The sequence below is a fragment of the Bradyrhizobium liaoningense genome (assembly GCF_018130785.1).
Classification (GTDB): domain Bacteria; phylum Pseudomonadota; class Alphaproteobacteria; order Rhizobiales; family Xanthobacteraceae; genus Bradyrhizobium; species Bradyrhizobium liaoningense_A.
The window spans coordinates 278,557-336,227 of record NZ_JAFCJT010000005.1 but is presented as its reverse complement, the minus strand read 5'-3'; the positions used below and the strand labels follow the sequence as shown (position 1 = coordinate 336,227).

Sequence of the window (57,671 nt, the reverse complement as noted above, 5' to 3'; positions counted from 1 at the left end):
CTGACCGCGCAGGTGAAGGACTCCGCGCTCGCCGCCCGCGCCGAGGCGAAAAAGGAAGCCGACGAAAAATTCTTCAGCGATGCCGCCGCAGCCGCAAAGCAGGTGATCGCCGCCGATGAAGCACGGCGCAAGGTGCAGGCGGCAGCGCTGTCAGATGCGCCGCTGAACGCGCTCGCCGACAGCAAGACGCCGGTGCCGCTGCCCGAGACCGCCGAGGGCGCGAAGTTCGAAGGCGGCGACGGCCGGCTCGAATTTTCCTCGACGTCGAGCGTGAAGGCGCTCGGCACCTTCTACCGCACGGCGCTGAAGAACGCCGGCTGGAAGGAGCAGCCCTCCGTCATCAACCAGCCCAACATGGCGGTGATGCAATTCTCCAGGAGCGGCAAGTCGATCTCGATGACCGTGATGCAGATGGGCCCAAAGGTGAATGTCAGCGCCACCGGCTCCGGCCTGGTCGTGGCTGCGGCGAAGCCGGTGGAGACCAAATCGGCAGAAGCAAAGCCGGTCCAAGCCAGGTCGACCGAGCCACTGAAGGCCGATCCCGATGCCGCACTGCCCGTGCCGACACAGCGCAGTTCGCGCGGGATCAGCTCCACGAAATTCCCCGGCAGCAACCAGTCGTTCCGCACCGAGCTCGAAGCCAGCATCCCCGCAGAGCTCTCGGACGTGCTCGCCTTCTATCGCGCAGAGCTGACCAAGCGCGGCTGGCAGGAAAAGACCGACGGCGCGACCGTCGCCGCCGAACGGGCGGAGCTGGCGTTCACCTCGCCGGAGGGACCGGCTGTGCTGAAGCTCGGCCGTGCCAGGGACGAGACAACGGTCAGCCTGGTGCAGCGGAATCCGCAGGCAGCAGCCAAGGCCGACATCATGCCCAAGGCGGGACAGGCGAGGCTGATGCTCGGCAATATCGGGCCGAAGGAGGCGTCGCTGACGATCAACAATCAAACCGTGAAGATCGCGGCCGGCGCCGGCGGCCCGCAATCGCCGAAAGGTCCGATGCTCGATCTGCCGCCCGGCAAGCATCAGTACGCGCTGCGCATGCCCGGGCAGCCCGCCCGCACCGATACCCTGACAGTTGCCGCCGGCGACGCCTGGGGCCTGATGGTGGGCCCGACGGGCGAAGTCCTGCCGCTGCAGATGTACTGATCCACCGGGCCTCTGATGCAGAGAACGAATATGACGACGGTAAGGCGTGTGATGAGAGGTCAGGCACGGTGGCTGCTGCCGCTGTGCGGCCTCGCTCTTCTCGCGGCCGGCCTGATCGCCGCAAGCGCCGGCGGATGGATGCCGCCCCCATCACCGGAAACTTCGGCCGCACTCACGCCGGCGGATCCCGACGCCGACCTGCCGGTGCCGAAGCAACACAACTTCTCCAGCTCCAACACCACCCATGTGACCGGCATCGAAATCCCGCTGCGGGTCGGACTCGAAGCCCATGTGCCGGCCCAGCTCAGCGATGTGCTCGCCTTCTACCGCGGGGAGCTCGCAAAGCGTGGCTGGAAGGAAAGGCCTGAGGGCACGGTGGTTGCCGCCGATCATGTGCAGCTCGCCTTCGCCTCCCCGAGGGGGCCAGCCAGCCTGAAGCTTGGCCGCGCGAAGGATGAGACCACGGTCGACCTCGTGCAGCGGAATACGGAGGCCGCGGCCAAGGCCAATTTCCTGCCGACAGCAGGACAAGCACGGCTGATATTCGGCTATCTTGTGCCCGACGTGGCTTCGCTCACGATCAACGATCAGACCATCAAGATCGCGGGCGGCGAAAATCACCCACAAGCGCTGGATCTGCCGCCGGGCACGTATTCCTACAAGCTGGTCGTGTCCGGCTATACGTTGCGCACCGACACCATCACCGTGGCCTCAGGCGAGACCTGGTCCCTCCAGTTGGGCGACGACGACAGGAAGCCGGATCAGATCTACTGAACCCGGAGACCTGTTCCGGGGCGCCACAGCACCTCGGAGCAGGCTTCCGCGCCCCCGCAAAATCCACGTCTTTGAGGGCCAAAAAAGGGGTCTCGAATCGGGCTTTTCGCGAGCCCCGGAATCGACCTTCGAACACCTTGAAAACCGGCCCAAAAATCCTATCTGATCAAAGGGTTGCCGGAGGATACTTTGCGCTAGGCGCAAGCGGTCTTTCATGGCACAAATAGCCCGCAAATCAGCGCCTTTTGCGCCGCTGATTCGGGCGACATCTCGAAGGCCTCTCATGACAGAACCTGCTCGGCAGACGCCTGCCGAAAACGAGCCCTCAAATCCGAGCGATTACGGGGCGGAATCGATCCGCGTGCTCAAGGGTCTCGATGCCGTCCGCAAGCGCCCGGGCATGTATATCGGTGACACCGACGACGGCTCGGGCCTGCACCACATGGTGTACGAGGTCGTCGACAACGCGATCGACGAAGCGCTGGCGGGCCACGCCTCGCGCGTCGACGTCGTGCTCAATGCCGACAATTCCGTCACGGTGCGCGACGACGGCCGCGGCATTCCCGTCGACATCCACAAGGGCGAAGGCATCTCGGCGGCCGAGGTCATCATGACCCAGCTGCACGCCGGCGGTAAGTTCGACCAGAATTCCTACAAGGTCTCCGGCGGCCTGCACGGCGTCGGCGTCTCGGTCGTCAACGCGCTGTCGAGCAAGCTCGGCTTGCGCATCTGGCGCGACGACAAGGAGCACTACATCGAATTCGCCCATGGCGATGCCGTCGCACCGCTGAAAGTGGTCGGCGACGCGCCGGGCCGGCGTGGCACCGAGGTGACGTTCCTCGCCTCGACCGAGACCTTCAAGAACATCGAATATGATTTCGCGACGCTCGAGCATCGCCTGCGGGAGCTCGCCTTCCTCAATTCCGGCGTCAACATCGCCCTCTCCGACATGCGTCACGCCGTCGAGAAGCGCGAGGAGATGCACTATTCCGGCGGCGTCGAGGAATTCGTCAAATATCTCGACCGCAACAAGAAGGCGATCGTGCCGGCGCCGATCATGGTGCGCGCGGAAGCCAACGGCATCGGTGTCGAGGCCGCTTTGTGGTGGAACGACAGCTACCACGAGAACGTGCTGTGCTTCACCAACAACATCCCGCAACGTGACGGCGGCACCCATCTCGCCGGCTTCCGCGGCGCGCTGACGCGCCAGGTCAACGGCTATGCCGAGGCCAATGCGAAAAAGGAAAAGATCGCACTGACCGGCGACGACTGCCGTGAAGGCCTCACCGCCGTTCTCTCGGTGAAGGTGCCCGATCCGAAATTCTCGTCGCAGACCAAGGACAAGCTGGTGTCCTCGGAAGTGCGCCCCGTGGTCGAGAACGTCCTCAACGAGGCGCTCCAGGCCTGGTTCGAGGAGCACCCCTCGGAAGCCAAGATGATCGTCGGCAAGGTGATCCAGGCGGCAGCTGCCCGCGAAGCTGCGCGCAAGGCGCGCGAGCTGACGCGCAAGAGCCCGCTCTCGGTCTCCTCGCTGCCCGGCAAGCTCGCCGACTGCCAGGAAAAGGATCCGGCCAAATCCGAGCTCTTCATCGTCGAGGGTGACTCGGCAGGCGGCAGCGCCAAGCAGGGTCGCAACCGCGAATTCCAGGCGGTGCTGCCGCTGCGCGGCAAGATCCTCAACGTGGAGCGCGTGCGTCCCGACAAGATGCTGTCGTCGGAGCAGATCGGCACGCTGATCACCGCGCTCGGCACCGGCATCAGCGACGAATTCTCGGTCGAGAAGCTGCGCTATCACAAGATCATCGTGATGACGGACGCCGACGTCGACGGCGCCCACATCCGCACGCTGCTGCTGACCTTCTTCTATCGCCAGATGCGCGACATCATCGACGGCGGCTATCTCTATATCGCCCAGCCGCCGCTCTATAAGGTCTCACGCGGCAAGTCCGAGCAATATCTGAAGGACGAGCGGGCGCTGGAAGACTACCTGATCGACGCCGGCCTCGACGACTGCGTCTTCATTCCCGGCACCGGCGGCGACCGCACCGGCCGCGATTTGCGCGCGCTGGTCGACGACGCCCGCGTCGTTCGCAGCATTTTGCGCAATCTGCACAGCCGCTATAATCGCAAGGTCATCGAGCAGGCCGCGATCACTGGCGTGCTGAACAAGTCGATCTACGGCAATCCCGAGAACGCCGCGGCGGCCGCGCAATACATCGCGAGCCGGCTCGACAACCAGGCCGAGGAGGTCGAGCGCGGCTGGGTCGGGCAATACGTCGAAGGGCAGGGTTTCCTGTTCGAGCGCACCGTGCGCGGCGTCAAGGAAGCCGCGATCATCGACGATGCGTTCCTGGGCTCGGCCGAGGCCCGCAAGCTCGACGAGTACACGACGAAGCTTCAGGACGTCTATGCGCGCTCCGGCAAGCTGCGGCGGAAGGACAGCGAGCACACGGTCCATGGACCGGTCGACCTGTTCGAGGCGGTCACCGAATCCGGCCGCAAGGGCATCTCGCTCCAGCGCTACAAAGGTCTCGGCGAGATGAACCCCGAGCAGCTCTGGGAGACGACGCTCGACACCGACGTGCGCTCGCTACTCCAGGTGAAGGTCAAGGAGGTCGACGAGGCCGACGACATCTTCACCAAGCTGATGGGCGATGTGGTCGAGCCGCGCCGCGACTTCATCCAGGAACACTCCCTGAGCGCGACGATCGATATCTAGGGCTCGCTGCTTCCACAGCGTCATGGCCGGGCTCGTCCCGGCCATCCACGCCTCGCTCCGCGGAACAAAGAACGGGGATGCCCGGGACAAGCCCGGGCATGACGGCCAGACCAATCGCTGCATCGCTGAACCTCACCACCCACCATCGCGACGAAGTGGCATGAACCCGTAAGGCCAATTCCGGCCGGGATGCGCCACGCATGACCAGCTCTGCAGCTACCGGTTCCGCCCTTCCCTCCCGCCGTCTCGGCATCATCGGGAGCATTGTCGGCGTGCTGGCGCTGATGGCGGCTGTGCTGCCGCACTGGGTGGTGCCGATGATGTTCCCGCCGCCACCGGCGGACCAGGTCATCGTCGACACCGGCCATCGCATCAAGGACCGCGTGATCGCGCGCGTGAAGGGCGTGGAGTATCAGGCGCCGAAGGTCGAAAAATCGGCTGGACGACGCTGGAGCGAAGCCGCTTCGGCCACCGCAATCTCGCTCGGCCTGCTGGCCATCCTGCTCTCGGTCCTCTCGCTGATCTTTCGGGAGGAGAGGCTTCTTGCGGGCGTGGCCGCGATCCTCGGCACCGGCGCCATCGCGATCGAGATTTCCTTCGTCATGATCGGCGCGCTGATCCTGATCGCGATCCTCTATGTGGTCGCGAACATCATCGCCCTGTTTTAACCCTTTCGAGGCTGACGGACGGGCTCGGACCCCGGCCGGCACAATTGCTCCCGCGCTCAATTCTCTGTAGTTTCCGCCCGAAACAGCCCGCCCCACCCAACAGCACAGCGAGAATCCACTTGGCGCCCATCCAGTACATCGTCGAGGGCGGTCACCGGCTCTCGGGCTCGATCGAGCCGTCCGGCAACAAGAATTCGGCGCTGCCGATCATCGCAGCCGCCCTGCTCACCGAGCATCCGGTGACGCTGGAGAACGTACCGCGGATCCGCGACACCGAGACGCTGGTCGAACTGATCCGCTCGGTCGGCGCGGCGGCCGAATGGACCGCCCGCAACACGCTTCACATCCACGCCAAGAGCATCCGCGCCGGCGATCTGGACCCCGAGCTCTGCGTCCGCATCCGCGCCTCGATCCTGCTCGCGGGCCCCCTGCTCGCCCGCTGCGGCGAAGTGATGCTGCCGCCGCCCGGCGGGGACGTCATCGGCCGCCGCCGTCTGGACACGCATGTGCTCGCGCTCGAACAACTCGGCGCCAAGGTCACCGCGACCGACCGGCTCGAATTCCGAGCGGCAAGGCTCGCCGGTGCTGACGTGTTCCTGGACGAGCCGAGCGTCACCGCAACCGAGAACGCGCTGGTCGCGGCGGTCGCAGCCGACGGCGTCACCTATTTGCGCAACGCGGCCTCCGAGCCGCATGTGCAGGACCTCGCCAACTTCCTGGCCGCGCTCGGTGCGAAGATCGAGGGCATCGGCACCAACACCATGATCATCCATGGTCCGGCGACGCTCGGCGGCACGACCTACCGGATCCAGCCCGACCATATCGAGGTCGGCTCGCTGATCGGGCTTGCGGCCGTCACGCGCTCCCCGCTGCGCATCGTGCGCGCCGGCGTCGAGCATCTGCGCTCGATCCGCATGGGGTTCGAGCGGCTCGGCATCGTCTGCCGCATCGAGGGCGACGATCTCATCGTGCCCTCGAACCAGACGCTGAAGATCCAGGACGACTTCGGCGGCCACGTGCCGAAGCTGGAAGACCAGCCCTGGCCGGCCTTCCCGGCCGACCTGATGTCGATCGCGATCGTCACCGCCACGCAATGCGACGGCGTGATCCTGATGTTCGAGAAGATGTTCGAATCGCGGATGTTCTTCGTCGACAAGCTGATCGCCATGGGCGCGCGAATTGTTCTCTGTGATCCTCATCGCGCCATCATCGCAGGCCCCAGCCGGCTGCGCGGGGCATCGATGATCTCGCCCGACATCCGCGCCGGCATGGCCATGCTGCTCGCCGCGGTCTGCGCCGAGGGCACCTCAACGATCAACAATGCCGACCAGATCGAGCGCGGCTACGAGCGCATCGACGAACGGCTGAACGCACTCGGCGCGAAGATCAAGCGCGTGCCGGAACGGAAGAACTGAGGGGCTCCCTCCGCGCCACAGTATCGTAGGGTGAGCGAAGCGTAGCGTGCCCACCGCTTCTGCTGTCGTGTTCGACTGATGGTGGGCACGGCGCAAGCGCGCCTTTGCCCACCCTACGAGTCCTGAAATGGTCTCGTGCCCCGGCTCAGCAGCGCAGCACGCCAGTGATGCGCTGCTGAGCCGGGGCCCATGCGAGCGAGAGCCGCGCCCGTAAATTCTGGATCCCGGCTCTGCGCAGCACCGCTTCGCGCTGCAGCGCGTCCGAGACACGAGAGCCATGTTTTCGTCGCTCGACGATGCTATTGGGTAACCATGCTCGACACCGTGCAACCTCGTTCGCAGCCGCAAGCCGGCGTGCCGCAAAACCATCTCGCCGAAGAGTTCGTCGAGACGCTGCGGCTGGCCGTGCCGCTGATGCTGACGCAGCTCGGACAGATCGCGATGATCACGACCGATCTCGCGCTGATCGGCAGGCTCGGCGAGGATGCGGTCGCAGCGGCGGCGCTGGCGCATACGGTTTATTTCGTCAGCTTCACCTTCGGGCTCGGATTGATGTCCGCGGTGTCGCCGCTGGCCGCGCAGGCATTTGGCGCCGGTGATGTCAGGCGCATCCGCCGCTCCTTGCGCGTCGGCCTGTGGGTCGCACTCCTGATCTCGCTGCCGATGATGGCCTCGCCGCTCTATGGCGAGCGCATCCTGCTGGCGCTCGGGCAGGCGCCGCAATCGGCTGCACTCGCGCAGCGCTACCTGAACGGGCTTGCCTGGGGCATCGCGCCGGCGCTGGGCTTCATCGCGTTGCGCAGCATGATGAGCGCGGTGAACCGGCCGCAGCCGCCACTGTGGATCACCATTGCAGCGATCCCCGCCAACGCGGCGCTGGTCTATTGCCTGATGCACGGCCTGTTCGGCCTGCCGGAGCTCGGCCTGTTCGGCGCGGGCCTTGCGACCACGCTAGTCAATCTCGGCACCTTCCTCGCTGTGCTTGCTTTCGCCGCATGGCGAAAGCCATCCGCGGACTACCGCCCGCTCGCCCATCTCTGGCGGATCGACTGGCCCCTGATGCGCCAGCTCATCGCGGTCGGCGCGCCGATCTCGTTTTCCCTGCTGCTGGAATACGGGCTGTTCTCGTCCGCCGCGCTGCTGATGGGGCTGATCTCGACCACGGCGATCGCCGCGCATCAGATCGCGCTCCAGATCACCGCCGTGCTGTTCATGGTGCCGCTCGGCATCGGCATGGCGGCGACGGTGCGGGTCGGCCATGCCTTCGGACGCAACGAGCCGCTCGCAGTCAAGCGCGCAGGGCTGGTCGCGGCCCTGCTCGGTGTAGCCCTGGTCTCCGCGCTGACCGTCGCCATCATCCTCGGCCGCTACCAGCTGGGACGGCTGTTTTTCGGCAGCAGCGAGGCAAGTGCTGCAACCGTCGAGCTGACGGCGACACTGCTGGTGGTCGGCGCGACCTTCTTCATCGCCGATGGCCTCCAGACCATCGTGGGCGGCGCGCTGCGCGGCATCAATGACACAAGGATGACGCTGGTGTTCGCGGCGATCGGCTATTGGGGCGTTGCCTTTCCCATCGCCTGGGTGCTGGCCTTCAACGCCGGGCTCGGCGCGGTCGGCGTCTGGATCGGTTTCTCGATCGGGACGTTCGTCTATGCCGGGCTCTTGATCTTGCGCTTCCGCATGCTGACGCGCAAACTGGCGGGATGACCGGGACAGTCCGCGAAGTCACCCCCAATGTCGACGCCGACAGCGTGCTGGCGGGCGCGCAGTTCATCGACGCGTTTCGCGTGGAGATCGGCGCGGCGCGCGTGAGCGCCCGCGAAGCCTGCACCAGAATGGTCCTGCACGGGCCGCGCTGGATCGATGCGATGATACGCCTGCGCAACATCCTGGTGACGCCGTTCGGGCTGAAGACATCGGGCGAAGGCGCGTACGCGCCCGGCGGCCTGATCGGCCTGTTTCCGGTACTGAGCGAGACGCCGGAGCGGCTGGTCGCGGGTTTCAATGATTCTCACCTCGACTTCCGCCTCGTGGTGGATGTCGCCGGCGATGCGGCAACCCATCAGGTCACGTCGACCACGCTGGTGCGAACGAACAACCTGCTCGGCCGGACCTATCTCACCCTGATCATGCCCTTCCACAAGCTCGTGGTGCGCAGCATGATGGGATGCATCGTGAAGCCGGCCCAATGACGCTCTCCATCGACCTCTTCTATTCCTTCCGCAGCCCGTTCAGCTATCTGGCGCTGCCGAAGACGCTCAAGCTCGTCGAAGAGTACGATCTCGCGGTGAATTTGCGGCCGGTCTATCCGCTCGCGGTCCGCGTGCCCGGCTTCTTCAAGAAGGCCAGCCCGAACTTCATTCGCTATGTGGTGCTCGACAGCACGCGCGTGGCGCAGCACGAGGGCATTCCGTTCCGCTTTCCGAGGCCCGATCCGATCGTACAGGACAAGACGACGTTCGATGTCGCGGCCGAGCAACCCTACATCCACCGGCTGACCCGGCTGGGTGCCATGGCGCAGCTCGAAGGCCGCTCGCTCGCATTCACCGACGCGATCGCGCGCGTGCTGTGGGACGGCTCGGTGGCGGGATGGAACGAGGGCGATCATCTCGCGCGCGCCGCTGAGGCGGCCGGCTTCGATCTCGCCGCGATGGATGCAGCGATCAGCGCCGACCCCGATCGCTACGAGCAGGTGATCGCCGAGAACGAGAAGGACCACGCCGCCTCCGGCCATTGGGGCGTACCGACCTTCGTGTTCGAGAACGAGCCGTTCTTCGGCCAGGACCGCATCGACCTCCTGCTCTGGCGCCTGCAGGGCAAGGGGCTGACGAAGCGTTAGCTCACTCGGCCACGCGCACGGATTTATCGGCCGCGGCCTCCGACCATTCGCCGACGACGCGATCGAGATCGCAGAGATTCTGGTGCATCTGCTCCAGCGAGAAGCCGATCGCGAAGAAGCGCTCGGCGGTGTCGCCGGGGTGACCTCGGAGCAGGCCGTCCTGGCGGACGGCGGCGACCGCCTCGGCATAATGCTGGAGCGCGACGTGGACGGGGTGGATCGGCGGCGCGCCGGCGCCCTCGCGCAAGGCCGCGGCGGCCGAGCGCAGGAAGCGCGCGATCACGGTCGAGACTTCCGTCAGGGGAGCCGCCAGCCGCATCTGCACCTCGACCGGCAGCGGCACCACCGTGGCTCGGCCGATCATCACGACGTCATGGCGGAGCCGCAGCACGGTGCGCAGCAGCGGGCCGGTGTCGGGCCCGCTCGACAGTCGCGCGGAGCGTTCACGCTCGGCTTCGGCACCGATGGCATTCATACCCACCATGGCCGTGCCGATGCCGTCCTGGATCCGGTGCAGCGCGTCGTTGTCGCGACCGCGCGTGAGGCCTGCGAGCAATTCGGTGAAGGCGTCCGCGATCAGTTCGAGCAGCGTGGCCGCGCTGGCGCGGATCTGCCGCACGGCGCGCGACGGCAGCACCAGGAACGAGACCAGCAGCCCGGTGATGGCGCCGACCCCGACCTCGCTGACGCGGTCGATCGCCGACGTCATGGGATCGGAATGATGCATGGTCGGAACCAGCAGCACGATCACGGCCGTGACGGTGGCCGCACTGAGGCTCGGATTGATCGCGGCGATGAAGGCGAGCGGGGCTACCGAGAGCACCAGCAAGCCCAACAGCCCCACCTCGCTGGAATAGGGGATCAGGATCGCGATGGCGCCGCCATAGAGCGCGCCGCCGATGGTGCCGAGCATGTAGTCGCGCGTCGCCTTCAGCGAGCGGCCGACGCTCATCTGGGTCACGATCAGCGAGGTCAGGACCGCCCAGAGCGGCAACAGCAGATGCAGCGCGGTCGCGATCGCATAGGCCGCCACTGCGGCCACCGTGACCCGGATCGCCAGCCCCAATTGCGTCCGCCGCGACCTGATCCGGTCGAACAGCTCTTTTGCGAATGCCATCGTCGGAAGTCCCGATCCTCTTGCAGCCAGGCAAAGCATAGCTGATGCCCGCGGCCCCAAGGCCGCTTGAAAGGCCAAATCAGCCCGCCTAACTTGCGCGCCAAAACGAGGAAACACGATGGCCCACGAAACCGCAACGCTCGCCGCCTACGTCGTCAATCTGACATACCAGGATATTCCGGCGGAGGTGCTGGATCGCGCCAAAGTGCTGACGCTGGACTTCCTCGGCAGCGCCATCCGGGCTCGCAGCGAAGCGGAATCCACCCCCTCGATCCTGAAAATGCTGGAAGCGCTCGCGCTCGACACCAAGGGCGAGTCCACCGTGTTCGGCGACAGCAAGACCTGGACGCCGGCAGTCGCGGCGCTCCTCAACGGCGCGCTCGGCCATTCCCTCGACTTCGACGATACCCACGCGGATTCCTCGCTGCATCCGAGCGCGCCGGTGGTTCCGGCCGCCTTCGCCGTCGGCGAGATGGTCGGCGCATCGGGCCGCGACGTGCTGACCGCGATCGTCGCGGGCTATGAGGTCTGCTGCCGGCTCGGCAACGCGCTCGACCCGACCTCGCATTATGCACGCGGTTTCCATCCGACCGCGACGGCCGGCACCTATGGCGCCGCGGCCGCCGCTGGCAAGCTGTTCGGCCTGTCCGAGCAGCAGATCATCGCCGCCTTCGGCGTCTCCGGCAGCCAGGCGGCCGGCTCGCTGCAATTCCTGGTCAACGGCGCCTGGAACAAGCGCTACCAGGTCGGCGCTGCCGCGATGAACGGCGTGATCGCTGCGACGCTGGCGCGCAACGATTTCGTCGGCGCGACGGAATCGGTCGAGGGCAAGCACGGCCTGCTCGCCGGCTACACCGACGATGCGCATCCCGACAAGGCGGTCGCCGAGCTTGGCAAGACCTATGAGACGATGAAGATCGGCGTGAAGCCGTATCCGAGCTGCCGCTACACCCATGCGGCGATCGACGCGCTGATCGCGATGCGTCGCGAGCATAATCTGACGCCAGACCAGGTCAAGCGCGTCGAGATCGGCCTGCATCGCAACGGCATCACGCTGACCGGCGATGCCGCCACCAAGCGGCATCCGACGTCGATCGTCGGCGGCCAGTTCTCGATGTTCTTCACCGGCGCGCTCGCGCTCGACCAGGGCTCGTTCGGCTGGGACGACTACAACCGCCTCGGCGACGCCGCCATCGACGCGCTCGCCGACAAGTTCGACGTGGTGCAGGACGACCGGCTCGAGGTCGGCCGCACCCATCCGTTCGGCGCGCGCGTCAGCATCACCACCGACGACGGCGTGCATGAGCGGCTTTACGCCGATCCCTCGGGCGAGCCGAATTCGTTCCCGGATGCGCTGGCGATGCAGCAGAAGTTTCTGACGCTGGCCCGCCCGGTGCTGAACGCGCGCGCGGAAAAATTCGCGGACGCGATCATGACGCTGGAGCGGTTCGACCGCGTGGCGAAGGCGACGGAGCTGGGGAGGTAGGAGCCGCAGCGCTCTTCTTACCCTCCCCCTCCAGGGGTAAGAAACACCTCAATTCGCCCCCGCTATTTTTCCCTTCTCGCGCGTGGCTGCCACCACATCCCGCACCAGATCGAACACGCCGTCCGCTTGCGGCGGCCAGTTCGGCGAGCGGCCCAGCCGCACGATCACAAGCCGTTCCGAGGGAATGATGATCGTGTACTGCCCGATGGTGCCCTTGGCGAAGAAGGCATCGCGCGGCCAGCCGTGCTCGACACGAAACTTGGCGCCAAAGCTGTCGCCGTGGTTGGTCCAGAAGCCGGCGCCGATGCCGACCCAGGCATTCGGCGTGGCGGAGGCGGAATAATTCACCCAGCCCGCCGGCAGGATGCGCTTGCCGCCGGCAACGCCGTCGTTGAGATAGAGCTGGCCGAAGCGCGCCCAGTCGCGCGCGGAGGCCAGCATCTCGCTGGAGCCCTCGATTGTGCCGGCACTGTCGAGCTGAAGCGTGACGTCGTTCATGCCGAGCGGCGCGAACAATTCACGGCGCGCGAAGGCCAGCGCATCTGCGGGCTTGCCGCCCGCGGCGTTGCGGATCAGATGCGCGAGAATGAGAAAATTGCCGTCGTGATAATTCCACGCCGTGCCCGGCGCGGTCGCGAGCGGCGCGCGCTCGGCAAAGCTGGTCATATCGTCCTCGGCGAACTTCATGGCGTTGACCGGCTCGAGCGCGGAGCCGAGCGAAGCCTCCAACGAGCTTCCGAGTGCAATGCCTGCGGTGTGACGCAGCAACTGATCGACCGTGATGGCATGGTGCGGATCATCAGGATTTTGCCAAGCGGCGATTGACGCGGGTCCATCCAGCTTCAACTTGCCCTGGCGCACGAGAATGCCTGTCAGCGCTGAGATCATCGACTTCGTCATGGAGAAACCGAGCAGCGGCGTCTCCGGCCCGACACCGTCGGCGTAGCGCTCGGCGATGATGCGGCCGGCCTTCATGACGACGATCGCACGGGTCCGGCGATAAGGCGGCTGCGCGGGCTCGGTGAAGGCGCGGTCGAGCGCGGCGGCCAAGCCGTCGCTTTGCGGCGGCACGATCCCCGGGCCGGCGATCTCGGGGAGCAGCGCGGGCTGCTTGTCGTCAGGCGGCAACGCGACATCAGTGATCCCTCGGCCGTGCTCGAGCGTGCAGCCGAGCCCATCGCGATAAACGGCATGGCTGCGGCCGATGCCGAACAAGGACACCGTGACATCCTTGCGGGTGCGATCGATCTGCAAATTCATCGCCCAGGTCAGGAGGCCGGTGCCTGGCATCGCGTCGGTGGTTTCGGCGAGGTTGCGCTGGGGATCCAGGCCGGAGACGAACGTCTCCGAGCAGATGATGTCGGCGATGAAGCCGGTGGCAACCTTGGGCACGTTACGCGCCCGCGCCGCGCCGAGCGCGAGGCCGGTGCAGGCGATGGCGGTGGTGAGGAGGACGATCTTACGGCGACGGGTCACGGGCTTTCTCCGGCTGCGGGCGAGTGCGGGAGAGCAGGCCGGATGCGGGCGACACGCGCTCGCCGGATTTGAAAAACGACCTCGTCGAAACTGATCGGGACTAGTCGATTTCGGAATTCTTAAGTGATTCCAAAGGTCTAAGATCTAGGCGGCATCGGCGTTGAGCCGCCGGTACTCCGTCGGCGTCACACCCGTGACCGCCTTGAAGGCGCGGTTGAACGGGCCGAGCGACTGGAAGCCGGCATCCATGGCGATGGTGATGACGGGGACCTCGGCCTGGGCGGGATCGGCGAGCGCGGCCTTGGCTTCCTCAATGCGGTGGTTGTTCAGGAACACATTGAAGTTGCGATAGCCGAGCCGCTGGTTGATCAGCCGGCGCAGCCGGTATTCCGGAATTTTCAGCCGGCCCGCCAGCACGCCGATGGTGATGTTCTCCTGACGATAGATCCGCTCGTCCGCCATCAGCCGCATCAGGGCGTCGATCAGCTTCTGATCGGCGGCGTCATCGGCCGCAGGCTGACTGAAAGGAACAGGCGGTGCGGGCTCCACCGCGGCCGGAAACAGATCCGCCCCATCAACGCGCATCATGGCATAGACGATCGCCGCGACGGTGCCGGCGAGCACGCCGGCATTGACGGTTTCGGCGACATCGCCGACGTGGTGGCCGGCGACGGCGATCTGGAGCACCGCGTTGAGCCCGCCATAGAGCGCGATTGCGCTGACGATGAAGACGCGAACGTGGCGGCGGCGCTCGACCAGGTCGGCCTGCCAGGAGGCGATCATCTGCCCGACCGCAAGCGCGATGAAACCGAGCACGATCAGATTGACCAAAGTCACCGAGAACCGCACATGGCCGCTGGGTGCAATCCAGACGCAGCCTGCGAAGCTGAACGCCGTCACCAGCGCCCAGATCAAACCGTGCCACCAGCGGAGACGAAACTCGTCGTCGAACAGGGCGCGTGTGAACAGCCAGAACACCACGATGGTCCCGGTCGACAACGCGATCAACGGTGCATGCCAGAGCGGGATACGCGACGTGACATCCAACGAATAGCTCACAGCGTGCGCGACCGAGCTCAGCACGAAGGCCACGCCGAGCCGTCCTGCCAGCACGTTGCGGAAATCGGAGAGCAGCGACGCCGCCAGCACCAGCAGCAGCGCGACACTGGCAGCGCGGAAGGCGAGTTCGAGATTGGTCAGCAGCATCCCATCGGTCCGGTCGTAAGTCGCGCGAATTTAAGTCAGATCGGAGATCGATTCAATTTTGCGGCAGCCACGAAGCCCGCGACGTGATCCAGGCGTCGGCGAGCTTGCCGAACAGATCGATCTCGCGATCCTTCCGCGCGCCGAGCTTGCGCGCCACGCCTTGCGACGGCGCATTTTCGCTCTCGATACAGTGCATGATCTCGTCGATCTCAAAACTGTCGAACGACCAGTCGATCGACGCGCGGGCCGCTTCGACCGCATAACCTTTGCCGCGAAATTCCCTGGCAATACCCCAGCCGACCTCGAAGGCGGGCCAGCCCGGCGGGCACCAGGGACCAACTCGCCCGACATATTTGCCGCTGGATTTCTCCTCGACCGCGAACATGCCGAAGCCATAGAGAGCCCAGTGCCCGGATATCACGGCTGCGTTACGCCAGCCGCCGATCGCGGTGGTGATCGGCTTGCCGTCCGGCGCGATGAAACGGGCGGTGCCGGGATCGGTCAACATGGCGGCGTTCGGAGCGATATCGCCAGCGCGCCACGGGCGCAGGAGCAGGCGTTCCGTCTCGATTTGGGGACCGGTGACCTGGAGTAGCCGGGCGCCAGGCTTGAGCGGCGGAATCATCTGTCTCCTCCCGTTCGCAACATTGTTCTGCTACGATCATACCAGCAAGAAACAGGAGTCCACCATGAGCTGGCAACCCTCGAACGATCCCGTGCTCGGCGATCCCATGTCCTGCGATGCGCTCGATCTCGTCATCGTGCCGCGCACGCGCGATCTCGGCGACGGATTTGCGGTGCGGCGCGCGCTGCCGCATGGCAAGCGGCAGATGGTCGGGCCTTTCATCTTCTTCGATCATTTCGGCCCGGTGCAGTTCGTTTCCGGCAAGGGCATGGACGTGCGGCCGCATCCGCATATCGGGCTTGCCACCGTCACCTATCTCTTTGACGGCTCGATCATGCATCGCGACAGCGAGGGCAACATTCAGGAGATCCAGCCCGGCGCGATGAATTTGATGACCGCCGGGCGCGGCATCGCCCACTCCGAGCGTACGCCGGATGCGCAGCGCGCATCGGGCCAGCAGATGCTGGGCCTGCAAAGCTGGATCGCGCTGCCGGCTGGATCGGAGGAGATCGCGCCGTCGTTCCAGCATTACGGCGCGGGCGATTTGCCGATGATTTCCGAGCGCGATTTTACTGCACGGGTGATCGCCGGCTCCGCCTTCGGCATCGCCTCGCCTGTTACGATGGTGTCGCCCTGGTTCTACACTGAGGTCACGGCGGTCGCGGGCGCGAGTGTGCCGCTCGACCCCGACCACGAGGAGCGCGCGATCTATGTCGTCGACGGCGAAGTCGAGATCGCGAACGAGCGCTATGAGGGGCCGCGGCTCCTGATCTTCCGGCCCGGCGACCGCATCACGGTGAAGGCCGTGAGGCCCACGCGGATGATGTTTCTCGGCGGCGATGCATTGGAAGGCCCGCGCCACATCTGGTGGAATTTCGTATCCTCCAGCAAGGAGCGGATCGAGCAGGCCAAGCAGGACTGGAAAACCGGCCGCTTCGCCGCGGTTCCGCAGGAACATGAGTTCATTCCGCTGCCGGAATAGGCTAATCCGGTGTCCGGTCGCGCTATCAGGCGCGGCCGGATGTCCTGCGCGAAGGCCTTGCCTCTGAAAGTTTGCCGATGACCACCATGCTCTCGAGCGACCTGCCCCTGCCCAAGATCGGCCGCGGCAAGGTGCGCGATATCTACGCCGTCGACGACGACCGCCTGCTGCTCGTCACCACCGACCGCATCAGCGCCTTCGACGTCGTGATGGGCGAGACCATCCCGATGAAGGGCGCGGTGCTGACCCAGATCAGCGCGTTCTGGTTCAACGAGCTCGAAGGCGTGGTGCCGCATCACATGATCAGCGCCGACGCCGACGAGATCATCGCGGCCGTACCGGCCTTGAAGCCGCACCGCGCCGAGATCCTCGGCCGTGCCATGCTGTCGCGCCGCACCACCGTATTCCCGATCGAATGCGTGATCCGCGGCTATCTCTCGGGCTCGGCGTGGAAGGAATATGCCGCCAGCGGGACGCTCGCCGGCGAAAAGCTGAAGGCCGGCCTCGTCGAGAGCGAGAAGCTCGAGCCTTCGATCTTCAGCCCGGCGACCAAGGCCGAGACCGGCCATGACGAGAACATCACCATCGCGAAGATGCGCGAGGTCGTCGGCGACGAGACCGCCTACACGCTGGAGAGCATGACCCGCGCAGTCTACACGCTCGGCGAGGAGCTCGCCCGCAAGCAGGGGATCATCATCGCCGACACCAAGTTCGAGTTCGGCCGCGACAAGGACGGCCGCATCATCCTGATCGACGAGGTGATGACGCCGGATAGCTCGCGCTTCTGGGCCGTCGATGCCTACGAGCCCGGCCAGCCGCAGGCGAGCTTCGACAAGCAGCCCTTGCGCGATTATCTCGACGTCGAGCGCCACGCCGGCCGCTGGAACGGCGACGCGCCGCCGCCGCCACTACCGGCGAGCGTCGTGGATGCAACCAGCAAGCGGTATCTCGAAGCTTACAGGCGTGTGACGGGGAAAGAGCTGAAGATCTAGGCCCGGCTGCGGCGCGCTCTGTCGTTGCGAGCGAAGCTGCCTCCCGCCCTCAGCTGTCATCGCCCGGCTTGACCGGGCGATCCAGTACTCCGAGACATTTGTGAATCACCGCGAAGCCGCGGCGTACTGGATTCCCCGCTTTCGCGGGGAATGACAGCGGTGGGTGTGGCGGCTTCGGTTTTTCCGCCCACGATATGGTTGACCATTCACACGCCGTGAACGCAGGTCCTCATTGAGGCGCCTGCAAAAACTGTCGGATATTTCATAGTTACAAGAATCCTGTTGCGCTAAGCCCGTACTCGTCTACGTCTCAGACGGATTTTTTTAAGGGGCGAGCGCAACGGCGTGACCGATCCTGCAATTATTTTCAGCCCGGCTTCGCGATTCAATCCGGCCCTCAAGCGTGCGCTGAATGATATTTTGGGCGGAAGCGCCGCCAGCGTTCTGACCGTCACCTTCGGCCTGTCCTATTCGCTGCTGATCTTCGCCGGGCCGCTCTCGCCTTACCTGTCCTACGGGATCACGGCGACTTTCGTCAGCTCCGCGGTGCTTGCGGTCGTCATCGGGCTCGGCAGTTCCCTGCCCTTCGCGGTTGGGGCCCCCGACAGCTCGACCGCGGCGGTGACGGGTATCCTGGCAGCCTCGGTGGTCGAGCGCATCGAGACGGCGAACCTGTCGGCACCGCTGCTCTCGCCGGTTCTTGTCACGGTCGGCCTGTCGACGGTGCTGACGGGGTTGGTGCTGTGCGGATTGGGCCTGACGCGGCTGGGCCGCGCCATCCGCTACGTGCCATATCCCGTCGTCGGCGGATTCCTCGGCGCCACCGGACTTCTCATCGCCCTGGGCGCGGTGCGGGTGATCACCGACTACCCGCTCCAGTTCACGACGCTGCCGCACTTCACCAACGGCACCACGTTGCTGGAGCTGGGCGCCGCGTGCGCGATGGCGCTGGTGCTGTATCTGACCTGGCATCGCTCGCGCAGCCCGTTCGGGTTGCCGATCATCCTAGTCGGCGGCGTGCTCACGGCGCATCTGGCGTTCTGGATCACCGGCGTCTCGTTCGATCACGCGCGCGCCCTGGGCTGGACGTTTCAGCCGCCGCCGCAGGCGGTCTTCATGCTGCCCTGGCACACCGATGATCTTGCCCGCTACCCCTGGTTTGCCGTGCCGGACCTGCTCGGCAATGTAGTTGCCGTCATCTTCGTCACGGCCTCAAGCACGCTGTTCAACACCACCGGCATCGAGGTCGCCGTGCACCGCGAGGCCAATCTGGAGCGCGAGCTGAACGTCACCGGCGCCGCCAATATCCTGACCGGCATGCTGGGTGGCTATGCCGGCTGCAGCTCGATCAGCCGTTCGATCCTCAATTTCTCCAGCGGCGGGCGTGGGCGCTTGTCCGGCCTTACGGTCGCGGCATTGTCGCTGCTGATGCTTGCCGTCGCGCCCGATCTGCTCGGCTTCATCCCGAAATTCGTCATCGGCGGCCTTCTGCTCTATCTCGGCGCCGACCAGCTCCACAAATGGATCATCGAGTCACGCAAGCGGCTTTCGAAGCTCGAATATCTCTCCCTGATCGCCATCATCGTCATCATCGTGACCTGGGGTTTCGTGCCTGGCATCCTGATCGGCGTGATCATCGGCTGCGCGACGTTTGCGTTCAGCGCTGCACGGGTGGAGTCGATCAAGTACAGTTTCGACGGCTCGGAATATCGCTCCTCGCTCGACCGCTCGCGCGACGACCAGGAGGTGCTGCTGGCGCATGGGGGCAATATCCAGGGCCTCAACCTCCAGAGTTACCTGTTCTTCGGCTCCGCCAACCGGCTCTATCAGCACGTCAAGCGGCTGCTCCAGGAGCGCCCGGAGTGCCGCTATCTGCTGTTCGACTTCAAGCTCGTCACCGGCGTCGACTCCTCGGCCGCCTACAGCTTCGCCCAGATCAAGCGCAGCGCGCATGATCTCGGCGTCGAGCTGATCCTGGTACATCTATCGGCCGCGGCCGAGAAGGTGCTGCGCTCCAGCGATTTCGTCGGCGAAGGCGTCACCATCATCCCCGAGCTCGATCATGCGCTGGAATGGTGCGAGAACGAGATCATCTCGCAGCATCAGGGGTTGGTGCAGGAAGAAGCCAGCCTGCGCGACTGGTTCACAGGGATACTCGACAGCGAGGAGGACGCCGACGCACTGATCCACCGCTGCCAACGCCTCGAGGTCGAGGCCGGCAACGTCATCGTCCACGCCGGCGACCCCGCCGATTCCATGCATTTCATCCTGGACGGCCGCGTCGGCATCATGGTCCCCGCCGACGACGGCCGCACCACGCGCGTGCGCAGCTTGGGGCGCTACACCACGATCGGCGAGATGGGACTGGTGTCGAACACGCCGCGCAGCGCGACGATCCAGGCCGAGGTCGCCAGCGTTCTCTACGTGCTCAACACGCACCAGTTCGACGCCATCAGGAACGAGGACCCCGCGCTCAGCCACAAGCTGCTGACCTATTTCGTGTCCGTCATGGCCGAGCGGTTGACGTTCGCGAACCGGACGATCGCGGTGCTACGGCGGTGACTGGCGGCGTCATGCTCGAGCTTTTCCCGGCATCCACGTTCTTTGTACCGCGAGATAAGACGTGGATAGCCGGGTCGAGCCCGGCCATGACGGTGTGGAGACAGCTAGGCCCTCACACCCCCGCCATCATCACGTATTTGATCTCGACATATTCTTCCATGCCGTGACGCGAGCCTTCGCGGCCGAGGCCGCTCTCCTTGACGCCGCCGAAGGGGGCCACTTCGGTGGTGATCAGGCCGGTGTTGACGCCGACCATGCCGGACTCAAGCGCCTCGGCGACGCGCCAGACGCGGCCGAGATCGCGGGAGTAGAAGTAGGAGGCGAGCCCGAACGGCGAGGCGTTGCACATCGCGATCACATCGGCCTCGTCCTTGAAGCGGATGACGGGCGCGAGCGGGCCGAAGGTCTCTTCCTGCGACACCAGCGAGTCCGGCTTGACGTTGGCGAGCACGGTCGGCTCGAAGAACGAGCGCCCGAGTTCGCTGCGCTTGCCGCCGGTGACGATCTTGGCGCCGCGCTTGACGGCGTCGGCGATATGGCGCTCGACCTTGTCGACCGCTTTCAGATTGATCAGCGGGCCCTGCGTGACGCCGCTCTCGGTGCCGTCACCGATCTTCATCGCCGCGACCTTCGCCGACAGCTTCTTCACGAACTCGTCGTAGATCTTGTCCTGGGCGTAGAGGCGGTTGGCGCAGACGCAGGTCTGACCCATGTTGCGATACTTCGATACGATCGCGCCTTCGACCGCGGCATCGATGTCGGCGTCGTCGAACACCACGAACGGCGCATTGCCGCCGAGCTCGAGGCCGAGCCGCTTCACGCCGACGGAAGCCTGCTGATAGAGGATCTTGCCGACCGCGGTCGAGCCGGTGAAGCCGACGAAGCGCACGGCCGGATGCTCGCACAGCACCTTGCCGATCGGCGGCGCGTCGCCGGTGATGATGTTGAGCACGCCCTTGGGGATGCCGGCCTTCTCGGCGAGCACGGCGAGCGCCAGCGCCGACAGCGGCGTCTCGTTGGCGGGCTTCAGCACCACGGTGCAGCCGGCCGCCAGCGCCGGCGACACTTTTCGGGTGATCATCGAGTTCGGGAAATTCCACGGCGTGATGGCGCCACAGACGCCGATCGGCTGCTTGATCGCGAGCAGGCGCGCATCGGGCCGCTGCGTCGGGATGGTCTCGCCGTAGACGCGACGGGCTTCCTCCGCAAAGAACTCGATATAGGCGGCACCGATGTCGACCTCGCCGAGCGCCTCGGAGAGCGGCTTGCCCTGCTCGGAGGTCAGGATCAGCGCGAGGTCCTCGCGGTTGGCAATGATCAGCTCGAACCATTTGCGCAAGATGTTGGAGCGCTGCTTGGCGGTGTGCTTGGCCCAGGCCGGAAAGGCGCGCTCGGCGGCTTCGACCGCCTTGGTCGTATCCTCCGCACCAAGCTGCGGGACTTTGGCGAGCTCGATGCCGGTCGCGGGGTTGTTCACTGCGAAGACGGGCGAGCCGACCCAGGCGCCGTCGATGTAGCAGGCCTCCTTCAGCAGCGAGGGGTCCTTCAACCGGTCGCGCAGATTGGACGTGGCTTGCGGGGCGCGTGCGGCGGCGGTCGGGGTCATGGCGTCACTCCTCGGGGCGCGATCGGATCTGCCACGAATATAGGGACAGACGGCTCGCAATGCACCGTCCCGCAACGCACATCTGCTGGGAGTTAAAGTGGCAACGGCGCGGCTATGCCGCGCCACTCATATAGGTCTCGCGCCGGCCGATCATGCGCTCGGCGGCTGCCTTGGCGTCGGCCTTCGAGGACGTTGCGCACGTCCGGTATTCGAGATCGGGAACGTCGGACGTGTCGCGGCGGCCGAACCAGGATTTCGAGCCCACCGGCAGCAGTGCCAGCGCCTGTGCCAGATTGTCGACGGCGCCGAATGAATAGAGCGCGCCGGTGCCGGCGATCCGGACCTCATAGATGCCGGGCGAAATCGGCGCCTCGAGATTGTCGCCCCGTCCGGGACGGGGATAGCGCTTCCATTCGCTCCAAGTCGAAATCATCTGAGGTCCCCCGCGGCCGATCGGAGGCCGCCAAATTTGCATCAAGTCTTAACGTCAGCCGCCGATTGGGCCGAGAGCCAAACGTCGCAACGCACAAAATGTTTCAAGTGCTTCAAACACGTGAAACATTTCGCCAGAGCCCATCCACGGTCACGGTGAGTTGCGGCCATCGACCGCAGATTGTGACGGAGTGTTGCAGTTCAGCCCTCTCTCGTCCTGCGGGACCTGCGGACCGTCAAGTCACGACATCGCGACCGGCGCGGGCATCTGGACGCGCTTGCCGCGCGGACCGTGCAGGAGGACAATCATTCGCTTCCAACAATAATCAAACCGGAGGAAACGCGTATGCAAAGCAAAGCCCAGATCGACGAGATCCTGCGCCAGAAGAGCGACGCCAAGGAGATTCCCGGCGCCGTGGCGATCGCCGCCAGCGGCAACGACGTGATCTACCAAGGCGCGTTCGGCAAGCGCGACCTGTCCAAGCCCGATGGGATGACCGCAGACAGCGTGTTCTGGATCGCCTCGATGACGAAGGCGGTGACTTCAGCGGGCGCGATGCAGCTCGTCGAGCAGGGCAAGCTGTCGTTGGATGCGCCGATCGGTTCGGTGCTGCCCGACCTCGCCAAGCCGCAGGTGCTCGAAGGTTTTGGCGCCAAGGGCGAGCCGAAGCTGCGGCCGGCGAAGGGCGCGATCACGCTGCGTCAGCTCATGACCCACACCGCCGGTTTTGCCTACAATGTGTGGAACGGCGATCTCGCGGTCTATCTGGAGAAGACCGGAACCCCGAACATCTTCTCCTGCCAGGACGTCGCGCTGAAGACGCCGATCATGTCTGATCCCGGGACGCGCTGGGAATACGGCATCAACATCGACTTCGTCGGCAAGGCAGTGGAAGCCGTGAGCGGCAAGCGGCTCGATGCCTATCTGCGCGACAATATCTTCACTCCGCTCGGTATGAGCGACACCGGCTTCAAGATCACCGACAACATGCGCCAGCGGCTGGTCGCCACCCATGCTCGCGGCGAGGATGGATCGCTGGCGCCGATCCCGTTCGAGATCGAGCAGAATCCGGAATTCTGCATGGGTGGCGGCGGCCTTTACGGCACTGCCGGCGACTACATCAAGTTCACCCAGATGATCCTCAACAAGGGCCGCGGCAACGGCAACCAGGTGCTGAAGCCCGAGACGGTCGCGCTGATGGGCCAGAACCACATCGGCGACCTCACCATTGGCAAGATGACGACGGTTGCGCCCATGTACACCAACGATGTCGATCTCTTCCCCGACATCGTGAAGAAGTGGGGGCTGTCCTTCCTGATCAATACTGCCAAGACGCCGGAGGGTCGCAGCGCCGGTAGCCTCGCCTGGGCCGGTCTCGCCAACACCTATTTCTGGATCGACCCGGCGCGCGATGTTTCCGGCGTGATCCTGATGCAGGTGTTGCCGTTCGTCGACGCCAAGTGCATCGAGGCCTTCACGGGATTCGAGCGTGGCGTGTATGCCGGGCTCGATGCGGGGAGCGGGCAGAGGGCGGCCTGAGGGCGAGCCGAATTCTCCCCACACGTCATGGCCGGGCTTGTCCCGGCCATGACGACCGAAAAAGATCGCACTGACTATCTCTGACGAGAGGATTTCGAATTGTCAGACAAAGCCGACAGCTATGTTTGCGGCATCTCGGACACGCCGCTGCTCGGCGAAACCATCGGTCGCAACCTCGACCGCGCTGTGCGTCACTGGGGCCATCGCGAGGCGCTGGTCTCGCCTAGCCACGGCGTCAGGTGGACCTGGACGGAATTCGCCGAACGGGTCGACGCGCTCGCCGCCGGCTTTCTCGCGCTCGGCCTCGAGCGGGGGCAGCGGATCGGCATTTGGTCGCTGAACCGGCCGGAATGGACGCTGACCCAGTTCGCCGCCGCCAAGGCCGGCCTGATCCTGGTGACGATCAATCCCGCCTACCGCTTGAGCGAGCTGGAGTTCGCGCTGCGCAAGGTCGGCTGCAAGGCGATCGTCACGGCGACCGCGTTCAAAACCAGTCATTACATTGAGATGCTCAACACGCTGCTGCCGGAACTGGCCGGCGCCGAACCCGGAAGACTAAACGCGGCGCGACTGCCGGACTTGCGGATGGTGATCCAGATCGGCGGCCCCGCGGCATCAGGCACGATCCCGTTCGAAGAGGTCGCGCGCATGGGCGGAGCGCAGCATCGCGAGCAGCTCACTGCACTCGGCGCTGCCTTGCAATTCGACGCTCCCGTCAACATCCAGTTCACCAGCGGCACCACGGGATCGCCCAAGGGCGTGACGCTGACGCACCACAATATCCTCAACAACGGCTATTTCACGGGACGTGCGATGCACCTGACCGAGCAGGATCGCATCTGCATTCCGGTGCCGCTCTATCACTGCTTCGGCATGGTGATGGGCAACCTCGCCTCGGTCACGCTCGGCTCGACGATGGTCTATCCCGGCGAGGGTTTCGATCCGCTCGCGACGCTGCGCGCGATCGAGCAGGAAAAGTGCACGGCGCTGTACGGCGTGCCGACGATGTTCATCGCGGAGCTCGATCACCCCGAATTCCCAAAGTTCGACCTGACATCGCTGCGCACCGGCATCATGGCGGGCGCGCCCTGCCCGATCGAGGTGATGAAGCGCGTCAACACCGAGATGAACATGCGCGAGGTCACCATCGCCTACGGCATGACCGAGACCAGTCCGGTCAGCTTCCAGAGCGCGACGAACGACCCGCTCGAACGGCGCGTCTCGACCGTCGGACGGATCCATCCGCATGTCGAGGTCAAGGTCGTCGATCTCGAGGGCAGGATCGTCAAGCGCGGCGAACGCGGCGAGCTCTGCACCCGCGGCTACAGCATCATGCTGGGCTATTGGGAGGAGAAGGAAAAGACGGCGGACGTGCTTGATGCCAATGGCTGGATGCACACTGGCGATCTCGCCACCATCGACGACGGGGGCTATTGCAACATCGTCGGCCGCATCAAGGATCTGGTGATCCGCGGCGGCGAGAACCTCTATCCGCGCGAGATCGAGGAATTCCTGTATCGCCACCCCAAGATTCAGGACGTGCAGATTTTTGGCGTGGCAGACACCCGCTATGGCGAGGAGCTCTGCGCCTGGATCCGCGTCAGGCCGGGCGAGACGCTGACGGCCGAAGAGGTTCGCGCGTTCTGCGACGGCCAGATCGCTCACAACAAGATCCCGCGCTATGTGGAGTTCGTCGACGAGTTTCCGATGACCGTGACCGGCAAGATCCAGAAATTCGTGATGCGCGATGCGGTGGAACAGCGGCTGGGATTGAAGGCGGCGAAGACGGCTTAGAGCGCAGCAAAGCAATCCAGCCTGCCTCTGCGGAGATAGTCTGGATTGCTTCGTCGCTACGCTCCTCGCAATGACGGGGAGAAAGCGGAGTTAAACCGTCAACCCGCGCTGCTGCGCCAGCTCCTTCAGCGACACCTGTGGACGCGCGCCGATGTGCTGGATCACTTCGGCAGCCGCGAGCGCGCCGAGTTCGCCGCACTGCTTGTGCGCAAGGTTACGCGCCAGACCGTACAGGAAGCCGGCGGCGAAGAGATCACCGGCGCCGGTGGTGTCCACCAGCTTCGCGATCGGCGAAGCCGGCGCCGCGACGGCCTCGGTCGGCGTCACCACCACGCAGCCCTTCTCGCTGCGGGTGACCACGCCGAGACCGACGTCGTTGCGCAGCTGCTTCAGCGCGGTGTCGAAGTCCGAGGTCGTGTAGAGCGAATGCAGCTCGGACTCGTTGGCGAACACGATGTCGACCGTGCCGTTGCGCATCAGCTCGAGGAACTCGTCGCGATAGCGATCGACGCAGAACGAATCCGACAGCGTCAGCGCCACCTTGCGCTTGGCAGCATGGGCGATCTGGGCCGCCTTGACGAAGGCGTCCTTGGCGTTCTTGGGATCCCAGAGATAGCCCTCGAGATAGACGATGCCGGCAGAAGCGATCTCGGCCGGATCGATGTCGGTCGGCGACAAATCCTGCGCGGCGCCGAGATAGGTGTTCATGGTGCGCTCGCCGTCGCCCGTGACGAGGATGTAGGAACAGCCGGTCGCAGGGCCATCCTTCGCAGCGGGCGTGTTGAAGGCGACGCCGGCTGAGCGGATGTCGTGGACATAGAGCTTGCCGATCTGGTCGTCCTTGACCTTGCCGACATAGGCTGCGCGTGCACCGAGGCTGCCGATGCCGACGATGGTGTTGGCAGCCGAGCCGCCCGAGACTTCCGTCGCCGGCCCCATGTCCTTGTAGATGGCGGCGGCGCGCGCCTCGTCGATCAGGGACATGCTGCCCTTGGTCATGCCATGCTTGCCCAGAAAGGCTTCATCGGTCTTGACCAGCACGTCGAACAGCGCGTTGCCGATGCCGAGAACGTCATATTTCACGTCAGCCATTCACCTTGATCCTGTTTGCCGGATTGCGATACCCGCGGAAATCCGCTTCCTGTCGGTCTGAAATCTGGCTCGCGGCCTATCACGACCGGCCCTGCCCGGGCAAGCAACGGTATTATGTCGGCGCAATGATCCGCTCCTTCCTGACAGTCTCGACGGGAACACTGGCCTCGCGGCTCTTGGGCTTTGCCCGCGATTCCCTGATCGCGGCGCTGCTCGGCACCGGCGCCGTGGCCGACGCGTTTCTGGCGGCGTTCCAGCTCGTCAATGTCGTGCGGCGGCTGCTCAGCGAGGGGGCGCTCAATGCGGCGCTGATCCCGGCCTGGCTGCGCGTCCGTGAGCGCGACGGCGAGGCTGCCGCGGCAGCGTTCGCCGGACTCGTGCTTGGCACGGTCAGCGTGGCCCTGATCGCGATCTCGCTCGTGATTGCCCTCTTGATGCCGCTGATCATCACGGTCATCGCGCCCGGATTTCTGGGCAGCGGCACGCTCGATCTCGCCGTCAAGAACGCGCGGCTGATGCTGCCTTATCTCGCCTTTGCCGGCCCCGTCACGGTGCTGATGGGACTGCTCAACGCGCAAGGCCGCTTTGCTCTCACGGCGTTCTCGCCGCTGCTGTTCAATATGGCGCTCATCGCAGCGATCGCAGCGTTGCTCGCCTGGCATGCTGATGCGAGTTTCGCCGCGTGGATGCTCGCCGCCACGGTCGGCGTCGCCGGCCTGCTGCAATTGCTGATGCTCTTGTCGCAGCGAAGCGCGCGACTGGCCACGCCGCTGCGGATCAGCTTCGACGCGGCGATGCGCACCTTCTTTGCCAAGGCCATTCCCGGCATGATCGCAAGCTCGGGCCCGCAATGGCTGATGGTCGCCGGCGCGATCATCGCCTCCGCCACGCCCTCCGCGGTCTCCTGGCTCTATTTCGCCAACCGCCTGATCGAGCTGCCGCTCGGCATCGTCGGCGTCGCCATGGGCACGGTGCTGGTGCCGGAGCTGACGCGCGCGGTGAGCAGCGGCGACCGCGACGCCGTCGCGCACGCGGAATCGCGCGCGCTGGAACTCGCCGCGGGGCTGGCGCTGCCGGCAACGCTCGGCCTGATCGTGCTGGCCGAGCCGATCGTGCGGCTGCTGTTCGAGCATGGCGCGTTCGGCGCCGATGACAGCATGGCGACCTCCCACGCGCTGATGTGGTTGGCGCTGGGCCTGCCGGCCCACGTGCTGATCAAGGCGCTGTCGCCGGCTTACTATGCCCGCAGCGACACGATGACGCCGCTGCTGGCAACGGCCAAGGGTTTTGTGGTCGCGATCGCCCTCGCTGTCGTGCTCGGACACTTCCTCGGCGCGAGCGGAATCGCTGCCAGCATCGCGGCCGGCGCCTGGAGCAGTGCGATCTCGCTGTTGCGGAAAGGCACCAGCGAGTTCGGCTTCTCGGTCGATGCGGCCGCCCGCAACCGGCTGCCGCGGATCGTGCTCGCCGCGGCTGCCATGGGCGGCCTGCTCTGGCTCACGACCGGTCTGTCGTCCGCCGAAGCGCATGGGCTCATCCGCTTCATCGTCCTGGGCGTGCAGATCGCGGCCGGGATCGCCGTCTATGGCCTGCTCCTGCAGGTCCTGGGCGCGGCCTCATGGCGCGAGGCGGCTAAAGTGCTGAAGCGTCCGGCCCAGACCGAGTCCGAGACGTGATGCCATCGAATTACCCTTGACGGGGCAGCGCCGCTGTTGGAAACGACGGCCGAATACCTTCCAGGAAGGCGACCATGGCATTCGTTGAACGGGTCTTTTCGGGCGTCCAGCCGACGGGCAATCTGCACCTCGGCAATTACCTCGGCGCGATCGTCAACTTCGTGAAGATGCAGGAAACCCACAACTGCATCTATTGCGTCGTCGACATGCATGCGATCACGCAAGGGGTGGACGTCTGGGGCGGACCGGTCGAGCTCGCGCGCAACACCCGCGAGGTGACCGCGGCGTTCATCGCGAGCGGCATCGATCCGAAGAAGCACATCGTGTTCAACCAGAGCCAGGTCTCGGGTCACGCCGAGCTCACCTGGATCTTCAACTGCGTCGCGCGCATGGGCTGGCTGGGCCGCATGACCCAGTTCAAGGAGAAGGCCGGCAAGGACCGCGAGAATGCGTCGGTCGGGCTGTTCGACTATCCCGTGCTGATGGCCGCCGACATTCTGCTGTACCGCGCCACCCACGTTCCGGTCGGCGAGGACCAGAAGCAGCATCTCGAGCTGTCGCGCGACATCGCGCAGAAGTTCAACAACGATTTTGGCGACTCGATCCGCAACCTCGGCGCCAATGACGGCCTGTTCTTCCCGCTGCCGGAACCCTTGATCACGGGCCCGGCGACGCGCGTGATGTCCTTACGCGACGGCACCAAGAAGATGTCGAAGTCGGATGCCTCCGACAATTCGCGCATCAATTTGACCGACGACGCCGACACCATCGCGCAGAAGGTACGCAAGGCGAAGACCGATCCGGAGCCGTTGCCATCAGAGGAAAAGGGCCTGGAAGCGCGTCCCGAGGCCGACAATCTCGTCGGCATCTTCGCGGCGCTCTCCGGCCGCTCCAAGGCCGACGTGCTCAGAGAATTCGGCGGCGGCCAGTTCTCCAGCTTCAAGAATTCGCTGGTCGAGCTGTGCGTCACGAAGCTCGCACCGATCGCCGGCGAGATGAAGCGCCTCGTCGCCGACCCCGGCCATATCGACGCGGTCCTGAACGATGGCGCCGACCGTGCCCGCGCGATCGCCGACGAGACCATGAAGCTCTCGAAGGACATCGTCGGCTTCATCCGCCGGCGCTGATTCCTGCGGTTGCGAAGTCTGGCCGGCGCCGCGGCGTCGGCCCCCCCCTCTCCCAAACGAACAGGGAGTGTGGCAGCATGCCGTCCGTGCACATTCCGGGACATGCATGACCAGCAAGCGACTTTGCTTCGAGCCGGGGCACAAGCCCAAATGCCTCGTGATCGTCGATGACACCGCCGAATGGGATCGCGCGGTCTATTACGCCAGCCGCTGGGCGATCCGCGCCGGCGGCGGCGTGGTGATGCTGCGCATCATCGAGCCCGAGCAGCAGAGCCAGGAATGGCTGGGTGTCGCCGACATCATGCGCGCCGAGGCGCAGGAGGCGGCGGAAGCCGCGCTCGACCGCGCCGCCGGCCGCGCCAACGGCATCGCCGCGATCACGCCGGAGCGGGTGATCCGTGAAGGCGATGCCATGGAACAACTGCTCGCCGTGATCGATGATGACCCTGACATCGCCATGCTGGTGCTCGCCGCCAATCCCGGCGCGGAGGGTCCGGGACCGCTGGTCTCGCTGCTCGCCCATGCGCTGGGCACGTTCCCGGTGCCGGTGACGATCATCTCGGGCGCGCTGAGCGATGGAAGCGTGGATTCGCTGTCGTAGCTCCCTTCTTACCCTCCCCTGGAGGGGAGGGTCGATCGCGCGCAGCGCGAGCGGGGTGGGGTGATCTCTCAACACGGGCAGTGTGCGAGGTGGAGGGACCGGCACCCGCCCCGCTGCGCGTTCAGCTTCGCTGCATGCGTAGCGCCCCCTCCAGGGGAGGGTAAGCGAAGCCCAAGCCGCTGAAAATATTGGACTAATACTCTACTCCCCCTTGACCGTGCGTTCGCCGTCGCCATCTGCTAGTGGATAGGGCACGCGCCGGCCTTGAACCGGTGACGTCTGGAGAAAACCATGTTTATTCAAACCGAAGCCACCCCAAATCCTGCCACGCTGAAGTTCATTCCCGGCCGCGTGGTGGTCGACGGCAGCCCGATGGAGTTTTCGAGCCGCGAAGCCGCAGGCCGTTCGCCGCTCGCCGAAAAGCTGTTCGACGTGCCCGGCGTCACCGGCGTGTTCTATGGATCGGATTTCATCACCGTGACCAAGGCGAACGGTGAATGGCAGCAGCTCAAGCCCGCGATCCTCGGTGCCATCATGGAGCACTACATGTCCGGCGCGCCGCTGCTCGCCGACGGAGCCGTCCAGAGCGATGCCGACCTCGACGACGAGGACGAGTTCTTCGACGAGGCCGATGCCGAGACCGTCGACATGATCAAGGATCTGATCGAGACCCGCGTGCGGCCGGCGGTCGCCAATGACGGCGGCGACATTACCTTCCGCGGCTTCAAGGACGGTGTCGTCTATCTCAACATGAAGGGTGCCTGTTCCGGCTGCCCGTCATCGACCGCGACGCTCCAGCACGGCATCCAGAATTTGCTCAAGCATTTCGTGCCCGACGTGGTCGAAGTCCGGCCAATGTAGGCAATGCCGTGGGGTGGGCAAAGGCGCACTTGCGCCGTGCCCGCCAACCAAGGTGAAACAGCCGTGGTGGGCACGCTTCGCTTTGCCCACCCTACGAAGTGGGGCGATATCAGGGGGGCTACGAACAGTGCGTGAAGAATGGCGGATTGGCGCGTGGTTCGCTACACTCCTCGTTATTCGCCACTCGCCATTCGCGTTCTCATGCTGATCCTTGCCATCGATACCGCGCTGGAGGCGTGCGCGGCCGCCGTTCTCGACACCGACGCCGGCCAGCTCCTTGCGCAGGAATCGCTTCTGATGAAGCGTGGCCACGCCGAAGCGCTGATGCCGATGATCGCGCGCGTGATGCAATCGGCCGATCTTGCCTTCACCTCGCTCGACCGCATCGCCGTCACCGTCGGCCCCGGAAGCTTCACGGGCCTGAGAGTCGGGATTTCGGCGGCGCGCGGCCTTGCGCTTGCGGCGAAACGGCCCGCCGCCGGGCTGACGACGTTATCGGCCTATGCCGCCACCGTCGTCGGCCAGAGCGGAACGGCGCCGGTGATCTCGGCGATCGATGCGCGGCACGATCACGTCTACTTCCAGATCGTGGCCGGCGACGGCAGCCAGCTGGTGCGGCCGAGCGTCGTTCCAATTGACGAGGCGATCGCGGCCTCGCAATTCGGCGCGCCGCATCTGGTCGGCAATGCCGCAAAGATCCTCGCCGATCGCTGGCCGAAGGATGGTCCGCAACCCGTTGCGGTCGACGCGCAGCCCGCGCCCGATATCGGCTGGATCGCGTGGCTTGGAGCCGCGGCCGATCCCGAGACAAATCCGGCGCGGCCGTTTTATCTGCGCGCACCCGATGCAAAGCCGCCCGCACAGCCACCGCTCGCAGCACAAGCCGCAACCTCATGATGAGATGGCTTTCGGAATGGTGGCGCGGCGGCACGGCCGCCGTCGAGCCGGCGTCCACGCGCGACGCCGTACGGCTGGCGCAGTTGCACGGACAATCCTTTGCCCGCGGCTGGGGCGAAGCCGAGTTCGAGGGCATGATCGGCGAGCACAACACGCTCGTGCACCGGTTGCGGCTCGGCCGCAAGACAATCGGGTTCGCGGTCTCGCGGATCGGCGCGGACGAAGCGGAAATCCTCTCCATCGCCGTCGACCAGGCTCACCGCGGCCGCGGCCTTTCCCGCACGCTGCTGATGACACATCTCGGCCACCTCGCAGGACGCGGCGTGCGCACAATATTTCTCGAAGTCGAGGAAAATAACCAGCCGGCGCGGCGGCTCTACGATCGGGCCGGATTCATGGTGGTCGGGCGCCGCGAACGCTACTATAAGCAGCCCAACGGGGAACAATTGAACGCACTTCTGATGCGACGTGACTTGTCGTAACATTGATGGCAGAAAGCGCCCCGTCAGGCAGACACCCTATGACTGGACTTAAACCTTCCTCCGCCTCCAAGGCGACCGGCATCGAGGCGCGCTGCGCCGCCACCGGCATGCGCATGACCGAGCAGCGCCGCGTCATCGCCCGCGTGCTGGCGGAATCGGTCGACCATCCCGACGTCGAGGAACTTTACCGGCGCTGTGTCGCCGTCGACGACAAGATCTCGATCTCGACCGTGTATCGCACCGTCAAGCTGTTCGAGGATGCAGGCATCATCGAGCGCCATGATTTCCGCGAGGGCCGCGCGCGCTACGAGACGATGCGCGACAGCCATCACGACCACCTCATCAATCTGCGCGACGGCAAGGTGATCGAGTTCACCTCCGAGGAGATCGAGAAGCTCCAGGCGGAGATCGCCCGCAAGCTCGGCTACAAGCTGGTCGACCATCGGCTCGAACTCTATTGCGTCCCGCTCGACGACGACAAGCCGACGTCCTGATCTAGTGGCTGTCGAACTGATCATCTTCGATTGCGACGGCGTGCTCGTGGACAGCGAGGTCATCTCCTGTCGCGCGCATGCGGACGTGCTGACGCGGCATGGCTATCCGATCACGTCGGAGCAGGTGCTGGTCCGCTTCCTCGGCGTCTCCGAGAAAGACGCACGGCGGATGGTCGAGCAGGAGATCGGCCGCAGCCTTCCCGACGATCTGGAGCAGCAGGTGAGCGCGGCCACGCTGCAATTCTACGCCAGCGATCTGCAACCGATCACTCATGTCGCCGCGGCGATCGCTGCGATCAACTTACCGAAATGCGTTGCCTCGAGCGGGACGCCGGAGAAGATCCATCACGGCCTGACATGCGCCGGGCTCTACGACTTGCTCGCCCCGAACATCTTTTCCGCAAGCCAGGTCGCGCGCGGCAAGCCCGCGCCCGATCTGTTTTTGTTTGCCGCCGAGCAGATGAAAGCGGCGCCGGAACGGTGTGTTGTGATCGAGGACAGCGTCCCCGGGGTAACAGGCGCGCACGCCGCCGGCATGACCGTGCTTGGCTTTCACGGCGGCAGCCACTGCCCGCCGGGTCACGCCGAACGGCTGCGGGCCGCCGGCGCCGCATTGACGTTCGACGATATGCGGCAACTGCCGGAGCTGGTCCGGCGGGTCGGAGCGACCGCCCTGGCGGGCTGATTTCGGCCCCTCGGCGTCATTCCGGGGCACGCGCGGCGCGCGTGAACCCGGAATCTCGGGCCAAAACCTCTGGATTCCGGGTTCACCCGTCTTCTGGGCGCCCCGGAATACCGTTTGGGGCCCCCCAATCGCTGGATTTTCGGCCCTCCAGCCTATATCTGAGGGCCGTTCTCCACCTCAATTCCGGGTTCCATGAAGCCGCCGCGCAAGCTGCACATCAAATCATATGGCTGCCAGATGAACGTCTACGATGCCCAGCGCATGGTGGACACACTGGCTCCGGAAGGATTCGTGGAGACGGCCAGCGCGGAGGACGCTGACCTCGTCATCCTCAACACCTGCCATATCCGCGAGAAGGCCTCCGAAAAGGTCTATTCCGAGCTCGGCCGCCTGCGCGTCGCCAAGGACGAGGCCGCGCGCGGGGGCCGTGCGATGCAGATCGCGGTCGCGGGCTGCGTAGCGCAGGCCGAGGGCGAGGAGATCGTGCGCCGCGCGCCGGTGGTCGACGTCGTGGTCGGCCCGCAGAGCTATCATCATTTGCCCGAGCTGTTGAAGCGCGCCGGCGACGAAGGCCGCGCGATCGAGACCGAGTTTCCCGCCGCCGACAAGTTCGGCTTCCTCGCCCAGCCAAAACCCGACGCGATCCGCGCGCGCGGCATTTCCGCTTTCGTCACAGTGCAGGAAGGCTGCGACAAGTTCTGCACCTTCTGCGTCGTGCCCTACACGCGTGGTTCGGAAGTCTCGCGGCCGGTCGCCAAGATCGTCGACGACGTGAAGCGGCTCGCCGACAATGGCGTGCGCGAGCTCACGCTGATCGGGCAGAACGTCAACGCCTATCATGGCGAGGGGCCGGACGGAAAAAGCTGGCCGCTCGGCCGGCTGCTCGAGCATCTGGCGAAAATCCCCGGCATCGCGCGACTGCGCTATTCGACCAGCCATCCCCGCGACGTCGATGACAGTTTGATTGCAGCCCATCGCGATCTCGGCGAGCTGATGCCGTTCGTGCACCTGCCGGTGCAATCGGGTTCGGACCGGATTCTGGCCGCCATGAACCGGAAACATACCGCCGATGATTATCGGCGTGTCATCGACCGTTTCCGGGCCGCGCGCCAAGACATTGCTTTTTCATCGGATTTTATCGTGGGCTTCCCCGGCGAAAGCGAGCAAGATTTTCTCGCCACCCTCGCGCTTGTCACGCAAATCGGCTACGCTGCGGCGTATTCGTTCAAATATTCCGCCCGGCCGGGAACGCCGGCCGCGGATATGCAGGAGACGGTGTCCCCCGCCGAGATGGACCAGCGATTGGAGCGGCTCCAGGAACTGATCGACAGCCAGCAATCGGCCTTCAACAAGGCTGCGATTGGCTCAACGGTCGATGTGCTGTTCGAGCGTCCGGCCCGCAAGGAGGGCCAGATCGTCGGCCGCACCGCCTTCCTCCAGCCTGCGCATGTGATGGCCTCGCCCGACATTATCGGACAGATCCTGCCGGTCCGGATCGACAGCCTCGAACGCTATAGTTTTCTCGGTGAGCTCGTGACACCGCACGCGGCGCGCGAGCCCGCTTTATCGCAAATCGCCATTGGAGCCTGAACCCTTGCCAAAAAGCGCATCGGATTCGTCTTCGTTCGCTCCCAGCCGCAAATTTGACCGCGACATGCAAGTTCCGCCCGAGACCCAGGTCGTCATCGATTTCGACGACAATCGCGCCGCTTCCGCGCTGGTCGGCCCCTACGGCCAGAATCTCGCGCAGATCGAGCGGCGGCTCGGCGTCGTGGTCGACTCCAAGGGCAACCACATCACCATCGGCGGCACACGCGACGGCTGCGACGCCGCGCGCCGCGTGCTGGAGACACTCTACGCGCAGGCCGTGAAAGGGCAGGATCTCGACCAGGGCGAGGTCGAAGGCGCGATTCGCGCCGTGATCGCCCAGGGCTCCCTGTTCGAATTCGACGCCAAATCGGTCAAATCCACCTTCGACAGCATCAACCTGCGCAAGCGCCCGGTGCGGGCACGCACCGCAGCGCAGGATTCCTACATCCGAGCGCTGAAGCGTCACGAGCTGGTGTTCGGCATCGGCCCCGCCGGCACCGGCAAGACCTGGCTCGCGGTCGCGCATGCCGCGCAGCTGTTCGAGCGCAAGGAAGTCGACAAGATCATCCTGTCACGTCCGGCGGTCGAGGCCGGCGAGCGGCTCGGCTTTTTGCCCGGCGATCTCCGCGAGAAGGTCGATCCCTATCTGCGTCCGATCTACGACGCGCTTTACGACCTCATGGACGCGCGCATCGTCGAGCGCGCGCTCCAGACCGGCGAGATCGAGATCGCGCCGCTTGCCTTCATGCGCGGCCGCACGCTGACCAATGCCGCGATCATCCTGGACGAGGCCCAGAACACCACGTCGATGCAGATGAAGATGTTCTTGACCCGTCTCGGCGAGAACAGCCGCATGATCGTGACCGGCGACCCCTCGCAGATCGACCTGCCGAACGGCCAGACCTCGGGTCTCGCCGAGGCAACGCGCCTGCTGGGCGGCGTCGAAGGCATTGCACAAGTTCATTTCAAAGCCGAGGACGTGATCCGCCACGAGCTCGTGGCGCGGATCGTCGCCGCCTACGAAAGTTCGCCGCAGCGGCCGGCCACCGGTAAATCGTAACGAGACAACAGCCGGACCATACGGACGCGGACAGGGCGTCCATTCGTTCCGAACAAACAAGATGTCACATCCAAACCTTCCCATGACCGAGGTCCTCGTCGTCGCCGATTGCTGGCAGCGCGAACCCGATTTCGAAGCGGTGATCCAGCGGGCGGTGGCAGCCGCCGCCGAGAGTGTCGACGAGGACGTTGCCGACGCCGAAGTGGCCGTGATGCTGACCGATGATGCCGGCATCCGCACCCTCAACAGCAACTGGCGCGGCATCGACAAGCCGACCAACGTGCTGTCGTTTCCAGCGCTCCAGCCGGAGGGCGAGTGGAAGCCCGGCGATGCGCCACGCATGCTCGGCGACATCGCGATCGCCTACGAGACCATGCGTCGCGAGGCGGACGAGGAACAGAAGCCGTTCGATCATCATTTGAGCCATCTCGCCGTGCATGGTTTCCTGCACCTGATCGGCTACGATCACGAGGACGATGGCGACGCGGAGGAGATGGAAGCGCTCGAACGAGAGATCCTGTCTCATCTCGGCATACCCGATCCCTATGCAGACCGCCCGGGGACGCATTGAGATGCCCGATTCCGACCCAATTCACGACAATCCGCGCAATACCGCCAATTTGCCGGTCGTGGTGACATCCGGCGAGGTGATGCGCCCGACCGCGGAAGGCTGGCTGCTGCGTGCCATTCGCACCCTGTTCGGCTGGAAGGCGGGATCGGTGCGCGACGATCTCCAGGTCGTGCTCGACGCCACGACGCCTGACGACACCGGCTTTTCGACCGTCGAGCGCACCATGTTGCGCAACATCCTCGGTCTGCACGAGCGCCGCATCGCCGACGTCATGGTGCATCGCGCCGACATCATCGCGGTGAAGCGCGACATCCCGCTCGGCGAGTTGATGGACCGCTTCGAAAGCGCCGGCCATTCGCGCCTCGTCGTCTACAACGAGACGCTGGACGATCCCGTCGGCATCGTCCACATCCGTGATCTGCTCGCTTTCATGACCGTGCGCGCGCGGGTGTCGGAGGCCACGAAGACCAAGCGCAAGAAGCCGCTGCCGGCCGGCCTCGACCTGCGTACGGTTGATCTGGCATTGCCGCTGCAGGATGCGCGCATCATCCGCAAGCTGCTCTACGTGCCACCGTCGATGCGGGCGATCGACCTGCTGGCGCAGATGCAGGCCACGCGCATTCATCTGGCGCTGGTGGTCGACGAATATGGCGGCAGTGACGGGCTGGTTTCGCTGGAGGACATCGTCGAGCAGATCGTCGGCGAGATCGACGACGAGCACGACAGCGACGAGCCGCCCTCGATCGTGCGGCTGCCCGACAACGCCTTCATCGCCGATGCCCGCGCCAGCCTCGACGACGTTCGCACGGTGATCGGCGAGGACTTCGTCACCGGCGAGGCCGGCGAGGAAGTCGAGACGCTCGGCGGCTATCTCGTCAGCCACGTCGGCCGCCTGCCGGTGCGCGGCGAGGTGATCTCGGGCCCCGGCAATTACGAGGTCGAGGTGCTCGATGCCGATCCGCGCCGCGTCAAGCGGCTGCGCATCTCGACGCGCAAGGAACGGCCCGCGCCGCGCACCCAGCGCGAGAGCCGCCGCCGCGAGGCCCCGCCGGAGAGCGGTCAACCGCCTTCCAGCGACACGCCCGTCCCGCCGCCAAGCGACGGGACCGGCTCGCAGTGATCCTGTTCCAACGGCTTCGGCAGATTGCGCTTGCCATCATCCTCACCTGGGGATGGAAGCGCGCGCTCGTCGCGATGGGGTGCGGTGCGCTGTCGGTGCTGGCGCTGGCGCCGTTCAATGTCTTTCCGGTGCTGTTCATTACCTTCCCGGTGCTGGTCTGGCTGATCGACGGCGCGGGCGCCGGACGATATGGCGGCGTCCCCGCCGCGGCACTGACGGGCTATTGGTTCGGGCTCGGCTACTTCGTCCCCGGCCTCTACTGGATCGGCTACGCCTTCTTCGTCGACGCCGATGTGTTCGCGTGGCTGACGCCGTTCGCCGTGCTTGGCTTGCCGGCCTATCTCTCCATCTTCACCGCAATCGGATTTGCGCTGGCCCGCCTGCTCTGGACCAAGGATGCCACGCGCATCCTCGCGCTCGCCGCGAGCCTCACCGTCGCCGAATGGCTGCGCGGTCACGCATTGACCGGCTTCCCCTGGAACGCGTTCGGCTATGCCCTGTCCGAGCCGCTGCCGCTGGCGCAGACGGCGTCGCTGATCGGCCTGTGGGGCATGACGTTCCTCAGCGTCGCGATCTTCGCAAGCCCCGCGGCGCTGATCGACCGCACGCCTGATCGCCGCCCGGCCTGGCGCGCGCCGGCTGCCGCGATTGCGCTTCTGATTGGCATGGGCATCTTCGGCGCGATCCGCCTGTCGCTGCATCCGACCACCATGGTCGCGGGCGCGAAGCTGCGCCTGATGCAGCCGGACCTCCGGCAGGACGCGAAATTCAACTACGCCGCCAAGGCGGAGGTGATGAAGAAATATCTGGCGCTGTCGGATCGCGCCTCGGGGCCGCAATCGACCGGCGTGCGCGACGCCACCATCCTGATCTGGCCGGAATCCGCATTTCCGTTCTTCCTGACCCGCGAAGCCGACGCGATGGCGCAGATCGCCGAGCTTTTGCCGAAGGGCACGGTGCTGATCACGGGCTCGGTCCGCGCCCCCGAACTGCCGCGGGGCACGCCGATCACGCGCGCCTACAACTCGATCTACGTGATCGATCACGACGGCAGCGTGCTCTCGGTCTACGACAAGCTGCACCTCGTGCCGTTCGGCGAATTCCTGCCCTACCAGGGCCTGATGGAGAAGCTCGGCTTCGAGCAACTCACGCGCGTCCGCGGCGGCTTCATTCCCGGCACCGTGCGACATGCGCTGCCGGTGCCCGGCGCGCCGTCCGCGCTGCCGCTGATATGCTACGAAGCAATCTTTCCCGGCGAGGTGGCTGGCCGCAATGAGCGTCCGGGATGGATCGTGAACCTCACCAATGACGGTTGGTTCGGCATCTCGACCGGTCCCTATCAGCATCTCGAGCAGGCCCGGATGCGCGCGATCGAACTCGGATTGCCGCTGGTCCGGTCCGCCAATACCGGCATCTCCGCTGTGATCGATCCGGTGGGACGAACCGTTGCCAGCCTCGGCCTCGGCGTCGAAGGCATTTTGGATGCAAGCCTGCCCGCCGCAATACCGCCGACCGTCTATGCGCGGGTAGGCGATGTGCCCGCAGCCATGCTCGTTGCGCTGGCGGTGATTCTGGCGGTCCGCCGACGTGTTGCCAAACGGCACCCCTGATCACGCCCTCGCCGCCGCCGGAATCCTTTGACAACCGTAGTCCCACGGTTGACAGACTGCACGCGGGTTCCTCATTCTGCATCCGCTGCGAAAGACAGTGGGCGTTGCTAAATTTCTCCGCAATGTTTCCCAATAACAGGGTTTGATTTTGACGATGCTGGCACCTGAGGCATTCCAGTCGATTGCGCTGAAGGTGGTGTTTGGAGGCTGAGGAAATGTCGAAAGCGCCCAACCCTGTTGACAAATATGTCGGCAGCCGCGTGCGCATGCGCCGCATCATGTTGGGCATGAGTCAGGAAAAGCTCGGTGAAGCTTTGGGCCTGACGTTCCAGCAGATCCAGAAGTACGAGAAGGGCACGAATCGCGTCGGCGCGAGTCGTATCCAGCAGATCGCCGAGATTCTCCAGGTGCCGGTGTCGTTTCTGTTCGAGGGCGGACCGAGCGGCGTAGCTGGCCCGGACGGCTTCGCCGAAGGCGCCTCGCCTTCCTACGTCTCGGACTTCCTCGCGACCTCCGAAGGTCTCGCTTTGACCAAGGCATTCACCCGAATCACTGATTCGAAGATGCGCCGCTCGATCGTCGATCTCGTCGAGCAGATCGCCGCCCGCGAAGGTCCCGACAAACGGTGACGCGACGGCTCAATCCGATTTGAGGCTGCGTCAAATCTGGCCTATGTCGTCATTTGCGGCCGCGTTTTAGTGCGCGCCCGCTTCGATGATGGGGTTCAAAGGCACAGATGCGTTCATGACCAAATCCAATTGGTTCGATTCTCAAACTATTCTCGATGGCATCCGCCGCTGGGTGGAGATCGAGACGCCGACGGACACACCTGAACAGGTCAACAAGCTGGTCTCCATGGTCGCGGAGCAATACCGCGATCTGCCGGTTGCGCTCGAGCGCGTCGCCGGCGTCGATGGCTGCGGCGATCATCTCGTTGCGCGCTCGACCTGGGGCCAGGACCGGCCGGGCATCCTGGTGCTGAGCCACCTCGATACCGTTCATCCCATGGGATTCATCGAGCGCCTGCCGTTCAAGGTCGAAGGCGACAGCGCGTTCGGTCCCGGCATCTACGACATGAAGGGTGGCGCCTATATCGCCCATCACGCCTTTCGCGCGCTCTGCGCCGCCGGCGACCGCTCGCCGCTCGGCATCACGCACGTCTTCACCTCCGACGAGGAGATCGGCAGCCCCACCTCGCGCACGCTGATCGAAACGGAAGGGCGCAAGGCCAAATACGTGCTGGTGACGGAGCCGGCGCGCGACGGCGGCAAGATCGTCACCGGACGCAAGGGCGTCGGGCGCTTCGAAGTATTCATCAAGGGCGTGCCCGCACATGCCGGCACGCGGCCCCAGGATGGACGCAGCGCGATCCGCGAGCTTGCCAACGTCATCCTGGCGCTGGAAGGGATGAACGATCTGGCGCGCGGCGTCACGGTGAATGTCGGCGTGGCGCGCGGCGGCACGCGCCCCAACGTCACGCCGGAAGAAGCCCATGCCGAAATCGACCTGCGCGTGCCAGGCTTTGCCGACGCGGAAGAGTTCGTCGGCAAGATCCTCGGGCTGACATCGAAGACGGATGGCGTCACCGTCAAGGTCACGGGCGGGCTCAATCGTCCGCCCTACGAGAAGAGCAATGCAGGCGCCTCGTTGTACGAACATGCGAAGTCGCTCGCCGCCGAGATCGGCTTCGAGCTGGTCGACACCCACACCGGCGGCGGCTCGGACGGCAATTTCACCGCCGCGCACACCGCAACGCTCGACGGACTCGGCGTCGACGGCAAGGGCGCACACACCCACTATGAGCAGCTTTACGTTTCGTCGCTCGAACCGCGCGCGCGGCTGCTGCATCGCCTGTACCAGACGCTGCGATGAGCGAACGCAAATCAGATCCCGATCGCGATGACAGCGAGCGCGCCTTCTTCGGGCGCCGCAAGGGCCACAAGCTCAGGCAGCACCAGGCCGAGCTGGTCGACCATCTGCTGCCGCATCTTGCGCTCGACATCGAGGGCGAGGTGCCGGGCAACGCCAACGAGATCTTCGATCCCGCGGCGGACGATGTGCGGCTCGAGATCGGCTTCGGCGGCGGCGAGCATCTTGCGGCTGAGGCACGGAATTTCTCCACGACCGGCTTCATCGGCTGCGAGCCCTATGTCAACGGCATGGCCAAAATCCTCGCGCAGATCGAGGCGGCCAACATCGCCAACATCCGCCTGTTCGCGGGCGATGCTGCCGAACTGCTGGCATGGCTGCCGCCGTCATCGCTGTCGCGGATCGACCTGATCCATCCCGATCCCTGGCCGAAGCGGCGGCACTGGAAGCGGCGCTTCGTCCAGGACCGGACCATCACTGCGATGGCCCGCGTTCTGAAAGCGGGCGGCGAATTCCGCTTCGTCTGCGACATCGACGATTACTGTGCCTGGACGCTGTCGCATCTGGCGCGCTCGCAGGATTTCGTCTGGCTCGCGGAGCGCGCCGACGATTTCCGGCAGCCATGGGCCGGCTACACCATGACGCGCTACGGCCGGAAGGCCACGCGCGAAGGGCGCAAGACGACGTATCTGAGGTTCAGGCGGGTGTAATTCTTCGCGCGATCCTCCGCAGCCGTCATGCCCGGGCTTGTCCCGGGCATGACGACAAAGACCTGTACGTTGATTAGATCGTCTGGCGGTTGCGCCAGAATTTCACGACGCGCTCGGCCGTCGACGGCATCAGGCGCGTGAAGTTCACGCGCGCGGCCTCGATGTCGGCATCGGCCGGCCTGCGATGCGGCCCGTACCACAACAGAACGAGCGCGCGCACCGTGGGCCAGCCGAGATTCAGCATGCGCCCCAGGATCAGAATCGGATCGTAGCGATCGCCCGCCATCAGGCGATCGAGGATCGAGAGGCGGACGCCGGACATCGCCGAGAGCGCGGCAATCGATTCCTCGTATTTATGCGCCTTGGCGAAGCCGAGCAGCGCGCTCTCGCCGAGATGCCCCTCGCGATGCAAGGTGAGCACCGTGCGCTGTGCCGCCGAGAAATCGCGGCGCGGGCCCGGGGGCAGCGCAGCCTCCTCGATCGCCGCCATGGCGCGCTTGATCTCGACCTGGCGCACGGGATTGACCACGCTGGAGAGGCGGCGGCGGATGACGTCGAGCGTGCCATCGAGAAGTTGCTTCAGATGCTCGCCCGAGAGATCGTTGCGCTGGCCGATCTTGAGCGTCAGCACGCCGTCCTGCGACGCACGCCTGATCATCTCGGAATAGCTGCCAGGCGAGAACACCGCACCGGCATTGCCCGCAGCGCGACGCACCACGTCGCGATCGCCGCGCTCGACCAGCACGTCGGTGATGGCAGCCGACAGTGCGGGGCGCTCGGTCAGCGCCAGCAGATGGCCCTGGCCCTTCAGCCGCGCGATCTCGACGAGGGCGGCGTCGTCAAGCACCGGCGAGCGGCGCAGCACGGGGCCCGCCACCATGATCTCGTTTTCGCGCGCGAGCTGGCTCACCAGATGCGGCGGCGCATTGGTCAGGCGCGAGAAGCGCTCGGCGAGGTCGACGCGCGAGGCAAGCTCGGCATGCGGGACGAGATCGATCAGCAGGTTGTCGAAGAGATCGACGAGATCGGGACGGAGCTTCTCGGCGTCCTGGAAGAACAGCTGGGCGATGGCGCGCGCGATCTCGCCGCGACGCCGGGGGTCGCCGCGTTTGACGATATCGTCCAGTCCGGGAATGAGCGACGTGGCAACGGTCATGAAAACGCAACTCGTACAGGGCACGCCGCGGGTGCGCCCTTGGTCCAAGCCGCCCCACAATCAGGGAATTTAGGCCTCGTAGATGAAGGAAGCGTTGCGCGGGGGTCCCACAGACCGGCGCAAAAAGCCTCGTCCTGCCTGTGATGGGCCTTGTCCGGGAGGACGGAAAGGGCTATATCAACGCCAATTCATCTTCTCATACGATCCGCGTAGTGAGAGTGGGCCCGAAAGGACCCGCTCTTTTTTATTACCTGAGCGCGGCTTGGTGGAAGATATGCGGCCCGGCGAGCTGTCGGGATGAAAGAGTTCCGAAACAGGCTCTGCAAATCCTGATCTGTTCAAGTCTTAACCAAGCCTTAACCATCGAGCGCCTTGACCCCTGATATGACCGAACCGAACCCTGGTTCCACGGATGCCGAGTTGCTGGCCGAACCGAGGCTCGTGGTCGAGCCGGGCGTGGCGGCACGGGTGTCCGCGGTCGCAGCGCCGGTGCTCGAGGGCATGGGCTACCGCCTGGTGCGGATCCGCATTTCAGGGGAAGCCGGCTGCACGGTGCAGATCATGGCCGAGCGGCCGGACGGATCGATGCAGCTCGAGGATTGCGAGGCGATCTCGCGGGCGCTGTCGCCGGTGCTCGATGTCGCAGACCCCATCGATCGCGCCTATCGACTGGAGATCTCCTCGCCGGGGATCGACCGTCCGCTGGTGCGCCGCTCCGATTTCGAACGCTATTCCGGCCATCTGGTGAAGATCGACATGGCGGTCGCGCATGAAGGGCGCAAGCGGTTCCGCGGCACGCTCGGTGCCGTCGAAGGCGACCGGGTGCAGCTGCACCGCGACGACGTCAAGGCCGGCGACAATCCCGACGTTCTCCTGACGATGGAAGATATCGGCGAGGCCCGGCTGGTGCTGACCGATGAGCTGATCGCGGAATCCATGCGCCGCGGCAAGGCCGAGGAGCGCCAGATGCGCCGCGATCTCGGCCTGGAGCCGCCGCAGGCGCCGCACGCGAAAATCAGCGAAAAGACCACCAAGAACACCAAGCCGAAGAAGAAGCCGGCCCCGACCAATACGAAGAAACACCGCCTTGCCGCCGAACGTGCGCGGCGCGGCGAGATCGAGCCTGACGAAGGAGACTAGCCATGGCAGTCAGCGCCAATCGACTTGAGTTGCTCCAGATCGCCGACGCCGTTGCACGCGAAAAATCGATCGACCGCGGCATCGTCATCGCGGCGATGGAAGATGCCATCGCCAAGGCGGCGCGGGCCCGTTACGGCAGCGAGACTGACGTTCATGCCGAGATCGACCCGAAGAAGGGCGAGCTGCGGCTGTCGCGCCACATGCTGGTGGTCGAGAAGGTCGAGAATCACTCCAACCAGATATCGCTGGTCGACGCGCAGCGCGCCAATCCCGGTGCCCAGGTCGGCGACACCATCGCCGACACCCTGCCGCCGCTGGAATACGGCCGCATCGCCGCGCAGTCGGCCAAGCAGGTGATCGTGCAGAAGGTGCGCGAAGCCGAGCGCGACCGGCAATATCAGGAATTCAAGGACCGCATCGGCGACATCGTCAACGGCGTCGTCAAGCGCGTCGAATATGGCAGCGTGATCGTCGACCTCGGCCGCGGTGAAGCCATCATCCGCCGCGACGAGATGCTGCCGCGCGAAGTGTTCCGCAACGGCGACCGCGTCCGCGCTTACATCTTCGACGTCCGCCGCGAGACCCGCGGGCCGCAGATCTTCCTCTCCCGCACCCATCCGCAGTTCATGGCAAAGCTGTTCGCGCAGGAAGTGCCGGAGATCTATGACGGCATCGTCGAGATCAAGGCGGTGGCCCGCGATCCCGGCTCGCGCGCGAAAATCGGCGTGATTTCCCGCGATTCCTCGGTCGATCCGGTCGGCGCCTGCGTCGGCATGCGCGGCTCGCGCGTGCAGGCGGTGGTGAACGAGCTGCAGGGCGAGAAGATCGACATCATTCCGTGGTCGCCCGACATCGCGACCTTCGTGGTCAACGCGCTGGCGCCGGCGGAAGTCTCCAAGGTCGTCATCGACGAGGACCGCGAGCGCATCGAGGTCGTGGTGCCCGACACCAACAACCAGCTCTCGCTGGCGATCGGCCGCCGCGGCCAGAACGTGCGTCTGGCCTCGCAGCTCACCGGCTGGGACATCGACATCCTGACCGAGCAGGAGGAATCGGAGCGCCGCCAGGCCGACTTCGAGAACTCCACCCGCGTCTTCATGGAATCGCTCAACGTCGACGAAGTGGTCGGCCAATTGCTGGCGTCCGAAGGATTCACCTCGGTCGAGGAACTCGCGATGGTGGACCTCAAGGAACTCGCCGGTATCGAGGGTTTTGACGAGGAGACCGCGCAGGAGCTCCAGAACCGTGCCCGCGAATATCTTGAGCAGCAGGAAGCCGAGATCGAAGCCAGGCGCAAGGAGCTCGGCGTCGAGGACGCCGTCAAGGACGTGCCCGGCGTCACTTCCAAGATGCTGGTGAAATTCGGCGAGAACGACATCAAGACCGTCGACGACCTCGCCGGCTGCGCTACCGACGATCTGGTCGGCTGGACCGAGCGCAAGGAAGGCGGCGAGCAGACCAAATATCCGGGTGCGCTCGACGGTATCGACATCTCCCGCGACGATGCTGAAGCCATGATCATGCAGGCCCGCGTCAAGGCCGGCTGGATCACCGAAGCCGATCTCGCCAAGCCGGCCGAAGAGGCCGAGGCGACCGAAGATCAGCCGGCTTAAGGGCGAAGGAGGATGTCGCTCGGATGCTCGCAGATACTGACCACGATCTCGACCATGGCCCGCGGACCGAAAGGTCCGCGACCATGCGGATGTGCGCGGTCAGTCGCGAGGTCCGGCCGATCGACGAGCTGATCCGCTTCGTCATTTCGCCGCAAGGCGCGATAGTTCCCGATCTCAAGCGCAAGCTGCCCGGACGCGGCATGTGGATCACCGCCTCACGCGAGGTGGTTGCGGAAGCCGTTCGGCGTCACCAATTTAGCAAGGCCTTCAAGCGCGAGTTGCGCATTCCCCAGACGCTTCCCACCGACATCGAGGCGCTCCTGGTTCGGAGCGTGACGGAAGCCCTTGGGATTGCCGCCAAGGCGGGCCAGATTGTGGCCGGCTTCGGTAAGGTCGAAAGCAGCCTGCGGGAAGGCACGGTCGAGGTCCTGATCCATGCCAGTGACGGGGCCGCGGACGGAATCCGCAAATTAGACATGCTGGCACGTCAAAATGCCGGGAATCGCGGCGCCAAGCGGCAGATTCCCGTTGTCACCGCACTGAAATCGATAGAATTGGATTTGGCACTGACCCGGTCAAATGTGATACATGCTGCCCTGCTCGCGGGCCCGGCGAGCAAGTCATTCCTGTCACGTAGCCAGATGCTGGTCCGATACCGGATGGCGGACGATGACAAGACTGCCGAAAAGCCCGGCCAGGATTTCTGAGAGATACGACGACCCGATAGGACGGTGCGGCAACGCACAACACTGATAAATCAGGATTAGGACTGCTGAATGGTTGATACCAAGACCCCTGGCGACAAGAAGCTGAGCGTTCCGAGCAAGACGCTATCGCTCAAGCCGCGCGTCGAAACGGGCACCGTGCGTCAGAGCTTCAGCCATGGCCGTAGCAAGCAGGTCGTGGTCGAGAAGCGCGGCAAGCGCCGCATCGACGGCACCCCCGAGCCGCAGGCCACCGAGGTTGCGAAGCCGGCGGCACCGGCTGCGCCGACGCCTGCTCCGGCGCGCCCGGCTCCGCCGCGTAACGCCGGCTCCGGCGTGGTGTTGCGCACGCTGACCGAGGACGAACGTTCCGCCCGCGCCAGCGCGCTGGCCGATGCCAAGGTGCGCGAAGTCGAAGAACGCCGCCATGCCGAGGAAGAGGCCCAGCGCCGCGCTGTCCGCGAAAGCGCCGAGCGCGCCGAGCGCGAGGCCGCCGAGGCCCGCCGCAAGGCCGAGGATGAGCGTCACCGCCACGAAGAGGAAGCCAAGCGCAAGGCCGAAACCGAGGCCAAGAAGCGTTTTGGCGAAGGCGAGCAGCCGCAATCCGCGGCGCGCCCTGCAACGACGACGGCCGCGCCCGCTCCTGCACCGCGGCCTGGAGCGCCCGCGGCGCGGCCCGGGACCACCGCCACTGCCCGCCCCGGAACAACGACGGCGCGGCCCGGAACGACCACGCAGCGGCCGGGAGGCCCGGTGGGTCGCGCCCCCGCTGTCGCAGCCGGACCGGACGAGGACGAGGGTCCGCGCCAGATCCGCCGCGGCCCCGGCGGCGCCGCGCGTCCGGCGCCGCCCCCCAAGACCACCCACAAGCCCGGTCCGCAGAAGGAGCGCGGCCGCCTGACCGTCGTCACCGCATTCAATGCCGACGACGTGCGCGAGCGCTCGATTGCCTCCTTCCGTCGCCGTACCCAGCGCCTGAAGGGGCACGCCTCGAACGAGCCGAAGGAAAAGCTGATCCGCGAGGTGATCATTCCGGAAGCGATCACCATCCAGGAGCTCGCCAACCGCATGGCCGAGCGCGCGGTCGACGTCATCCGCATGCTGATGAAGCAGGGCGCGATGCACAAGATCACCGACGTGATCGACGCCGACACCGCGCAGCTGATCGCCGAAGAACTGGGTCACACCGTCAAGCGCGTTGCCGCGTCGGACGTCGAAGAGGGTCTGTTTGACCAGGTCGACGATTCCTCCGACACCGAGACGCGTTCGCCCGTGGTGACCGTGATGGGTCACGTCGACCACGGCAAGACCTCGCTGCTCGACGCGCTCCGTCATGCCAACGTCGTCTCCGGCGAAGCCGGCGGCATCACCCAGCATATCGGCGCCTATCAGGTGCTGTCGCCCGAAAGCGGCAAGAAGATCACCTTCATCGACACGCCCGGCCACGCCGCGTTCACCGCGATGCGCGCCCGCGGCGCCAAGGTGACCGACATCGTCGTGCTGGTGGTTGCTGCCGATGACGGCGTGATGCCGCAGACGATCGAAGCCATCAACCACGCCAAGGCGGCGCGGGTGCCGATCATCGTTGCCATCAACAAGATCGACAAGCCCGATGCGAAGCCCGAGCGCGTGCGCACCGAGCTGCTCCAGCACGAGGTGCAGGTCGAATCCTTCGGCGGCGAAGTCGTCGACGTCGAAGTGTCCGCCAAGAACAAGACCAATCTCGACAAGCTGCTCGAGATGATCGCGCTCCAGGCCGACATCCTCGACCTCAAGACCAATTCGGATCGCCCGGCCGAAGGCACCGTGATCGAAGCCAAGCTCGATCGCGGCCGTGGCCCGGTCGCGACCGTGCTGGTCCAGCGCGGCACGCTCCGTGTCGGTGACATCATCGTCGCCGGCGCCGAAATGGGCCGCGTCCGCGCGCTGATCTCGGATCAGGGCGAGACGGTGCAGGAGGCAGGCCCCTCGGTGCCGGTCGAGGTGCTCGGCTTCAACGGTCCGCCGGAAGCAGGCGATCGTCTCGCCGTGGTCGAGAACGAAGCCCGCGCCCGCCAGGTCACCAGCTACCGCGCGCACCAGAAGCGCGAGAACGCCGCTGCCTCGATTTCCGGCATGCGCGGCTCGCTCGAGCAGATGATGTCGCAATTGAAGACGGCGGGCCGCAAGGAATTCCCGCTGATCATCAAGGCCGACGTGCAGGGCTCGCTGGAAGCGATCCTCGGCTCGCTGGAGAAGCTCGGCACCGACGAAGTCGCCGCCCGCATCCTGCATGCCGGCGTCGGCGGTATCTCGGAATCCGACGTGACGCTCGCGGAAGGCTTCAACGCCGCGATCATCGGCTTCTCGGTTCGTGCCAACAAGGAGGCGGCTGCGGCCGCCAAGCGCAACGGCATCGAGATCCGCTACTACAACATCATCTACGACCTCGTGGACGACGTGAAGAAGGCGATGAGCGGCCTGCTCGCGCCGACCTTGCGCGAAACCATGCTGGGCAATGCCTCGATCCTGGAGATCTTCAACATCTCCAAGGTCGGCAAGGTTGCCGGCTGCCGCGTCACCGACGGCACCGTGGAACGCGGCGCCAATGTGCGCCTGATCCGCGACAACGTCGTCGTGCACGAAGGCAAGCTGTCGACGCTGAAGCGCTTCAAGGACGAAGTGAAGGAAGTCCAGTCCGGTCAGGAATGCGGCATGGCCTTCGAGAACTATCACGACATGCGTGCCGGTGACGTGATCGAGTGTTATCGCGTGGAGACGATCCAGCGCTCCCTGTAAGTCCAAATCTTACCGAAGCGCCCGGATCTTTTTGAGCTGAAATTGCGGGAGTGCGATGGCCGGATTTATTCCGGCCATCGCACCGCATTCGTTTCAACAGGACAAATGACAATGCTCGTGTCCCAAACGCGGGCACGACGAGGTGATTTTCGATCATGCCCCGCCACCATCAGAAGAAAAGTTCCGCGCCGGGCGGCTCGCAACGCCAGTTGCGTGTCGGCGAGCAGGTTCGCCACGCGATGGCCGAGATTCTGGCGCAAGGCAATGTGCATGATGATGACCTCGAGGGTCACATCATCACCGTGCCGGAGGTACGGATGTCGCCCGACCTGAAGCTCGCGACAGTCTATGTGATGCCGCTTGGTGGCCGCGACACCGAGGTCGTCATCGCTGCGCTCGAGCGCAACAAGAAATTCCTGCGCGGCGAAGTCGCGCGGCGCGTTAACCTGAAATTTGCACCTGACCTTCGTTTCCGCGTCGACGAACGATTCGACGAAGCGGAACGGATCGAGAAGCTTTTGCGAACACCTGCGGTGCAGAAGGACCTGGAACAGGATCCGGATTCGGATCGGGAAGAAGAGCAATGACGATGGACCCGGCTCACGGCACGATCGGCAGCGAAGAAGTCGATCAGCGCGACGTGCAGAAAAATAATTTTGCGGATCTCGGCGGCAATTCTCAGCCGCATCAGGAGCCGCGCCGCGTCAACAACGATCCCCGCGCCAAGCAGCAGAAGGGCAACCAGCCGCGCCGCGACCGCCGCGATGTCCATGGCTGGGTCGTGCTCGACAAGCCGATCGGCATGACCTCGACGCAGGCGGTCGCCGTACTCAAGCGCCTGTTCAACGCCAAGCGCGCGGGACACGCCGGCACGCTCGACCCGCTCGCCTCCGGCGGCCTGCCGATCGCGCTCGGCGAGGCCACCAAGACGGTTCCCTTTGTGATGGACGGCCGCAAGCGCTACCAGTTCACCGTGTGCTGGGGCGAGGAGCGCGACACCGACGACATCGAGGGCCGGGTCACCGCGACCTCCGACCAGCGCCCGACGCGGGAGGCAATCCTGGCCCTCCTGCCCCGCTTTACCGGGGTGATCGAGCAGATCCCGCCGCGCTATTCCGCGATCAAGGTCCAGGGCGAGCGCGCCTATGACCTCGCCCGCGACGGCGAGGTCGTGGAACTGGCCCCCCGTCCGGTCGAAATTCACCATTTAGCCCTTGTGGATCAACCGGATAACGACCGGGCAGTGTTCGAGGCGGAGTGCGGCAAGGGGACCTATGTCCGGGCGCTCGCCCGCGATATGGGCCGGATTCTCGGCACTTTCGGCCATATCTGCGCGCTGCGGCGGACCCTGGTCGGCCCATTCGACGAGAACGACATGATTCCGCTGGATCAGTTGGAGGCTTTATGCGATAGAGCCGCGTCCGGCGAGGGCAGCCTCGCCGACGCGCTTATGCCCGTTGAGACCGCGCTGGACGACATCCCGGCACTGGCCGTCACTCGGGCTGATGCGGCAAGGCTCCACCGGGGCCAGGCCGTTTTATTGCGCGGACGGGATGCGCCCACTAGTAGCGGCACAGTCTATGTCACGGTGGCAGGCCGTCTCTTGGCGCTTGCTGAAGTCGGCAACGGCGAAATCATCCCCAAGCGTGTGTTCAACCTGACCGGTCTGACTGCCAGCACCGGTCGCAACGAGAGAAATTGACGATGTCGATTGCCGCAGAACGCAAAGCGGAAGTCATCAAGACGAATGCCAACAAGGCCGGCGACACCGGCTCGCCAGAGGTTCAGGTCGCGATCCTGTCGGAACGCATCAACAACCTCACCAACCATTTCAAGACCCACGTGAAGGACAACCATTCGCGTCGCGGCCTCTTGAAGCTGGTTTCGACCCGCCGCTCGCTCCTCGACTACCTCAAGAAGAGGGACGAGGCGCGTTACAAGGCGCTGCTCGAGAAGCACAACATTCGTCGTTAAGTGTTCCTGCGCGCGCCACTGGCGCGCGTTTTCGTGCGCGGTTTCGAGCGAAAGCGTTTTTTTAAAGGTTTTTGATCGAGGCTGCGTGCGCATCGGGTGCGAGCCCAAAGCGCGATATGAATCGCACTTTGGATTGTTGTTTGAGCATGATCTTTTCGGAAAACCGCTTTGCACTTTTCCGGATCATGCTCGAGTGACGGCTAGCATCCGGGGCACGGTGGGCGAGGACCGCAATTCGGTGCTCGCGTTCGTGCCGACTGACAGTCCAGCAGCAATCCGGCGGCTGGGCACAACGGGCAAGGCGCCCGTATGACCCGAAAGGATGGACGCCATCCGAAATCCGAAAACCATGGCAGGATCGCAGGACGCTGATCGCCCGCTTCGATCAACGTCCCGCAATCTTGCGCATGGTTTTTGTTTTTCGGCCCGTCTTTCTTTCGAGAACCCATGAAAGAAGACCTCTATGTTCAATAAGCATTCAGTCGAGATCGACTGGGGTGGACGCACTCTCAAGCTCGAAACCGGCAAGATCGCGCGTCAGGCCGACGGCGCCGTCGTCGCCACCTATGGCGAGACCGTGGTGCTCGCCACCGTCGTCGCGGCGAAGGCGCCGCGCGAGGGCGTCGACTTCCTGCCGCTGACCGTCGACTACCAGGAGAAGACCTACGCAGCCGGCCGCATTCCCGGCGGCTATTTCAAGCGCGAGGGTCGTCCGACCGAGAAGGAGACGCTGGTCTCCCGCCTGATCGACCGTCCGATCCGTCCGCTGTTCGTCGACGGCTGGCGCAACGAAACCCAGGTGATCGCCACCGTGCTCTCGCACGATATGGAAAACGACCCTGACATCGTGGCGCTGGTGGCCTCGTCGGCCGCGCTGACCCTGTCCGGCGCACCCTTCAAGGGCCCGATCGGCGCAGCCCGCGTCGGCTTCGCCAATGACGAGTTCATCCTCAACCCGACGCTCGACGAGATGGTCGACACCCAGCTCGACCTGGTCGTCGCCGGCACCGCCGACGCCGTGCTGATGGTGGAATCGGAAGCCAAGGAGCTCAACGAGGACATCATGCTCGGCGCCGTGATGTTCGGTCACCGCCACTTCCAGCCGGTGATCAACGCCATCATCGAGCTCGCCGAAAAGGCTGCCAAGGAGCCGCGCGAAGTCACCGTCATCGACAATTCGGCGCTCGAGAAGGAAATGCTCGGCCTCGTCGAGCAGGAACTGCGGGCCGCCTACGCGATTCCGGTCAAGCAGGATCGCTACGCCGCGGTCGGCAAGGTCAAGGAAAAGGTGATCGCCCATTACTTCCCCGAAGGGCAGGAACCGAAATACGACAAGCTGCGCGTCGCCGGCGTGTTCAAGGAACTCGAGGCCAAGATCGTTCGCTGGAACATCCTCGACACCGGCAAGCGCATCGACGGCCGCGATAGCAAGACCGTGCGCAACATCGTCGCCGAAGTCGGCGTGCTGCCCCGCGCCCACGGCTCGGCGCTGTTCACCCGCGGCGAAACCCAGGCGATGGTCGTGACCACGCTCGGCACCGGCGAGGACGAGCAGTACATCGACGCGCTGTCGGGAACGTACAAAGAGACGTTCCTGCTGCACTACAACTTCCCTCCCTACTCGGTCGGTGAGACCGGCCGCCTCGGCGGCACCAAGCGCCGCGAGATCGGCCACGGCAAGCTCGCCTGGCGCGCGATCCACCCGGTGCTGCCGCCGCACCACGAATTCCCCTACACCACGCGCGTGGTGTCGGAGATCACCGAGTCGAACGGTTCGTCCTCGATGGCTTCGGTCTGCGGCGCTTCGCTCGCGCTGATGGATGCCGGCGTGCCGTTGAAGCGGCCGACCGCGGGCATCGCGATGGGCCTGATCCTCGAAGACAAGCGCTTCGCGGTTCTCTCGGACATCCTCGGTGACGAAGATCATCTCGGCGACATGGACTTCAAGGTCGCCGGTACGGAAGCGGGCATCACCTCGCTCCAGATGGACATCAAGATCGAGGGCATCACCGAGGAGATCATGAAGGTCGCGCTCGGTCAGGCCAAGGATGGACGTATCCACATCCTCGGCGAAATGGCCAAGGCGCTCACCAACGCCCGCGCCGAGCTCGGCGAATACGCGCCGCGCATCGAGACCTTCAAGATCGCCACCGACAAGATCCGCGAAGTGATCGGCACCGGCGGCAAGGTGATCCGCGAGATCGTCGAGAAGACCGGCGCCAAGGTCAACATCGAGGACGACGGCACCGTGAAGGTCGCCTCCAGCGACGGCGAGGCGATGAAGGCCGCGATCAAGTGGATCAAGTCGATCGCGTCCGATCCGGAAGTCGGCCAGATCTATGACGGCACCGTCGTCAAGGTGATGGAGTTCGGCGCCTTCGTGAACTTCTTCGGTTCCAAGGACGGCCTCGTCCACATCAGCCAGCTCGCTTCGGCGCGCGTGCAGAAGACCTCCGACGTCGTCAAGGAAGGCGACAAGGTCAAGGTCAAGCTGCTCGGCTTCGACGATCGCGGCAAGACCCGGCTGTCGATGAAGGTGGTCGACCAGACCACCGGCGAAGACCTCGAGGGCAAGGGCGAGGGCGAGAAGGCCCCGCGGGAAGCGGCCGGCGAGTAATCGCTCCGCACATCAGAAACACGAAGGGCGGCCTCGCGGCCGCCCTTTTTGTTTGTCGCTTGCTTAAAGCTCAGGGATCAGGCCGCGATGTCGTACCGGTCGAGGTTCATCACCTTGGTCCAGGCCTTGGCAAAATCCTGCACGAACTGCTGCTTGGCATCCGACGAGGCATAGACCTCGGCGAAGGCGCGGAGCTGCGAGTGCGCGCCGAAGATCAGGTCGGCGCGCGTGCCGGTCCACTTGACCGCATTTGTCTTGCGGTCACGGGCCTCGTAGGTGCCGTCAGCCGCCGGCGTCCACTGCGTGCTCATGTCGAGCAGGTTGGCGAAGAAGTCGTTGCTCAGCGTTCCGACCTTCGAGGTCAAGACACCGTGCTTCGAACCGTTCGCGTTGGCACCAAGCACACGCAGGCCGCCGACGAGCACGGTCAGCTCGGGTCCGCTCAGCTTCAGAAGCTGCGCGCGATCGACGAGGGCCTCCTCCTGCTGCAGGAACTGATGCTTCTTGCCGATGTAGTTGCGGAAGCCATCGGCCCGCGGCTCGAGCGGGGCGAAGGAGTCCGCGTCGGTCTGCTCCTGCGAAGCATCCATGCGGCCCGGCGTGAAGGCGATCTTCACGTCGACGCCGGCATCCTTCGCGGCCTTCTCGACCGCGGCAGAACCGCCGAGGACGATGAGGTCGGCGAGCGAGACCTTCTTCGCACCGGATGACGCGTTGAAGTCCTTCTGGATCGCCTCGAGCTTGCCGAGGACCTTGGAGAGCTGAGCCGGCTGGTTCACCTCCCAATCCTTCTGCGGGGCAAGACGGATGCGAGCGCCATTGGCGCCGCCGCGCTTGTCCGAGCCGCGGAACGTCGAGGCCGACGCCCAGGCGGTCGAGACCAGCTCAGAGACCGAGAGACCTGAAGCCAGGATCTTGGTCTTCAGCGCAGCGATGTCCTGATCGCCGACCAGCTCGTGATTCACGGCCGGGATCGGGTCCTGCCAGATCAGCGTCTCCTTCGGCACCAGCGGGCCGAGATAGCGCTGGATCGGACCCATGTCGCGGTGGGTGAGCTTGAACCAGGCGCGGGCGAAGGCGTCCGCGAACTGAGCCGGGTTCTCCAGGAAACGCCGCGAGATCTTCTCATAGGCCGGATCGAGGCGCAGCGAGAGGTCGGTCGTCAGCATCGTGGGCCGATGCTTCTTGGACTTGTCGAAGGCATCGGGAATGATCGCCTCGGCACCCTTGGCCGTCCACTGATTCGCACCGCCCGGGCTCTTGGTCAGCTCCCATTCGTACTTGAACAGGTTCTCGAAGAAGTTGTTGCTCCACTTCGTCGGCGTCGTCGTCCACGTCACCTCGAGACCGCTGGTGATGGAATCGCCCGCCAGGCCCGAAGCGTGCTTGCTCTTCCAGCCGAGGCCCTGATCCTCGAGTGCGCCTGCTTCCGGCTCCGGCCCGACCAGCGAGGGGTCGCCCGCGCCATGGGTCTTGCCGAAGGTGTGGCCACCGGCGATCAGCGCGACGGTTTCCTCGTCGTTCATCGCCATGCGGGCGAACGTCTCGCGGATGTCCTTGGCCGCGGCGACCGGATCAGGCTTGCCGTTCGGGCCTTCCGGATTGACGTAGATCAGGCCCATCTGCACCGCGCCGAGCGGCTCGGCGAGCTGGCGTTCGCCGCTGTAGCGCTCATCGCCCAGCCAGGTGCCTTCGGGACCCCAATAGAGCTCTTCCGGCTCCCAGACGTCGGCGCGGCCACCGGCGAAACCGAAGGTCTTGAAGCCCATCGATTCCAGCGCGACGTTGCCGGCGAGCACCATCAAATCAGCCCAGGAAATCTTGCGGCCGTATTTCTGCTTGATCGGCCAGAGCAGACGGCGTGCCTTGTCGAGGTTGGCGTTGTCGGGCCAGCTGTTGAGCGGTGCGAAACGCTGCTGGCCGGCACCGGCGCCACCGCGGCCGTCCGTGATGCGATAGGTGCCGGCGCTGTGCCAGGCCATGCGGATCATGAGGCCGCCATAGTGACCGAAGTCGGCGGGCCACCATTCCTGCGAGTCCGTCATCAGAGCGGTCAGGTCCTTGATGACCGCGTTGAGATCGAGCGACTTGAATTCCTTGGCGTAGTCGAAGCCCTTGCCCATCGGGTCGGACAGAGCGGAATTCTTGTGCAGCATCTCGATGCTGAGCTGGGTCGGCCACCAGTCGCGGTTCACGCGCGTGGGTTTTCCGCCCGAAAACGGGCACTTCGAAGAGTCGTCCATGAATACCTCCTCTGGCGGCGTCGAACTCGCGCCTTTTGACCAGGTAGAACTACTCTAAGCTTCGCGTTCGATCAGGTGAAGTTGACTTTAATGATCGCTGCAATAAGATTTCCTGATGCTCAACGTCACCCTGCGACAGCTCCGGTATTTCGACGCGCTGGCGCGTCATGGTCATTTCGGCCGCGCGGCTGAGTCCTGTTCCATCTCGCAGCCGGCCTTGTCGATGCAGATCAAGGAGTTGGAGGAGGCGCTCGGCGGCCTGCTGCTGGAGCGCAGCGCCCGGCAGGTCGCACTGACCCGGTTCGGTGAGGAACTCGCGCAGCGCGTCCGCGACATTTTGCGCTCGGTCGACGAGCTCGGCGATTTCGCCCGCGCCTCGCAGGACCGTTTCTCGGGTCGCCTGCGGATCGGCATGATCCCGACGATCGCGCCCTATCTCCTGCCCACCATCACCAAGAATCTCACCCGCATGCATCCGGAGCTCGACATCCGCGTGCGCGAGACGATGACACCGCGGCTGATCCAGGAGCTCGTCGAAGGCCGGCTCGACACCGCCATCGTCGCATTGCCGGTGTCAGAGCCTTCGCTCACCGAGGTCGCGCTGTTCGATGAAAAATTCCTGCTGGTGCGCCCTGGCTCCGACGAAGGCACGCCGGTACCCTCGCGCGAGATGATGCGCGAGATGCGGCTGCTGCTGCTCGAAGAGGGCCACTGCTTCCGCGATCAGGCGCTATCGTTCTGCAACATGCAATCGGCGCCGCCGCGCGAAATGCTGGACGCGAATTCGCTGTCGACGCTGGTCCAGATGGTCAGCGCCGGCATCGGCGTCACGCTGATTCCGGAGATGGCCGTGCCGGTGGAGACGCGATCCGCCTCGGTTTCGCTCGCGCGCTTCCGCGACCCCGAGCCCTCGCGCACCATCGGCATGGTGTGGCGCAAGACCAGCCCGCTGGCGCGCCAGCTCCTGCAGATCTCCGAAGTGGTGTGTTTGTCAGCCGGCAAAGCGCGCCCGAAGCAAGCCGCGCGCAGCCAGCGTGCCTAGGCGGGAATTTTCAGAGACGACCGAGATCATTCAAGTGACCTCCCGCTTGTGCCGGGCAGATCGAACCGAGAGCACCAATGCCTGATCCGATCATCCGTCCCGCCCGCGCCGACGAATATGACGAGGTCGGCCGCGTCTGGATGGAAAGCTGGGTCTCGACCGGCTTCGGCGAGGCGAGCGCCTTCCTGCTCGCCAATCTGCGTGCGCGCATAAGGCGCGAGATCGAGAACGGCTGGAGCCTGTTCGTCGCCGACGATAACGGCACCATCGCCGCCATGCTGGCGCTGCATCTGCCAAAACGCTATCTCGACATGCTTTTCGTCGGGCCCGCCTACCAGGGGCAGTCGCTCGGACGACAATTGCTCGCCTTCACGCGCACGCAAATGCCGGATGAAATGTACCTGCGCTGCGTACGTGAGAACGAAAAGGCCTGGCGCTGGTACGAGCGCGAAGGCTTCGTGTTCGAGAAGGAGGAGATCGAGCCATCGAATGGCTTCGTGATGAAGTATTACCGGTGGAAGCGGCAGCGGCCCACCGAATAGACGGCGACCTCCGGGTGCAGCTTGCGGTTGTCACGATC

General features: G+C 65.1%; 49 protein-coding genes (1 of these 49 running past the window's edge). 40 read left to right on the top strand and 9 right to left on the bottom strand.

The features are described 5' to 3' along the window. From JQ627_RS15870 to JQ627_RS15835, 8 genes are all read left to right on the top strand, one after another. A protein-coding gene (locus JQ627_RS15870) for a hypothetical protein (RefSeq protein WP_212485096.1) crosses the window boundary here: on the top strand, positions 1–1,146 show its 3' portion. It extends 1,023 nt beyond the left edge of the window; only the last 1,146 of its 2,169 coding nucleotides appear in the window; its start codon lies beyond the left edge, outside the window; the stop codon is at positions 1,144–1,146. Positions 1,147–1,176: 30 nt separating this feature from the next. Then, the gene (locus tag JQ627_RS15865; RefSeq protein WP_212485095.1) at positions 1,177–1,920 is read left to right on the top strand and encodes a hypothetical protein; all 744 of its coding nucleotides are present in this window, start codon (positions 1,177–1,179) and stop codon (positions 1,918–1,920) included. A 283-nt stretch (positions 1,921–2,203) separates the two neighbouring features. Then, positions 2,204–4,639, top strand: a complete 2,436-nt coding sequence (gyrB, locus tag JQ627_RS15860) for a DNA topoisomerase (ATP-hydrolyzing) subunit B (RefSeq protein WP_212485094.1) — start codon at positions 2,204–2,206, stop codon at positions 4,637–4,639. 200 nt (positions 4,640–4,839) lie between these two features. After that, positions 4,840–5,307, top strand: coding sequence for a hypothetical protein (locus JQ627_RS15855; protein WP_212485093.1), 468 nt, complete (start codon positions 4,840–4,842; stop codon positions 5,305–5,307). 119 nt (positions 5,308–5,426) lie between these two features. Then, positions 5,427–6,722: a UDP-N-acetylglucosamine 1-carboxyvinyltransferase gene (murA, locus tag JQ627_RS15850; protein ID WP_212485092.1), complete on the top strand. Its 1,296-nt coding sequence runs from the start codon at positions 5,427–5,429 to the stop codon at positions 6,720–6,722. Between the two features lie 312 nt (positions 6,723–7,034). After that, the gene (locus JQ627_RS15845) at positions 7,035–8,429 is read left to right on the top strand and encodes an MATE family efflux transporter (RefSeq protein WP_212485091.1); all 1,395 of its coding nucleotides are present in this window, start codon (positions 7,035–7,037) and stop codon (positions 8,427–8,429) included. Beyond that, the gene (locus JQ627_RS15840; RefSeq protein ID WP_212485090.1) at positions 8,426–8,914 is read left to right on the top strand and encodes a DUF2867 domain-containing protein; all 489 of its coding nucleotides are present in this window, start codon (positions 8,426–8,428) and stop codon (positions 8,912–8,914) included. The genes JQ627_RS15845 and JQ627_RS15840 overlap by 4 nt, the downstream gene beginning before the upstream one ends. Then, positions 8,911–9,561 carry a 2-hydroxychromene-2-carboxylate isomerase gene (locus JQ627_RS15835; RefSeq protein ID WP_212485089.1) on the top strand — a complete coding sequence of 217 codons (651 nt, stop codon included), beginning with the start codon at positions 8,911–8,913 and terminating at the stop codon, positions 9,559–9,561. Before JQ627_RS15840 ends, JQ627_RS15835 begins: the two co-directional genes overlap by 4 nt. A 1-nt stretch (position 9,562) precedes the next feature. On the opposite strand, the gene JQ627_RS15830 is transcribed toward JQ627_RS15835, so the two are convergent. After that, entirely contained in the window at positions 9,563–10,678 is a 1,116-nt protein-coding gene (locus tag JQ627_RS15830) for an aromatic acid exporter family protein (protein ID WP_212485088.1), read from the bottom strand. A gap of 118 nt (positions 10,679–10,796) precedes the next feature. Here JQ627_RS15830 and JQ627_RS15825 point away from each other — a divergent pair, with 118 nt between their 5' ends. Next, the gene (locus JQ627_RS15825; protein ID WP_212485087.1) at positions 10,797–12,164 is read left to right on the top strand and encodes an MmgE/PrpD family protein; all 1,368 of its coding nucleotides are present in this window, start codon (positions 10,797–10,799) and stop codon (positions 12,162–12,164) included. Positions 12,165–12,212: 48 nt separating this feature from the next. Here the strand turns inward: JQ627_RS15825 and JQ627_RS15820 are convergent, their stop codons facing one another. The 3 genes from JQ627_RS15820 to JQ627_RS15810 form a co-directional block, all read right to left on the bottom strand. Next, on the bottom strand, positions 12,213–13,640 hold the full coding sequence (locus JQ627_RS15820) for a serine hydrolase (RefSeq protein ID WP_212485086.1): 1,428 nt from the start codon (positions 13,638–13,640) through the stop codon (positions 12,213–12,215). A gap of 144 nt (positions 13,641–13,784) precedes the next feature. Next, complete coding sequence (locus JQ627_RS15815) at positions 13,785–14,846, bottom strand: helix-turn-helix domain-containing protein (protein WP_212485085.1); 1,062 nt, start codon at positions 14,844–14,846, stop codon at positions 13,785–13,787. Between the two features lie 52 nt (positions 14,847–14,898). Next, entirely contained in the window at positions 14,899–15,471 is a 573-nt protein-coding gene (locus JQ627_RS15810) for a GNAT family N-acetyltransferase (protein ID WP_212485084.1), read from the bottom strand. A 64-nt stretch (positions 15,472–15,535) separates the two neighbouring features. Here JQ627_RS15810 and JQ627_RS15805 point away from each other — a divergent pair, with 64 nt between their 5' ends. From JQ627_RS15805 to JQ627_RS15795, 3 genes are all read left to right on the top strand, one after another. After that, positions 15,536–16,453, top strand: coding sequence for a pirin family protein (locus tag JQ627_RS15805; protein WP_212485083.1), 918 nt, complete (start codon positions 15,536–15,538; stop codon positions 16,451–16,453). Between the two features lie 77 nt (positions 16,454–16,530). Beyond that, complete coding sequence (locus JQ627_RS15800) at positions 16,531–17,445, top strand: phosphoribosylaminoimidazolesuccinocarboxamide synthase (protein WP_212485082.1); 915 nt, start codon at positions 16,531–16,533, stop codon at positions 17,443–17,445. A 345-nt stretch (positions 17,446–17,790) separates the two neighbouring features. Then, on the top strand, positions 17,791–20,007 hold the full coding sequence (locus tag JQ627_RS15795; protein WP_212485081.1) for a SulP family inorganic anion transporter: 2,217 nt from the start codon (positions 17,791–17,793) through the stop codon (positions 20,005–20,007). A 112-nt stretch (positions 20,008–20,119) separates the two neighbouring features. Here JQ627_RS15795 and JQ627_RS15790 read toward each other — a convergent pair whose 3' ends face one another. Together JQ627_RS15790 and JQ627_RS15785 are read right to left on the bottom strand one after the other, a co-directional pair. Beyond that, a complete protein-coding gene (locus JQ627_RS15790) occupies positions 20,120–21,613 on the bottom strand; it encodes an NAD-dependent succinate-semialdehyde dehydrogenase (RefSeq protein ID WP_212485080.1) in 1,494 nt (497 codons plus the stop codon). 112 nt (positions 21,614–21,725) lie between these two features. After that, positions 21,726–22,046 carry a hypothetical protein gene (locus JQ627_RS15785; RefSeq protein ID WP_028150598.1) on the bottom strand — a complete coding sequence of 107 codons (321 nt, stop codon included), beginning with the start codon at positions 22,044–22,046 and terminating at the stop codon, positions 21,726–21,728. A 345-nt stretch (positions 22,047–22,391) separates the two neighbouring features. Here JQ627_RS15785 and JQ627_RS15780 point away from each other — a divergent pair, with 345 nt between their 5' ends. Continuing rightward, positions 22,392–23,585: a serine hydrolase gene (locus JQ627_RS15780; RefSeq protein WP_212485079.1), complete on the top strand. Its 1,194-nt coding sequence runs from the start codon at positions 22,392–22,394 to the stop codon at positions 23,583–23,585. A gap of 99 nt (positions 23,586–23,684) precedes the next feature. Beyond that, positions 23,685–25,379: an AMP-binding protein gene (locus tag JQ627_RS15775; RefSeq protein WP_212485078.1), complete on the top strand. Its 1,695-nt coding sequence runs from the start codon at positions 23,685–23,687 to the stop codon at positions 25,377–25,379. A gap of 90 nt (positions 25,380–25,469) precedes the next feature. Here the strand turns inward: JQ627_RS15775 and JQ627_RS15770 are convergent, their stop codons facing one another. Next, complete coding sequence (locus tag JQ627_RS15770) at positions 25,470–26,471, bottom strand: adenosine kinase (protein ID WP_212485077.1); 1,002 nt, start codon at positions 26,469–26,471, stop codon at positions 25,470–25,472. 125 nt (positions 26,472–26,596) lie between these two features. Here JQ627_RS15770 and murJ point away from each other — a divergent pair, with 125 nt between their 5' ends. From murJ to trmB, 16 genes are all read left to right on the top strand, one after another. Then, positions 26,597–28,147, top strand: coding sequence for a murein biosynthesis integral membrane protein MurJ (gene murJ / locus JQ627_RS15765; RefSeq protein WP_212485076.1), 1,551 nt, complete (start codon positions 26,597–26,599; stop codon positions 28,145–28,147). 74 nt (positions 28,148–28,221) lie between these two features. Continuing rightward, positions 28,222–29,274 carry a tryptophan--tRNA ligase gene (gene trpS / locus JQ627_RS15760; RefSeq protein WP_212485075.1) on the top strand — a complete coding sequence of 351 codons (1,053 nt, stop codon included), beginning with the start codon at positions 28,222–28,224 and terminating at the stop codon, positions 29,272–29,274. 106 nt (positions 29,275–29,380) lie between these two features. Beyond that, the gene (locus JQ627_RS15755) at positions 29,381–29,875 is read left to right on the top strand and encodes a universal stress protein (protein WP_212485074.1); all 495 of its coding nucleotides are present in this window, start codon (positions 29,381–29,383) and stop codon (positions 29,873–29,875) included. Between the two features lie 291 nt (positions 29,876–30,166). Then, positions 30,167–30,736 carry a NifU family protein gene (locus JQ627_RS15750; protein WP_212485073.1) on the top strand — a complete coding sequence of 190 codons (570 nt, stop codon included), beginning with the start codon at positions 30,167–30,169 and terminating at the stop codon, positions 30,734–30,736. 201 nt (positions 30,737–30,937) lie between these two features. Next, complete coding sequence (gene tsaB, locus JQ627_RS15745) at positions 30,938–31,633, top strand: tRNA (adenosine(37)-N6)-threonylcarbamoyltransferase complex dimerization subunit type 1 TsaB (protein WP_212485115.1); 696 nt, start codon at positions 30,938–30,940, stop codon at positions 31,631–31,633. Further along, a complete protein-coding gene (rimI, locus tag JQ627_RS15740) occupies positions 31,630–32,115 on the top strand; it encodes a ribosomal protein S18-alanine N-acetyltransferase (RefSeq protein WP_212485072.1) in 486 nt (161 codons plus the stop codon). Before tsaB ends, rimI begins: the two co-directional genes overlap by 4 nt. A 38-nt stretch (positions 32,116–32,153) precedes the next feature. Next, positions 32,154–32,609, top strand: a complete 456-nt coding sequence (locus JQ627_RS15735) for a Fur family transcriptional regulator (protein WP_028150589.1) — start codon at positions 32,154–32,156, stop codon at positions 32,607–32,609. A gap of 4 nt (positions 32,610–32,613) precedes the next feature. Next, positions 32,614–33,294: an HAD family hydrolase gene (locus JQ627_RS15730; RefSeq protein ID WP_212485071.1), complete on the top strand. Its 681-nt coding sequence runs from the start codon at positions 32,614–32,616 to the stop codon at positions 33,292–33,294. Positions 33,295–33,486: 192 nt separating this feature from the next. Then, complete coding sequence (gene miaB, locus JQ627_RS15725) at positions 33,487–34,884, top strand: tRNA (N6-isopentenyl adenosine(37)-C2)-methylthiotransferase MiaB (protein WP_212485070.1); 1,398 nt, start codon at positions 33,487–33,489, stop codon at positions 34,882–34,884. A gap of 64 nt (positions 34,885–34,948) precedes the next feature. Then, positions 34,949–35,944: a PhoH family protein gene (locus tag JQ627_RS15720; RefSeq protein WP_212485069.1), complete on the top strand. Its 996-nt coding sequence runs from the start codon at positions 34,949–34,951 to the stop codon at positions 35,942–35,944. Between the two features lie 82 nt (positions 35,945–36,026). After that, the gene (gene ybeY, locus JQ627_RS15715; RefSeq protein WP_249143106.1) at positions 36,027–36,515 is read left to right on the top strand and encodes an rRNA maturation RNase YbeY; all 489 of its coding nucleotides are present in this window, start codon (positions 36,027–36,029) and stop codon (positions 36,513–36,515) included. A 1-nt stretch (position 36,516) separates the two neighbouring features. Further along, on the top strand, positions 36,517–37,635 hold the full coding sequence (locus JQ627_RS15710) for a hemolysin family protein (protein WP_249143105.1): 1,119 nt from the start codon (positions 36,517–36,519) through the stop codon (positions 37,633–37,635). Beyond that, complete coding sequence (gene lnt / locus JQ627_RS15705; protein WP_212485066.1) at positions 37,632–39,245, top strand: apolipoprotein N-acyltransferase; 1,614 nt, start codon at positions 37,632–37,634, stop codon at positions 39,243–39,245. Before JQ627_RS15710 ends, lnt begins: the two co-directional genes overlap by 4 nt. 215 nt (positions 39,246–39,460) lie before the next feature. Then, positions 39,461–39,874 (top strand): helix-turn-helix domain-containing protein, encoded by a 414-nt coding sequence (locus tag JQ627_RS15700; RefSeq protein ID WP_008131807.1) that lies wholly within the window; start codon positions 39,461–39,463, stop codon positions 39,872–39,874. Positions 39,875–39,959: 85 nt separating this feature from the next. Continuing rightward, positions 39,960–41,117 carry a M20 family metallopeptidase gene (locus tag JQ627_RS15695; protein ID WP_212485065.1) on the top strand — a complete coding sequence of 386 codons (1,158 nt, stop codon included), beginning with the start codon at positions 39,960–39,962 and terminating at the stop codon, positions 41,115–41,117. Then, positions 41,114–41,824 carry a tRNA (guanosine(46)-N7)-methyltransferase TrmB gene (trmB, locus tag JQ627_RS15690; protein ID WP_212485064.1) on the top strand — a complete coding sequence of 237 codons (711 nt, stop codon included), beginning with the start codon at positions 41,114–41,116 and terminating at the stop codon, positions 41,822–41,824. Before JQ627_RS15695 ends, trmB begins: the two co-directional genes overlap by 4 nt. A gap of 73 nt (positions 41,825–41,897) precedes the next feature. Here trmB and JQ627_RS15685 read toward each other — a convergent pair whose 3' ends face one another. Then, a complete protein-coding gene (locus tag JQ627_RS15685) occupies positions 41,898–42,980 on the bottom strand; it encodes a DUF2336 domain-containing protein (RefSeq protein ID WP_212485063.1) in 1,083 nt (360 codons plus the stop codon). A gap of 384 nt (positions 42,981–43,364) precedes the next feature. On the opposite strand from JQ627_RS15685, the gene rimP reads away from it, so the two are divergent. The 8 genes from rimP (at position 43,365) to pnp (ending at position 53,806) form a co-directional block, all read left to right on the top strand. After that, a complete protein-coding gene (gene rimP / locus JQ627_RS15680) occupies positions 43,365–44,120 on the top strand; it encodes a ribosome maturation factor RimP (protein WP_212485062.1) in 756 nt (251 codons plus the stop codon). Between the two features lie 2 nt (positions 44,121–44,122). Continuing rightward, positions 44,123–45,733 (top strand): transcription termination factor NusA, encoded by a 1,611-nt coding sequence (gene nusA, locus JQ627_RS15675; RefSeq protein ID WP_212485061.1) that lies wholly within the window; start codon positions 44,123–44,125, stop codon positions 45,731–45,733. Positions 45,734–45,756: 23 nt separating this feature from the next. Next, entirely contained in the window at positions 45,757–46,440 is a 684-nt protein-coding gene (locus JQ627_RS15670; RefSeq protein WP_212485060.1) for an RNA-binding protein, read from the top strand. 69 nt (positions 46,441–46,509) lie between these two features. Next, on the top strand, positions 46,510–49,215 hold the full coding sequence (infB, locus tag JQ627_RS15665) for a translation initiation factor IF-2 (protein WP_212485059.1): 2,706 nt from the start codon (positions 46,510–46,512) through the stop codon (positions 49,213–49,215). A 155-nt stretch (positions 49,216–49,370) separates the two neighbouring features. After that, the gene (gene rbfA, locus JQ627_RS15660; protein ID WP_212485058.1) at positions 49,371–49,802 is read left to right on the top strand and encodes a 30S ribosome-binding factor RbfA; all 432 of its coding nucleotides are present in this window, start codon (positions 49,371–49,373) and stop codon (positions 49,800–49,802) included. Next, positions 49,799–50,917 carry a tRNA pseudouridine(55) synthase TruB gene (gene truB, locus JQ627_RS15655; protein ID WP_212485057.1) on the top strand — a complete coding sequence of 373 codons (1,119 nt, stop codon included), beginning with the start codon at positions 49,799–49,801 and terminating at the stop codon, positions 50,915–50,917. The genes rbfA and truB overlap by 4 nt, the downstream gene beginning before the upstream one ends. Before the next feature lie 2 nt (positions 50,918–50,919). Continuing rightward, positions 50,920–51,189, top strand: coding sequence for a 30S ribosomal protein S15 (rpsO, locus tag JQ627_RS15650; RefSeq protein ID WP_008131787.1), 270 nt, complete (start codon positions 50,920–50,922; stop codon positions 51,187–51,189). A 463-nt stretch (positions 51,190–51,652) separates the two neighbouring features. Next, complete coding sequence (pnp, locus tag JQ627_RS15645; RefSeq protein WP_212485056.1) at positions 51,653–53,806, top strand: polyribonucleotide nucleotidyltransferase; 2,154 nt, start codon at positions 51,653–51,655, stop codon at positions 53,804–53,806. A gap of 77 nt (positions 53,807–53,883) precedes the next feature. Here pnp and katG read toward each other — a convergent pair whose 3' ends face one another. Then, on the bottom strand, positions 53,884–56,049 hold the full coding sequence (katG, locus tag JQ627_RS15640) for a catalase/peroxidase HPI (protein ID WP_212485055.1): 2,166 nt from the start codon (positions 56,047–56,049) through the stop codon (positions 53,884–53,886). A 115-nt stretch (positions 56,050–56,164) separates the two neighbouring features. Here katG and JQ627_RS15635 point away from each other — a divergent pair, with 115 nt between their 5' ends. Together JQ627_RS15635 and JQ627_RS15630 are read left to right on the top strand one after the other, a co-directional pair. Further along, positions 56,165–57,091, top strand: a complete 927-nt coding sequence (locus JQ627_RS15635) for a hydrogen peroxide-inducible genes activator (RefSeq protein ID WP_212485054.1) — start codon at positions 56,165–56,167, stop codon at positions 57,089–57,091. A 77-nt stretch (positions 57,092–57,168) separates the two neighbouring features. After that, a complete protein-coding gene (locus JQ627_RS15630) occupies positions 57,169–57,633 on the top strand; it encodes a GNAT family N-acetyltransferase (protein ID WP_212485053.1) in 465 nt (154 codons plus the stop codon). The last annotated feature ends 38 nt before the right edge of the window (positions 57,634–57,671 follow it).

Excerpts from the sequence above, each read along its gene's own strand:
- JQ627_RS15865 (WP_212485095.1), top strand. The coding sequence starts at position 1,177 with ATGACGACGGTAAGGCGTGTGATGAGAGGTCAGGCACGGTGGCTGCTG.
- gyrB (WP_212485094.1), top strand. The coding sequence starts at position 2,204 with ATGACAGAACCTGCTCGGCAGACGCCTGCCGAAAACGAGCCCTCAAAT.
- JQ627_RS15855 (WP_212485093.1), top strand. The coding sequence starts at position 4,840 with ATGACCAGCTCTGCAGCTACCGGTTCCGCCCTTCCCTCCCGCCGTCTC.
- JQ627_RS15845 (WP_212485091.1), top strand. The coding sequence starts at position 7,035 with ATGCTCGACACCGTGCAACCTCGTTCGCAGCCGCAAGCCGGCGTGCCG.
- JQ627_RS15840 (WP_212485090.1), top strand. The coding sequence starts at position 8,426 with ATGACCGGGACAGTCCGCGAAGTCACCCCCAATGTCGACGCCGACAGC.
- JQ627_RS15835 (WP_212485089.1), top strand. The coding sequence starts at position 8,911 with ATGACGCTCTCCATCGACCTCTTCTATTCCTTCCGCAGCCCGTTCAGC.
- JQ627_RS15830 (WP_212485088.1), bottom strand. The coding sequence starts at position 10,678 with ATGGCATTCGCAAAAGAGCTGTTCGACCGGATCAGGTCGCGGCGGACG.
- JQ627_RS15825 (WP_212485087.1), top strand. The coding sequence starts at position 10,797 with ATGGCCCACGAAACCGCAACGCTCGCCGCCTACGTCGTCAATCTGACA.
- JQ627_RS15815 (WP_212485085.1), bottom strand. The coding sequence starts at position 14,846 with ATGCTGCTGACCAATCTCGAACTCGCCTTCCGCGCTGCCAGTGTCGCG.
- JQ627_RS15810 (WP_212485084.1), bottom strand. The coding sequence starts at position 15,471 with ATGATTCCGCCGCTCAAGCCTGGCGCCCGGCTACTCCAGGTCACCGGT.
- JQ627_RS15805 (WP_212485083.1), top strand. The coding sequence starts at position 15,536 with ATGAGCTGGCAACCCTCGAACGATCCCGTGCTCGGCGATCCCATGTCC.
- JQ627_RS15800 (WP_212485082.1), top strand. The coding sequence starts at position 16,531 with ATGACCACCATGCTCTCGAGCGACCTGCCCCTGCCCAAGATCGGCCGC.
- JQ627_RS15790 (WP_212485080.1), bottom strand. The coding sequence starts at position 21,613 with ATGACCCCGACCGCCGCCGCACGCGCCCCGCAAGCCACGTCCAATCTG.
- JQ627_RS15785 (WP_028150598.1), bottom strand. The coding sequence starts at position 22,046 with ATGATTTCGACTTGGAGCGAATGGAAGCGCTATCCCCGTCCCGGACGG.
- JQ627_RS15780 (WP_212485079.1), top strand. The coding sequence starts at position 22,392 with ATGCAAAGCAAAGCCCAGATCGACGAGATCCTGCGCCAGAAGAGCGAC.
- JQ627_RS15770 (WP_212485077.1), bottom strand. The coding sequence starts at position 26,471 with ATGGCTGACGTGAAATATGACGTTCTCGGCATCGGCAACGCGCTGTTC.
- murJ (WP_212485076.1), top strand. The coding sequence starts at position 26,597 with ATGATCCGCTCCTTCCTGACAGTCTCGACGGGAACACTGGCCTCGCGG.
- trpS (WP_212485075.1), top strand. The coding sequence starts at position 28,222 with ATGGCATTCGTTGAACGGGTCTTTTCGGGCGTCCAGCCGACGGGCAAT.
- JQ627_RS15755 (WP_212485074.1), top strand. The coding sequence starts at position 29,381 with ATGACCAGCAAGCGACTTTGCTTCGAGCCGGGGCACAAGCCCAAATGC.
- JQ627_RS15750 (WP_212485073.1), top strand. The coding sequence starts at position 30,167 with ATGTTTATTCAAACCGAAGCCACCCCAAATCCTGCCACGCTGAAGTTC.
- tsaB (WP_212485115.1), top strand. The coding sequence starts at position 30,938 with ATGCTGATCCTTGCCATCGATACCGCGCTGGAGGCGTGCGCGGCCGCC.
- rimI (WP_212485072.1), top strand. The coding sequence starts at position 31,630 with ATGATGAGATGGCTTTCGGAATGGTGGCGCGGCGGCACGGCCGCCGTC.
- JQ627_RS15735 (WP_028150589.1), top strand. The coding sequence starts at position 32,154 with ATGACTGGACTTAAACCTTCCTCCGCCTCCAAGGCGACCGGCATCGAG.
- miaB (WP_212485070.1), top strand. The coding sequence starts at position 33,487 with ATGAAGCCGCCGCGCAAGCTGCACATCAAATCATATGGCTGCCAGATG.
- JQ627_RS15720 (WP_212485069.1), top strand. The coding sequence starts at position 34,949 with ATGCAAGTTCCGCCCGAGACCCAGGTCGTCATCGATTTCGACGACAAT.
- ybeY (WP_249143106.1), top strand. The coding sequence starts at position 36,027 with ATGACCGAGGTCCTCGTCGTCGCCGATTGCTGGCAGCGCGAACCCGAT.
- JQ627_RS15710 (WP_249143105.1), top strand. The coding sequence starts at position 36,517 with ATGCCCGATTCCGACCCAATTCACGACAATCCGCGCAATACCGCCAAT.
- JQ627_RS15700 (WP_008131807.1), top strand. The coding sequence starts at position 39,461 with ATGTCGAAAGCGCCCAACCCTGTTGACAAATATGTCGGCAGCCGCGTG.
- JQ627_RS15695 (WP_212485065.1), top strand. The coding sequence starts at position 39,960 with ATGATGGGGTTCAAAGGCACAGATGCGTTCATGACCAAATCCAATTGG.
- trmB (WP_212485064.1), top strand. The coding sequence starts at position 41,114 with ATGAGCGAACGCAAATCAGATCCCGATCGCGATGACAGCGAGCGCGCC.
- JQ627_RS15685 (WP_212485063.1), bottom strand. The coding sequence starts at position 42,980 with ATGACCGTTGCCACGTCGCTCATTCCCGGACTGGACGATATCGTCAAA.
- rimP (WP_212485062.1), top strand. The coding sequence starts at position 43,365 with ATGACCGAACCGAACCCTGGTTCCACGGATGCCGAGTTGCTGGCCGAA.
- nusA (WP_212485061.1), top strand. The coding sequence starts at position 44,123 with ATGGCAGTCAGCGCCAATCGACTTGAGTTGCTCCAGATCGCCGACGCC.
- JQ627_RS15670 (WP_212485060.1), top strand. The coding sequence starts at position 45,757 with ATGCTCGCAGATACTGACCACGATCTCGACCATGGCCCGCGGACCGAA.
- infB (WP_212485059.1), top strand. The coding sequence starts at position 46,510 with ATGGTTGATACCAAGACCCCTGGCGACAAGAAGCTGAGCGTTCCGAGC.
- rbfA (WP_212485058.1), top strand. The coding sequence starts at position 49,371 with ATGCCCCGCCACCATCAGAAGAAAAGTTCCGCGCCGGGCGGCTCGCAA.
- truB (WP_212485057.1), top strand. The coding sequence starts at position 49,799 with ATGACGATGGACCCGGCTCACGGCACGATCGGCAGCGAAGAAGTCGAT.
- rpsO (WP_008131787.1), top strand. The coding sequence starts at position 50,920 with ATGTCGATTGCCGCAGAACGCAAAGCGGAAGTCATCAAGACGAATGCC.
- pnp (WP_212485056.1), top strand. The coding sequence starts at position 51,653 with ATGTTCAATAAGCATTCAGTCGAGATCGACTGGGGTGGACGCACTCTC.
- katG (WP_212485055.1), bottom strand. The coding sequence starts at position 56,049 with ATGGACGACTCTTCGAAGTGCCCGTTTTCGGGCGGAAAACCCACGCGC.
- JQ627_RS15635 (WP_212485054.1), top strand. The coding sequence starts at position 56,165 with ATGCTCAACGTCACCCTGCGACAGCTCCGGTATTTCGACGCGCTGGCG.
- JQ627_RS15630 (WP_212485053.1), top strand. The coding sequence starts at position 57,169 with ATGCCTGATCCGATCATCCGTCCCGCCCGCGCCGACGAATATGACGAG.